The sequence below is a fragment of the Yersinia rohdei ATCC 43380 genome (assembly GCF_000173775.1).
Lineage (GTDB): Bacteria > Pseudomonadota > Gammaproteobacteria > Enterobacterales > Enterobacteriaceae > Yersinia > Yersinia rohdei.
This window is the reverse complement of sequence record NZ_ACCD01000027.1, coordinates 1-57,487: the sequence shown is the minus strand read 5'-3', so window position 1 is coordinate 57,487 and position 57,487 is coordinate 1. Positions and strand designations below refer to the sequence as shown.

Here is a 57,487-nt window from a genome sequence, read left to right as displayed (position 1 = left end):
TCGCTTTACAAAAGGCGGTAATCGTCAGGAAAAACAGCGCACAGTGATTGATAAGCTAAAAAATCACCTAGAGCGTTTTCTGGGTATAATGAGTCCGTAAAGATAATTAATGTATTGAGTATGAGCTCAGACCTGACCTTCGCTGCTTACGCTTACAGCAATCTATGATTAATATCATGATCGTAGATATAAAAAAAATCTACCTGCATAAACAGGTAGACTGGAAATATTTCTGGTAACTATAGAGATTTGATAATTTCTTATTTCATCTGGTTATTAATCTTTGCATAATCAAATGGGCTAATGGATTTTTCTCTATTAGCATCCAGAAAATCAGCCCACCACTGTAGCATCAGACTGCGCTCGTCCAGATGCTCAGCCTTATGAATATAAGCCGCACGGACACCATTCCTTTCCTGATGGCTCATCTGACGTTCTACAGCGTCTTTTGACCATAACCCCGATTCGATAAGGGAACTGCAGGCCATCGCTCTGAAGCCGTGGCCACAAACATCTACCTTCGTATCATATTCCATCAACCGCAGAGCATTATTGACGGTATTTTCGCTCATCGGCTTCCAGGGGTTATGGTCACCCGTAAAGACCAATATATGCTCGCCACTGATAGTGCGGATTTGCTGTAAAATTTCCAGAGCTTGTCTGGACAGAGGAACAAGGTGCGGTGTACGCATTTTAGAGCCTCGGTGTGAATGTTTAACCCCTGGGAGGGGTTCACGTTCAGGAGGGATCGTCCACATTGATTTTTCAAAATCGATTTCAGGCCATCGGGCAAAACGTAGTTCACTGGAGCGAATAAAGATTAGCACGTTTTTGTTCGCAGGGGTCAATGTTACCTGTAATCAGCTTTCTGGCTTCATCACGCTTTTCACGGGCTTCAGATAATGAAACTTCGGGGTAAACGCCCAGAGCGAGAGTTTTCTCTTTCCCCAGAAATCGATAGCGGAGTCGCCAATAACGAGAACCATTGGGATGGACAAGTAAACACATGTTGCCACTGTCCGCGAGTTTATAAGGTTTTTCATCCGGTTTTGCCGGCCGGATCTTTGCGTCAGTGAGTGCCATAGACAGGTCTCCTGATAGTGAAAAGGGGTATAAATATTATCGAACCAGACTATACCCTCATTTGTACCCTCTCAAGGGGGTTGATGTGGGTAGAATGTGGTGGAGTCCGGTTGAATTGAGATAGCAAGAGATGTTGATTTTAGGCAGGAAATACAACGAAAAACGGACCTCCGTGGAGGTCCGTTGATATGAATTTTGGTGCCCGGACTCGGAATCGAACCAAGGACACGGGGATTTTCAATCCCCTGCTCTACCGACTGAGCTATCCGGGCAACGGGGCGCATTAAACCGTATTGGCACCAAATCGTCAATGAGTTTCTCATATATTGGCGTTCGGTTGCTCTCTTTTTAGGCGAAAATTGCTAAAAAACTGTTGGCGTGATTATTTTTATCGCGTAATTGGATTTTTTATCTGTTTGATCTATATGTTTTTTATTTCTCAGTTCGTTAGATAACAATAGCTTAGATATTCACTAAATATGCATTTTTATTGGCTTTCAAGGGTTGAATCGACCCCAAAAACATGCAACTATTGCGAAAATTTAGCGTTACTATTCATTCCACTAGTCTCGAATATTTCGAGAATCTAAGCAGGAGGCGGTTATGGCAGTTTTATACATTCCAATGCATAGTAAACGCCCCACGTGCTATTTCCCCTATTTTTCTGCTGTTAAGTCTCTTATTGCTTCCATGCGGTAAGGCTACCTATTGCTCACTGTTAGACATTATTAAAAGTAGAGATAGTTCTCTGATTTTACTGATGTTTATTGGTCGACGCAGCGATCTGCTCACTGATAATTCCCAGCTTTAATTTCAGCTTGGAAAGTGTGCGTTAAAGATATCAATTTACCGGCATCACATAGGTTTCCCAATACTGTGTGATGTCATCTCTATGCCAAAGTGGCAGCCTCATACCTGACCGTTTGAGAATAAGTGACATGACACAGTTAAAAATAGCAACAAGTGCTCGTTTGGCTTCTTATGTAGAGAGCCAGCGGGGAGTGGTATACCTCAATCAGACCGATTTTACTGATGTTGCCGCAGTGGTGATGTCGGTTGAAGATGCGAATGCCGGTATATTGTCAAAGCTTTATGATTTGGGCTTTGCCATTCCAATTTTTGTTGCCGTCACGGCAGAACAGACGGTTTCTGAAAGTTATTTGCCTCTTATTAAAGGGATTATTACTCTCGGAGAGGCAAATAAAGCATTTTACAATGCACAGGTAGAAGCGGCCGCCAGTGAATATCAAAAAAATCTGCTACCGCCTTTTTTCTCAACATTAAAGAAATATGTCGAGATGCAAAACTCCACCTTTGCATGCCCAGGGCATCAAGGCGGCGAGTTCTTTCGCAAACATCCTGCTGGCCGTCAGTTTTTCGAATTCTATGGTGAAACGATATTTCGCTCAGATATGTGTAATGCCGATGTCAAATTGGGTGATTTGCTTATTCATGAAGGTGCGGCAAAAGATGCACAAAAATATGCCGCTAAAGTTTTCAATGCAGATAAGACCTATTTTGTCCTGAATGGGACTTCGGCGGCTAATAAGGTGGTCACTAATGCCTTATTAACCCGTGGTGATTTGGTGTTGTTTGATCGCAATAACCATAAATCTAATCATCATGGTGCGTTGATCCAAGCCGGGGCAACTCCAGTCTATTTGGAAACTGCCCGCAATCCGTTTGGCTTTATTGGCGGTATTGATGCCCATTGTTTCGATGAGCGCTATTTACGCCAGCAGTTACGCGAAGTGGCACCTGAAAGAGCGGATGATGCACGGCCATTCAGACTCGCAATCATTCAGTTAGGTACCTATGACGGCACTGTGTATAACGCCCGTCAGGTGGTGGACAGTATTGGTCATTTATGCGATTACATTTTGTTTGATTCCGCGTGGGTAGGTTACGAGCAATTTATCCCGATGATGAAGGATTTCTCTCCGTTGTTGTTGGAATTAAATGAAAATGACCCTGGGATTATTGTGACTCAGTCAGTGCATAAGCAGCAGGCTGGTTTTTCACAAACCTCGCAAGTGCATAAGAAAGATAACCATATCAAAGGACAAAAGCGGCACTGTAATCATAAACGTTTTAATAATGCATTTATGTTGCATGCCTCGACCAGCCCGTTTTATCCATTATTTGCGGCATTAGACATTAATGCCAAAATTCATTCTGGTGACAGTGGCCGGCGCATGTGGATGGATTGCGTAAAACTGGGTATCGAGACTCGTAAAGCATTATTAGAACGCTGTTCAATGCTGCGGCCATTTATTCCACCGACTGTTGGTGGTAGGAATTGGCAAGACTACGATACTGATATTATTGCAGATGATGCGCGCTTCTTTAATTTTGTACCTAATGAACGTTGGCATGGATTTGAAGGTTATAACCAAGACCAATATTTGGTTGACCCTTGTAAGTTATTGCTGACGACGCCGGGAATTGAAGCCAGCAGTGGGCAATATACGCAGTTTGGCGTGCCGGCGGCGATATTGGCGACTTTCCTGCGTGAGAATGGCATTGTGCCGGAAAAATGCGATCTGAACTCAATTCTATTCCTACTGACTCCGGCAGAAAACCCTGCAAAAATGGCGCATCTGGTTGATATGTTAGTGCAATTTGAGCGCTATATTGAGCAAGATGCACTGTTATGTGATGTTTTACCGACTATCTACCGGAAGAATGAAGAGCGCTATCGCGGCTATACTTTGCGCCAGTTATGCCAAGAAATGCATGATTTGTATGTCAGTTATGATGTTAAACAACTGCAAAAGGATATGTTCCGCAAGGCCAGTTTCCCGCCGGTTGCCATGAACCCACAGGATGCGAATATCCAGTTTGTCCGCGATAATATTGAATTAATTCCTATTGCTGAGGCAGAAGGGCGCATTGCAGCTGAAGGGGCTTTGCCTTATCCACCGGGAGTGCTGTGTGTTGTTCCTGGTGAAATATGGGGTGGGGCGGTGCAGCGTTATTTCCTGGCGCTGGAAGAAGGTATCAATTTATTGCCGGGTTTCTCTCCAGAATTGCAGGGCGTTTATATCGAAAAAGGTGATGTCGAGTGGCGGCGTATTTTTGGTTATGTCATTACCAATTGATATAATTGAAGAAATTCATACTTATAATAGCCTATCAATATAGGGCTAAGTTGAGTCGACCCACGAGATACAAACAATAAGATAATCTTGGCAATAAAAATGGCACAGGGAACTGTGCCATTTGATGTTTATTCATTAAGTATCAATAAAGTTAGTGTCGGCGATAACTCTTCTGCGCGCTGTTCACTTTTACCAAATAACGACGAGACTCACCGGATGGATGTTTAGTGGTGAGCGTTTGGAATACATCTCCTGGGGCCATATTATTGATAATATTCACCGCTTGATTCTTATCGCTGGAGAATACCCGCAATACACTGCCCGCTCCGCCATTATATGAGGTAATAACAGCATAGCGCCGTGAGGTGGAATTTTGAATACCGCCTAAATAGGTGTTTTGCAGGATAGCCAAATAGGCGGTGCCGGCATCTATATTATTTTCAGGATCAAATAGATAGCTACGGCTTGGTTGGCCGCTTTTTCCTTTCATCTTGAAGACATCTCGCCCGGCAGTATGCTGAACAACTTGCATCAGACCCAGTGCATCAGAACCACTAACGGCATAGGGGTTGAAGCTTGATTCTGTTTGCATAATTGCCAAAATTAATGATTCTTCTACGCCATATTTTTCGGCAGATTGCCGCACCAGTGGCAGATATTTATGGGCGCGCTTATCCAAATGGTTCGGAACTAATTGCAAGGTTACCGACCAGATAACATGTAAACCAGAGGTGCGTTTTTGCATTTTGGTTTGCAATAAATAATCGGCAAAATGTGCCGCTCGCCATTCCCAGCGAATAGGCTGGCCGTTATTATCCAGTACTTGGCCGTAGAGGAAAGGTTCTTTACTGATCTGAATATCGTTGGCATCAGAATAAAGATCGATCGAGCCAGGATCGTCGCCCATTAATAATGTGGTGATGATCGCCTGACGTAAATGAGCCGCCGGATCGGTGGTGGCAATGGTTTCAACTGTAATGGTGCCGGCATCAAAGTTGATATGGCTGCGGGTTTGATATTGATCCGTATACTTAACGTAATCTTTAGGGCCCGCAATTAAGACTTCTTTTAATCCCCAAATATTTTCAATGTTGTGGGCAAATTGGCCCATTAAAATCTCAAAACCATTAGTGTCTTTGACGAAGGCTTCGTTTTCTGCCTGATTTTTATTGCCTGAGCAAGACACTAACAATGGTGCAATTACTAGCAAAGCTAAAAATTTCTTCATCTTACAAGCCATATCTTGATGAGGAAGATCCCCGCAATACAGCAAGTTACCGGCGCGTTGGCGGCCTTGTTGTAACTCAAATTATTGCCGGAATAATAGCGGGGCCAATAGGGCCCCAAGTCGTTACTTGCTCGGCGGAGTGTAACCTTCAATATGAACATCCTGCCCTTCGAACAAGAAATTAACCATTTCTTGCTCCAGCAATTTCCGGTCTTCTACATTCATCATGCTGAGTTTTTTCTCATTAATCAGCATGGTTTGTTTAGTTATCCATTGTGACCAAGCTTCTTTTGATATTTCGTTATAGATGCGTTTACCGATTTCACCTGGATACAGCTGAAAATCTTGCCCTTCAGCATCCTTTTTTAAAAATGTGCAAAAAATTGTTCTGCTCATGCTAAATCCTCTCCAAATAATGCTGTTTGGGTAGACGGCTGGGTTGCCCGTTGTTGTTTTTGTTTACTATTAATGCTGTACCCGTGGTTATTGCTTTGCTAATTGATGCAATAATCGCTCAACTGGGGCGGCCAATCCTACCGATGGTGGCTGCGCTAAGTTATACCAGAGACCCGCGCCATCATCCATGCATCCAAGGTTTGATGCATTATTCAGCCACATTGGGACAATATCCAAATGGAAGTGGCTGAAGGTGTGGCGAAACGCCGTTAACTGCTGTAAATGGCTTGAGGCGATCCCCCGCTGCTGTAACCAGTTGTTCAGCTCTTCTGGTTCTGCAAATTGTGGGAAACAAAATAGCCCGCCCCATAATCCTACTGGTGGGCGCTGTTCGAGCCACACTTGAGAGTCGTTTTGCATTAACAGAAAATAGGCTGTTTTCTCCGGTAATGTCTTTTTGGGTTTTTTACCCGGATAACGCGCCCAGCTGTGGTTAGCATAAGCAAGACAGCCAATATTCAGTGGGCAAAGTTCACATTTGGGTTTAGAGCGGGTACATACAATAGCGCCTAAATCCATCATCGCCTGATTGAATTGGCCGACTCCTTTCGCCGGGGTGACATCTTCACTGATTTGCCACAAGCGACTCTCAACCTCTTTTTTACCGGGCCATCCTTCAACAGCATAGCAACGAGCCAGTACTCGTTTAACATTACCGTCTAAAATTGGGAAATGTTGCCCTAAAGACAGCGATAAAATAGCGCCAGCGGTGGAGCGCCCAATCCCCGGAAGTGCCAATATCTCGTCAAAAGTGGTAGGAAATTCTCCCTGATGCAATTCAACCACCATTTGGGCGGCTTTATGCAAATTTCTGGCACGAGCGTAGTAACCCAACCCGGTCCATAAATGCAACACTTCGTCTAATGGGGCTGCTGCCAAAGCACGAATATCAGGGAAACGTAGCATAAAGCGCTGGAAATAAGGAATGACAGTCGCCACCTGCGTCTGTTGCAACATCACTTCTGACAGCCAGACTTGATAAGGCGTTTTATCCAGTTGCCACGGCAGTGTTTTGCGACCAAAACGGTGGTACCACTCAAGTACCACGTGCGCGAATTGTTGCGCTTGCATCATAAGCAGGTATCGATATCCAGCAGATAAATAAATTAGGGCTGGATTGCAGCATAGAGTTTACTTACTGTAAACCGGAACTTTCCGCCTTTCCCCTTTGTCCTTAGAACCTCAGCGGTGTTAGCGGCACTTACTCGCCCGAATCACTTACCTTAGTAAGCTCAACGGGACTCATTCGTTTGCTGCCTTGCTGTGATTCGAATGACTTCGGGGAATCTCTTTGATGGGAACCACCGCGGTGTTAGCGGCTTTGATACCTGAATTGCTGTCTTATGGCGATATATACGTTATTTACAGCTTAATTTTGTACTTATGACGTCCATAGTTGATAAACTGGCGTATCTTTGCATAATGCGCGTTCGTATACGCAACCAACAGACAGAAAGCACCATGATAAATGACGTCATATCTCCGGAATTTGATGAAAACGGCCGTGCCATGCGCCGTATTCGTAGTTTTGTCCGCCGTCAGGGGCGCCTGACCAAGGGCCAACAACTGGCGCTCGATAACTACTGGCCGGTGATGGGCGTAGAATATCAGGCCGCCCCTATTGATTTGGCCAGCTTATTTGGCCGTGAAGCCCCGGTAGTATTAGAAATTGGGTTTGGTATGGGGACATCGTTGGTCACTATGGCGGCCAGTAATCCACAACAGAATTTCTTGGGAATAGAAGTTCATTCCCCTGGGGTCGGTGCTTGCCTGGGTTCGGCCCACGACGCGGGGCTGAGTAACCTGCGGGTTATGTGCCATGATGCGGTTGAAGTGCTGGAAAATATGATACCGGATGCTTCGCTGGATATGGTTCAGCTGTTTTTCCCTGACCCGTGGCATAAAGCACGCCATAATAAACGTCGTATTGTTCAGGCACCTTTTGTCGAGTTAGTAAAAAGTAAATTAAAAGTGGGTGGCGTGTTCCATATGGCGACCGACTGGCAGCACTATGCGGAACATATGCTGGAGGTCATGTCTGGTGCGAGCGGGTATCGCAACCTTTCAGAACAGCATGATTATGTTCCTCGTCCGGACTCGCGTCCGCTGACAAAATTTGAATTACGTGGCCAGCGTCTGGGACATGGCGTTTGGGATCTGATGTTTGAGAGGAAAGAATAATGGCTAAGAACCGTAGTCGTCGTTTACGCAAAAAAATGCATATCGATGAGTTTCAAGAATTAGGTTTTTCTGTACAGTGGACCTTCCCTGAAGGCTCCAGTGTTGAAGCTATTGATGAAACTGTCGATGCTTTTATCGATGAAGTCATTGAAGCAAACGGCTTGGCATTTGATGGCAGTGGCTACATGCAGTGGGAAGGCCTGATTTGCTTGCAAGAAATCGGTCATTGCACCGATGAGCACCGTGCGCTAGTCACTAAATGGCTGGAAGCTCGTAAAATGAAAAATGTAGAAACCACTGAGCTGTTTGATATTTGGTGGGATTGATCTTCCGTTTCAACGGCAGATAATCGATAAGGGCGCCTAAGCAGGCGCCTTTGTTTTTATTAAGTGCAGTTAGCGAAAGCCGTTACCTGAGATTACTGGGGGCATTGTTGTGGTAGCAAGTTTAGGGATGACAACAAGTTTAGATAATGCCTTGCTGGCGGATATTTTACAGCAGGTTCGCCCGCTGATTGGCCAAGGAAAAGTGGCTGATTATATTCCCGCTTTGGCGGAAGTCTCGGCTGACAAATTGGGTATTGCAGTTTGCACGCTGGATGGCTCGATATTTCAGGCCGGAGATGCCAATGAGCGTTTCTCAATCCAATCTATTTCGAAAGTGTTAAGTCTGACTTTGGCATTATCCCGTTATGGGGAACAGGAAGTATGGCAGCGAGTCGGCAAAGAACCCTCTGGCCAGCCGTTTAACTCACTGGTTCAGTTGGAGCTGGAAAAGGGTAAACCGCGCAATCCGTTTATTAATCCTGGGGCGCTGGTGGTGTGTGATATGTTGCAAAGCCGGTTGAGTGCGCCAAAGCAGCGCATGCTGGAAGTGGTACGCCAGCTGGTGAATGACGATAGCATCAGCTACGATCCTCGTGTCGCCCGCTCGGAGTTTGAGCATTCAGATCGTAATGCCGCCATCGCCTATTTGATGAAGTCTTTTGGCAATTTTCACAATGACGTGCTGACGGTGCTTCAGACCTATTTTCACTATTGTGCCATGCGTATGAGTTGCATTGAGCTGGCCCGCTGCTTTGTCTATCTGGCGAATCAGGGGCGCAGTATTGGTGGGCATGAGTCGCTGATTACGCCCATGCAGGCGCGACAAATCAATGCGTTGATGATTACTAGCGGTATGTACGATGGAGCCGGTGAATTTGCCTTCCGGGTAGGTATGCCGGGAAAATCTGGGGTTGGTGGTGGGATTATTGCCATTGTACCTGATGAACTGTGTATTGCTGTTTGGTCACCAGAATTAGACCATGCAGGGAACTCTCTGGCGGGAACCGCTGCCTTAGAGCTATTGGCTCAGCGGATTGGCCGCTCCATTTTTTAGGACTGCCCCCCTTCATCGGCTGGGGGTTAGTACGTTATAAATAGTGATAGAGCCATAGAAATATTGAATGGCACAGCTTATTAGGAGTTTTATGTTATCTAAAATGAAAGCATTACGGACTGTGGGTTTGGCTGTATTTATGCTGACTGCCTGGCAGGCACAAGCTGACTATCAGTGCAGCGTAAAGCCGCAAGATGATGTGATTATTAGCCCGCAATCGGTGCAAGTAGTCGGCGCCAGTGGCAATTTACAGATTTCACCCGACGGTGATGTCACCCGTAATGGCAAAACCTTAACACTGACTGACGCGCAGCGCCAACAGGCTTTCCGCTATCAAACAGCATTGCGCAAAGATTTGCCTTGGATAGAAAGTGGTGCGCAGCAACATCTTGAAAAAGCGCGTGTTTCTCTGGATAAGGTCATTGTTCAGCAACTGGGAAGCAGCAGCAATGTACGCAACCGGCTGACCACACTGAATGAACAGCTGAAGCAACAAATGAACCGCATTATTGAAAAACGCAGTGACGGCTTAACCTTCCACCATCAAGCTATTGATCAGGTTGAACAAGATGGCCGTCAGTTGGTACAGCAAAGCATGGGCGGAGTGCTGCAAGACAGTTTGAATGAGATGGGCGTTAAGCAGGCGACCAGTGGCAGTGGCGGAAATAACCCATTGCAGGCCATTATGGGTAACTTGGGCGGCTTACAGCAGGCCATCAAAAACGAATGGAATAATCAGGAGCAGGAATTCCAGCAATTTGGTCACGAGGTCTGTGGGCGCGTGACAGCACTAGAACAGCAGCGCAAGGATTTACTGAAAGCACTTAACTAACCGCTATTAATTAACAGATGTAGCCGGTTCAGATGGGCGATACTTTCTGAACCGGCTTTTTTATCAGATTTACAAAAACAGTTCTAACAGCGAGTTAAGGAATAACTTACCTTTCTCGGTAATCTGCCAGTATTCCTCTGTTTCGATTAAATATTCTTTGGCTAGTGCTTCATCCAACTGTGGGCGAATGGTGCTTTCAGCTAACCCGGTAAAATGAGTGAAATCTGCTCGTGGTGCAGCTTCCAGCAGGCGGAAACGGTTCATAAAGAACTCAAATGGCCGATCGACGGCTGCCACTTCATATTGTTTATCCAGGTATTTACCCTGCATAAATCCACGGGGATGTTTCGTTTTTATGGTGCGTAAAATCCGGCCATCACTAAAAGTGATTTTACCGTGCGCGCCACAGCCAATGCCCAGATAATCACCAAAGCGCCAGTAGTTCAGATTATGCTGACATTGATAGCCCGGTTTGGCATAAGCTGAGGTTTCATATTGTTGATATCCGGCAGCACTGAGTAACTGATGGCCTTGCTGGAAAATATCCCACAGCGCATCGTCGTCCGGCAGTGTAGGAGGGCGCGAACTGAAACCGGTGTTTGGCTCGATGGTCAGTTGATACCAAGACAGATGGGGCGGATTCAGTGCAATAGCCTGGCGTAAATCATCCAGAGCTTCTTCCAGCGATTGATCCGGCAAGCCGTGCATCAAATCAAGATTAAAACTGCGCAGCTTCAGTGACGTTGCCAGTTCTGCGGCGCGCTTCGCCTCTTGTGGCCCGTGTATCCGGCCCAGACGCGTTAATTTCTCGGCGCTAAAGCTTTGCACACCAATAGAGATGCGATTGATACCGGCGCGTTGGTAGCCGCTAAAACGATCAGCTTCAACAGCTCCGGGATTGGCTTCCATGGTGATTTCAGCACCAGCCGCCAGTGGCAATCTGGCACGAACACCGTCCAGCAACTGTTGCATGGCTTCGGCACTAAGCAAACTTGGCGTGCCTCCGCCAATAAAAATGGTGCTTACTTCACGATTGCCGACTAAGGGCACGTCGGCGTCAAGATCCGCCAGCAAATGCTCTACATATTCCTGATGGGGGACATCGCCTTTCAGTGCATGGGAATTAAAGTCACAGTAAGGGCATTTTTGCACACACCAGGGAATGTGAATGTAGAGGCTGAGCGGGGGTAATTTAAGCATTGCGCAGTGCATCCAACATCAATTTCAGGGCTTGTCCACGATGGGAAACCGCGTGTTTTTCTTCGCGAGTTAATTCCGCTGCAGTTTTACCCAATTCGGGGACATAGAAAATAGGGTCATAACCAAATCCGGCCGAGCCAGAAGGTTGGCGAGCAATTACGCCGGGCCATTGGCCATGAAACACTAACGGCGTTGGGTCTTGAGCATGGCGCATATAGACCAGCACACAATGGAATTGGGCGCTGCGCTGTTCATCAGGAATATCTTTTAATGCCAGCAGCAGTTTTTCAAGATTCTGTTGGTCACTGGCATCAATGCCAGCATAGCGGGCCGAGTAAATTCCTGGCGCGCCGGCCAGAGCATCAACAGCCAAACCTGAATCATCAGCGATAGCCGGTAAACCGGTAATCTGTGCTGCATGGCGTGCTTTTAATATCGCATTTTCGATAAAGGTCAAGCCCGTCTCTTCGGCAGACTCAACACCTAATTCGGTTTGCGCGACAACATCCAAACCAAAATCGGCCAATAAGTTTGCCAGCTCACGCACTTTGCCGGGGTTACCGGTGGCTAATACTATTTTTTGCATGGAGAATCCTGAATTCATTTGGGCTGACAATCAATCGCCCAACGCTAGCGGGAAGTTTCAGTTATTCGAGCAGAGCCGCAACTTCTGGTGGAATTTGTTGCGGGTTAACGATTTTTAGCTGTTTATGCCGCCCCAATTCGCCCTTTTCGATAATCACTTGGCTTTTCGCTACCTTGAACTGTTTAGCGATAAATTTGACCAAATGGGCATTAGCCTGACCATCAACGGGAGGGGCGGTAATGGCGACTTTTAGTTCATCGCCATGTAAACCGACTATCTGATCACGGCTGGCTTTCGGCTGAATATATAGCCTGAGTGCCAGCCCGTCCAGCAAGGGTGTTACTGCATTCACAGCACGAACCAAAGCTCACCCAGCAAATCCATACCTAAATAATTGATCAGATACAGGATAAGGATAACAACCATTGCCGAGAAATCGATCCCGCCCATCGCGGGCAAAATACGGCGGATGGGGGCCATCAAAGGTTCAGTTAACTGAAGCAGCAGGTAGTCCATTGGGCTACGACCCTGACTGACCCAGCTCATCAAGGCACGAATAATCATCACCCAGAAAATCAGATAGCCGGCAGCTTTCACTAACGAAATAATACCGAACAGCAAATTATACAGGCTAAGTGACATTGAGCCGCTTTGAATCAGTACCAGCAGCGGATATTTAATGGTCATTAGCAGGAATGCCAGTAGCAACGATGCGCTGTCAATTGGCCCCAAGGAAGGGATAATCCGGCGCAAAGGGCCAACAATCGGTTGTGTGATTTTCACCACAAACTGTGAGAATGGGTTGTAGAAATCGCTGTGAACCCACTGCATCCAGATGCGCAACAGCAGTACCATCACATATAGGTCAATGACCGTTTTGGCCAAAAAAGTCAGCGTTAGCATGAGTTGCCTTAGTCCTTAATATTTGGATATACCCTGGTCATTGGCAGTCAATGATTTTAGGTATTGGTACAAACGAAAAATGTATTCGCCTATTTTTAGACCCCTATCTTAACGATAAAATGACAAGGGCAGTGTCGGATTTTGTAAATTAATCTTCGGTTAGAACTGCTTTTCCATTTCTTTTGCTCGCACAATAGCAGCTTGCATGGCGCTGGCAACGGTTTCCGGTAAATGCTGTTCATAAAATACTCTTATTGCCTCGGCGGTTGTCCCTCCTTTAGAGGTGACTTGCTCACGTAATGTTGAAAGCGGCAATTGCGGATTCGCTTCCACCAGTGCTGTGGCCCCGCTGGCGGCTTGCTGCACCAAAAGACGGGCAGTTTCACTGTCAAAACCCAAACGCTCAGCTTCTTGCTGCATGGCTTCCATAAACAGGAAAAAATAGGCCGGTGCACTGCCCGCTGCGGCAATAATGCTATTAATGCCATTTTCATCATTCACCCAACAAACTTTACCCACAGAACTCATCAGTGAGGCAGTGAAATCTCGATCCACTGGCGAGACCTGTTCCGGGGCATAAAGGCCGCTCATTCCTTTACCCACCAGCGATGGGGTATTAGGCATAATGCGCACCAAATTGAGTTTATCCCCCAATAGCGCATAAAAACGAGCAACCTGGACACCCGCAGCAATAGACAGCACCAGTTTACCGGTAAAATTGACATTTTCTTGTAATGGCTGGCAGACCGCAGCCATCAGTTGGGGCTTGACCGCTAAAACCACCACCTCAGCTTTTTGTGCTGACGCGATATTATCATCACTGCTGATAACACCAAACTCAGCTGCCAGCGCATCACGGTTTTTAGCGGAAGGCGCGCAAACGCTGATCATGCTGGCCGGGTAACCACCGGCAACCAAACCGGCGATAATTGCGCGTGCCATATTGCCCGCGCCAATGAATGTGATATTGCGATGTTCCATTAAATATTCGCTCTTCAGTCAGTTACTTCAGGGAGTTTATGGGACTTAAAGCCACCACGGCGTTCGCTGCTCAAATTAAGCGCGGGAACCAAAAATGGCGGTACCAATACGCACTAGTGTACTGCCGGCAGCAATGGCGGCTGCCATATCATCGGTCATACCCATAGAAAGTGTGTCCATCTGAGGGTAGCTGGTTTTTAACGTCAAAAACGCCTGATTCATTTGCTCAAATACTGCCAGTTGCCGCTGATAATCAGTTTCTGGCGCGGGGATCGCCATGAGCCCGCGTAAATGCAGGTTAGGTAATTCGCTAATACTGGCCGCTAACGCGGGCAACTCTGCTAAAGCAATCCCGGATTTGCTTTGCTCATCACTGATATTGACTTGAATCAGCACGTTCAGTGCGGGCATTCCGCTTGGGCGCTGAGCACTTAGGCGCTGTGCAATTTTGAGCCTATCGACGGTATGGCACCAGGCAAAGTTTTCTGCCACTAATTTACTTTTATTGGATTGCAGTGGGCCGATAAAGTGCCATTCAAGATTGCTCGTCGGGGCGTTATCAGTGAAATAGCGAATCTTATCTACCCCCTCCTGCACATAATTCTCACCAAAGGCATATTGCCCGGCGGCGATAGCTTCTTCGATAGCTGTCACAGGTTTGGTTTTACTGACTGCAAGCAATGTCACTTCCTCTGGAGAGCGCGCGCAATTACGTGCAGCAGTTGCGATTTGTGCTCTGACATCCTGTAGATTTTTCTCAATTGTGCTCATATGGCCCCAGGAGTTTGATATGGATTTCACCTGTCTGGATGATAAAAAAACCGACCCAGCTAACCCAACATTTAGCGCTATTCGCATCAAATGCATTGATTTAGAAAACCCTGAAGATGTTAACGATAACTTCACCGAACAGGATTTCGAACATAAAGTGGCGGTTAGTGTAAAGCATAATGCCTCGGATCTGCACCTTTGTACTGGTTATCACCCGGTGTTACGCATTGACGGTGAACTGAAAACCTTGACTCATTGGCCACGAGTCGATGCCAACTGGCTTTATGGCTTAAGCCAACATGTGTTGACTGAGGAACAACAAAGCCAATTACAGCACCTGGGGCAGGTTGATTGTGCTTGCACCACGACTGCTGGGCAACGGCTACGGGCTAATGTTTTTCAGCAACGGCAAGGGCTATCGATAGCTTTTCGAGTCATTACCGCCACTTGTCCTTCACTAGAAGAATTGGACACTCCATTAGTGATTAATCAACTGATTAATCAGAGTGATGGCTTGATTCTGGTTTCTGGGGCGACCGGCAGCGGCAAGTCCACAACATTAGGCTCAATGATAAATGCCATGAATCAGACACAAGCACGCCATATCATCACGTTGGAAGATCCGATCGAATTTATCCATTGCAGTAAGTCATGTTTGATCCAGCAGCGGGAATTGGGCAGTCATACCCATTCTTTTAGCAGTGCTTTGAGTGGGGCGCTACGCCAAGATCCAGATATCATTTTGCTCGGTGAATTACGGGATAAAGACACGATTCGTTTGGCACTGACGGCGGCGGAAACGGGGCATTTGGTCTTGGCAACATTGCATACTCGCACCGCGACTCAAGCAATAGATAGGCTGGTGGATGTTTTTCCCGCCACGGAGAAAATGGTTATTCAGGCGCAACTGGCTGCCAGTTTACGCGCGGTAATCGCACAGAAATTGTGTCATAAAGTTGGTGGTGGGCGGCTGGCTGTATTTGAAATACTGACTCAAACGACAGCGGTCAGCCATTTGATTCGTGAAGGTAAAACCTACCAATTACCTACTCTGATACAGGCTGGCGGGCAATGGGGAATGCAGTCATTTGAGCAGAGTATGGCGCAGCGGGAAAAACAGGGAATATTAGCGAGAGACAACCCAATATCAGGTGAGTGAGCCGGGTAAAATATCAGTTAATAGCCGGTTTAACATGGTGTTAGTGACCTCACGGCAGTGAGGCCACTGGATGTGTCGAGCAACGAGCCACTAACACCGCAGTGGCTTCAACGACAAAAAACAATTATGGGGTTGGGATTTGCTGGGTAATACAATGAATATTACCGCCTCCGAGCAGGATCTCACGGGCAGGCACCCCGACAATGGCATAGTCTGGGAACATCTGCTGCAATAGATCCTGTGCCAGCCCATCAGTACGGCTATCCAGCAATGGATAGATAATCTGCTGGTTGCTTATCAGGAAGTTTACATAGGAGCCTGCCAACCGCTCACCGGCAGTGCGTGGTACCGCGTCACTGGACAGCACATCGAAAGTTTCTGCTTCGGTGTTATACAAAGGGCCAGGTGCCGGTAGCTTCCAGATTTTCAGTTTACGGCCTTTGGCATCGACGGCGTTGGATAACACCTCAAAAGCGGCAACAGAGCGGGCGTATTGCGGATCCTGCTGATCGTCAGTCCAGTGCAGAGCTACTTCACCTGGGCGAACAAAGCAGCACATATTATCAATGTGACCATCGGTCTCATCATTATAAACGCCATCTTGTAACCAGATGAAATGGGTGACACCAAGATATTCACGCAGCAACTGTTCAATTTGTGCTTGATTCAAATGCGGATTGCGGTTTGGATTCAGTAAACATTCGGCAGTGGTCAGCAAAGTGCCTTCACCGTCAGTATGAATAGAGCCACCTTCCAGTACCAATGGGGCGCTGTAATGGGCATTATTCAGGAAGTCACTGACTTGAACTGCAATTTTTTCATCTTGCTGCCAGTCGCTATACAGGCCGCCATTAAGACCGCCCCAAGCGTTAAATTGCCAATCAACCGCCCGGCGTTCACCCGTGCCGTTGATGACCATCGTTGGGCCGGTATCGCGCATCCAGGCATCATCACTGGCCATTTCAACCAGTGTGACATTTGCCGGCAAGGTGGCTTTGGCTTGCGCCATAAATTCTGCAGGCACCCCCACAAATACAGGTGTGGTGCGGCTAATGGCTTTTGCAACTTTGGCAAATGTTTGTTGAGCAGGAATACCTTTGCCGCGCCAGTTATCCTGACGAAACGGCCACAGCATCCAGACAGCATCCTGTTTTGCCCATTCGGCGGGCATAAAGAAACCATCCTGCCGTGGAGTACTTGGCAGGGCTTGTGATGCACAGCCTGGTGCAATATGGCCTTGTAAAATGTGGTCTGGTACAGACATAAATTATCTCCGGGTCTTGCCGTCAGAGGTGGTCAAGACTTGATACATTTCCGGGCGGCGATCGCGGAATAAACCCCATGAAGCGCGCTGGGCTGCAATTTCTTGCAAATCAAACTCATGTACCAATACAGCTTCATCAGTTTTGTTGGCTTGAGCCAGTAGAGCACCGGTTTGATCAGCAATAAATGAAGAGCCGTAGAATGTCATTTCCAGCCCATCGATATATTTGCTTTTCTCTGTTCCAATACGGTTTGAGGCAATAACTGGCACCAGGTTCGCAGCGGCGTGGCCTTGCTGGACACGAGTCCAGTGCGGTTGGCTGTCAATTTCTGGGTAAGCGGGTTCAGAACCGATAGCCGTTGGGTAGAAGATTATTTCTGCACCCAGTAGCGCCAGACTCCGCGCGGTTTCCGGGAACCATTGGTCCCAACAGATACCCACACCGACTTTGGCGTAGCGAGTTTGCCAGACTTTAAAACCCGTATCGCCGGGGATAAAGAATTGCTTTTCCTGATAAGCCGGGCCATTAGGAATATGAGTTTTACGGTAGACATCCATAACTGTGCCGTCAGCATCAATCATGACTAGCGAGTTATAATAAGCATTATTGGCTTTCTCGAAGAAACTCAATGGCAATACGACTTCCAGCTCTGCCGCCAGCTTGGAAAAGTGTTGGATCAACGGGCTATTATCCAGCTCTTGGGCCAGCGCATAGTGTTCCGGGCTTTGATCAATACAGAAATAAGGTGCGGCAAATAGCTCCTGAATCAGGATGATTTGTGCGCCTTTGGCATGTGCAAGACGTACCAGCTTCTCTGCATTTTCAATGTTCTTAGGCAAGTCCCAAGAACAGGCCATTTGAGTCGCAGCAACAGTTACTTTTGTCATGAGAAAACCTCAATAAATGTAAAAAACACCCGTAAGGGGTGTGCAATATTTTGAGCCGCTGATTGGCATGAAGGTAGTATACAATTCTGTGGGCATAGGTGCCATGCTATGCAGTTTTTGCTAGGTAAGATTGCCAAAATGACAGTGGAAAACCCGTGCAGCTAAGGCCCAAAAACGCTTCAGCCAGCCTGTTCATCAAACCAACTTTCCAGAATGATAACCGCAGAAGCCGCATCGACACTGCCTTTGTCCAGTGCACGGTAGCCGCCACTGTCAAATAAGTTGGCACGGGCTTCCACGGTGCTAAGGCGTTCATCTTGTAAGGCTATCTGTACACCAAATCGGCCATGAAGGCGATTGGCAAACCGACGAGCACGGGCGGTGAGTGGTTGCTCGGTGCCATCCATATTCAGTGGCAGCCCAACCACGACTAAATCAGGTTGCCACTCTTTTAGCAATTTTTCGACTTTTTGCCAGTCCGGTGTGCCGTCTTGGGCTTTGAATGATGTCAATGCTCTGGCGGTACCCGTGACTTCTTGGCCGATAGCTACGCCGATACTTTTGGTACCGAAATCAAAGGCAACAATGGTGCGATTAGCCATTAGGCATGTCCTGCTTGCGGCGCTATGTTAAAAATATTGATGCCCAATTTATTGGCTGCGGCTTGCCAGCGTTCAGCAATTGGGGTGTTGAACAGAATTTGGGTATCAGCCTCAATGGTCAGCCAGGTATTATCCAACAACTCTTGCTCTAATTGCCCAGCTTGCCAGCCAGCATATCCCAGTGCGACCAACATGTTTTTAGGCTGTTGTGGTGTACCTAACGTCTCTAACACATCTTTTGAGGTAGTTATCATCGTATCGGATGAAATTGGAATGCTGGAGCCGAAACCTTCCTGTGGTGAATGCAAAATAAACCCGCGATCTTCCGCCAATGGGCCACCGGCTAAAACCGGTTTATCCAGCCGAATAGCGGGATCTCGCGGTGAAGGGGTGATTTTCAATTTTTGCAGCACGGTCTCTACCGTAAAGTGCTCCATCGGCTTGTTTACCACTAACCCCATCGCGCCCTCTTTGTTGTGCTCGCAGATATAGATAACTGAGCGCATAAATCGAGGTTCCTGCAATGAAGGCATAGCTATAAGGAAATGATGCTGTAAATTCATTATGTTATATAGGAGGTTCGCTGAGTTAAAGGATGAATTGATGCAAGTATGCGGATAAATGAGGATAAAGTCACGGGGGCGGCGCTCAGAAAAACGCCAATACATACCTTTGTAGTCGTCGTTTTAGGTAGAGTAAAAAACGAAAATAAGTGGCGGTGGGCAATGCACCATACTGACTGAGCGGGTGAATCTTCAATATGTTACCGGTACTCAGTTTAAGTTGTTTAATGTCTGCCCAATGTGAGTCGCCGTGCTGTTAACTTTAAAATATTATTCAGGTGAGCCAACCAGCTATTGCCGTTATTGGAAAATGTAGCCAGTTTATCTATGCACTTATTGACGGGATTGAGTTTGGTTTTAAAAACCACTGGATGGGTATTTGCTGCAGCCAGAATATCCGCAGTTTCTTTTTGTCCAGTTGCAAAGGACGTTATCTGCTCGGCCAGGCGCTGTTCCGTGTTGCGGGTATCCGCGCCACTGTAGCTTAGTGCTTTATGGTGCTTAATTTGGGTGTGAGTGTCAGGACTATTAGTGATAAGCAATTTTGAATTAGCAAACACATTACCTGATATTAAAGATAATAAAATAAGTGATAATGGTAATGCACGGATTGGTAATACAGTTTGCTTTTTCATTGTTTCATTTAAGCCTGATTCAAATATAATTAGTAAAATAGAGCCATTGCCTAACAATCTATTTGGCAAAATATATAGATGCAAAAACACATTAGCAACACGTCATTTGCGTGCCACAAAGATGTCTTTTATATTTAATATTTTTTTAATGTTTTTACTAAGCAGCTTATAGTTTTTTTTGAATAAAAAATAACAACGTTTTAAACTGCAACTAATTGATTTTATATTAATTTATTTATTTTTGAAGGGTTATTAAGTTTGCTGGTAACTTTGGTTCTAAAGTTGTTTTTATATTTGATTGCTTGGCTTTCATGGAATTAAAATAACATTAAAAATAACGCTACCGTGGGGCCGTGATTTTTTTTAGCTCTTGTTGTTACTGAACCCGAGACTATTTTTTAGAATATTTTGTGAGTCTGCATGGGTAACTGCGGTTTGTAAGAACCCGAATCACGTAATTAACACGCAGTTAAGTAAGTGATTCGGAATCCTTGCAAAAGCCATTTCTGGACGTTGCCTATTACGCTTTTTTGTTAGCCAAACGAACTTCAATGGCATCCATCAGCATGCCGGTAATAGACACCTCCGGGAAGGCGGCTTCAATTTCGCGTATGCACGTCGGGCTGGTGACGTTAATTTCAGTCAGGCGATCGCCGATAATATCCAAGCCGACAAAAATTAAACCTTTTTGCTTCAGCACAGGGGCGACGGCGCGGGCAATCTTCCAGTCGCTTTCGCTAAGCGGACGCGCTTCACCACGGCCACCAGCAGCCAGATTACCACGGGTTTCACCTTGTGCCGGGATGCGCGCCAGGCAATATGGCACCGGTTCACCGTCAACCACTAACACCCGTTTATCGCCTTCTTTAATGGCGGGCAGGAAGTTTTGCGCCATACAGAACCGGCTACCGAGCTCAGTCAGTGTCTCAATAATAACCGACAGGTTAGGGTCATCCTGCTTCACGCGGAATATCGAGGTGCCGCCCATACCATCTAAAGGTTTGAGAATGATATCCCCGTGTTCCTGATGGAATTTACGGATATGGTCTTTGCTGCGGCTGACCAGTGTGTCTGGAGTTAATTCCGAGAACCACGCGGTAAATAGCTTTTCGTTACAGTCGCGCAAGCTCTGCGGCTTATTCACCACCAACGTCCCTTTATCTTCTGCGCGTTCCAGAATATAGGTGGCATAGATGAATTCAGTATCAAACGGAGGATCTTTGCGCATCAAGATGACATCAAGTTCATGCAGCGGCAGGTCTTGTTCTGCGCCAAAACTAAACCAGTTGTCTTTGTCTTGCTTCACATTTAGCAGGCGGGTTCTGGCGCGGCCATCACCACCGCGCAAATAGAGGTCGTCCATCTCCATGTAATGCAGTTCCCAACCACGGCGCTGTGCTTCTAACAGCATAGCGAAGCTGGAGTCTTTCTTGATGTTAATGGACGATATTGGGTCCATTACGATGCCGAGCTTGATCATTATTCTCTCCTAATGGGAACAAATTTTATCCCAGATCGCCAAATCGCACCTGCAAAGCAGTGATTGCGGTAAGGGCGGTAGTTTCGGTACGCAGCACTCGCGGCCCTAACAGGATATCAGTAAATCCAAGGCGTGAGGTCATGGCAATTTCATCAGCAGAGAGACCGCCTTCCGGGCCAATCAACAAACGGACTTTGTTGAGAGATGCGGGCAGGGTATTAATGCTGTTGCTGGCGCGTGGATGCAGATTCAGTTTCAGGCTGTCATCTTGCTCTGCACACCAATCCGTAAGCTGCATTGCGGCGCGAATTTCCGGAATAGTATTACGCCCGCATTGTTCGCAAGCGGCGATAGCAATTTTTTGCCACTGCTGGATTTTCTTCGCCAGACGTTCGCCATCCAGCTTAACGCCACAGCGCTCAGAAAACAGCGGCGTAATCACATTAACACCCAGCTCAATGGATTTTTGGACGGTGAATTCCATTTTTTCGCCACGGGAAATCACCTGGCCCAAATGCAGGTTCAAGGGCGATTCGCAGTCTGCTATCTGCCCTTCAGCCAACCGGACAATCAGATTTTTTTTATCTGCCTTGATAATTTCAGCCGCGAATACCTGATTGCTGCCGTCAAATAATTGGAGGCTTTGGCCTTCAGTCATCCGCAGTACGCGGCCGACGTGATTGGCAGCATCATCACTGAGTGCTATCTCGGTATTCGCCTGCAAAGGCTGGGGGTGAAAAATCCGGGGTACGCGCATGAGTTACGTCCTGAAACGAAAATAATGACCAATATACTAGATTAGCCTTTTTGCTGCTGGCAAGCCTGTTGTACATAAGGATTATGATTCCCTTGTACTTTAGCTACCCGCTCATCACGCTGACATTCCCAGTTTGTCACTGGAAATTGGCGATCCCAGACCTCGAACAGCTTAGTTTGTTGGCTGGAAAGTCGTAGCTGATATTGGTCGCGCATATAAAAATAGGTTCGTGCTATAGCACCGCGCGCCCGGGCTGGCGGTTCTGCCAGCTTATTTTTGAAGTCGATTTTCATCGCACATTGGCCATATTGCCCATTGCCGCCATTCCATTGGGAATACATAAAGTTATTGCGGTCGCCATTCACTTCGCCAATAGCGGGCTGTAGGTTATGCAAGTCAGTTTCTATCTGGCGATAGACCGTGTCTTTAGCGCAATTTTTGCGCCCACCTTGTTGCCAACATTGGCGCTGGTGACCAAATTGCCAGGCGGGGACGACGTGTTCCCATTCAATCCGCGCTGCGCGCTGGGCATTTTTTCTGGGTTGATAACCGCAACTTGCCAGATTCGGAACCCCTTTTTTGCCTTGCCAGTCAATCTCACATCCGCAGTAAAAACTGCCGGGCGCATCCTGGTTAATTTTCACGGCAGCTGCTTTGGCTTGTGAGAAGTTATTGATGCTTTGGCTATAACTTGGGAGTGCCAGCAGGGGAGAGGATAAAACCAGCAGGAATAGAAGTTTGCGTAACATATCTCAAAACGGCCCAATGATGAAAAGCAGGCAGGTTATAGGTAATGTTGTTTGATGGCAAATTAACTGGCTGTTTTATAACAAGTAACGATAAATTCTAATTGTTTTTTATGGCGACCAGTTGCAGTTTTTCACCACATTGTCGGCAGCGGTATTCGCTCTCACCGCGCTGCACTTTATTGTGACGGCGAATGGTTAAGGCGTGTTGCTGGCATTTACACTGATAATTGAAGGTCTTACTGCGCACCGAGGTGACTTCAAACTGATGAGTGCGGCTAGCAGGGACTTGCAGCACATTTTCCATCATCCAGCGCCATTCTTTACCATGAGGAGCTACTCGACCAAATTGGCGATAAACCAATAAATGTGCCAGTTCATGGGGCACCACTTCGTCAATGAAAGGTTGTTGATTTTCCAGTAATAATACGGGATTTAGACGAATCTCAAAGGATTGCAGATAGGCGCTGCCCGCGCTGGTACCACGTTGATGATAGTTAATTTTTGGCTCCGGATAGTCGGTACCAAAATGCTGATTTGCCAGCTGCAATTTATGGCGCAAACAGCGCATAACCGCTTGCTGTAAGGCGATGGGGATTCTTAGTGAACTCATATTGCAGCAGAATAAAGCGCTGGATATCCAGATGCAAGTCAGCAGAGAGGAGTATTTCCAGTTGATCATTATATAAAAACATATATTATAATTTAATATAATTAATTTTAATGTCTGAGGCCGCGATGAGTGAAGATAAAAAAATCAGTTTGGATCTGATGAGACAAGCGGCAGGACAAGCTTGCGATGTGCTGCGCATATTGGCCAATGAGGACAGATTGCTATTGCTGTGCCAACTCAGCTTGGGGGAAAAGGCGGTCGGAGAATTAGAGGCCGCATTAGGTATTCATCAGCCGACTCTTTCGCAACAGCTTGCTGTATTGCGCAGTGATGGGTTGGTGAATACTCGCCGAGAGGGGAAACGCATATTTTATTCAATAGCGGATCCTAACGTGTTGGCGCTGCTTGAAGTGCTGTATCAGCTTTATTGTCCACAACAAGAGGAGGTTGCATGACTATTGATTGGGCTAATTTCACCCCTTATACCGCCCTGGCTGGTGGCGCTATCTTGGGTATCGCGGTGACTATTTTTCTGCTGTGGAATGGCCGTATCACTGGGATTAGTGGCATTTTAGGTGGATTGTTGCCACCCAAAAAGGGGGATATTTCCTGGCGAGTTGCTTTTATCATCGGCCTGATTATTTCTCCTGTGATTTATTCTCTTTTTGCTGTGCTACCGGCAATCCAAATTGAGGCTGATTTACCGGTGTTGATACTCGCGGGATTATTCGTGGGAATAGGAACTCGCTATGGCGCAGGTTGCACCAGCGGGCATGGCGTTTGCGGGCTGGCACGTTTTTCACCGCGTTCATTGGTGGCGACGCTGAGTTTTATGTTGACCGGTTTTATCACTGTAGGTTTTGTTCGCCATCTATTCATTTAGTCGACGGGCGAGTTTAGGAAGGGATTATGAATTTACTTTTCTCATTAGTAGCTGGGCTGATTTTTGGGTTGGGTTTAATTGTTGCTGGCATGGCTAACCCAGAAAAAGTGCTTGGTTTTCTTGATATTAGTGGCTATTGGGATCCTTCGCTGGCCTTGGTGATGGCCGCAGCTGTAGCGGTTGCCACCCTGGGTTTTGCCTGGGCGAAAAAGCGCAAAACCAGTTTGTTGGGGTTACCTCTCCAATTACCTACCTCGACAAAGATTGATAAGCGCTTAATCGGCGGCAGTCTGTTATTTGGTATCGGCTGGGGACTGGCGGGGATATGCCCTGGGCCGGCATTGGTATTACTGGGCGCCGGGATGTACAAAGGCGCTATTTTTGTGGCTGCCATGCTAGCAGGGATGGGAATCTTCAGTGTTATCGAGCGCTATCGGCATCATAAATAGCCGGTGTCATAACCAGCGGAAGTAATAAGAAAACATAAGTAATAAAAAACCCCGCAGCGCGGGGTTTTTATTGATCAAATTGTGGTGCTAAGACTTATTTCAGGCCAGCAGCATCACGCAGCAATGCTGCTTTGTCGGTTTTTTCCCAAGGGAATTCTTCGCGACCAAAGTGACCATAGGCTGCGGTTGCACGATAGATAGGATGCAACAGATCCAGCATCTGGATCAGGCCATATGGGCGCAGATCGAAGAACTCACGCACCAATGCAGTCAGTTGATCCGCAGGTATTTTCTCAGTGCCGAATGCTTCCACCATGATGGAAGTTGGTTCTGCAACGCCAATGGCGTAAGACACCTGAATCTCACAACGGTCTGCCAGACCTGCCGCCACGATATTCTTGGCAACATAACGGGCAGCATAAGCGGCTGAACGGTCAACTTTGGATGGATCTTTACCAGAGAATGCACCGCCACCATGACGCGCCATGCCGCCGTAGGTATCAACGATAATTTTACGCCCGGTCAGACCACAGTCGCCCATTGGGCCACCGATAACAAAACGGCCTGTTGGGTTGATAAAGTATTTGGTGCCGGCAGTTATCCACTCGGCAGGCAGAACCGGTTTGATGATTTCTTCCATCACCGCTTCATGCAAATCTTTCTGATTGATATCTTCTGAATGCTGAGTTGACAGCACTACCGCATCAATACCGACAATTTTACCGTCGTCATATTGGAAGGTAACCTGGCTTTTTGCATCCGGGCGCAGCCACGGCAAAGTGCCATTTTTACGCACAGCAGCTTGGCGTTCTACCAAACGGTGAGCATAAGTAATAGGTGCTGGCATCAATACGCTGGTTTCGTTGGTGGCGTAACCGAACATCAAGCCCTGGTCACCTGCGCCTTGCTCCAGTGGGTCATCGCGGTCAACACCTTGATTGATATCAGGCGATTGCTTACCAATGGCACTTAGAACAGCACAAGAATTAGCGTCAAAACCCATCTCAGAATTAACATAGCCGATTTCGCGCACGGTACGACGGGTAATGTCTTCAATATCAACCCAAGCGTTAGTGGTTACTTCACCGCCAACCAATACCATGCCTGTTTTGACATAAGTTTCACACGCAACACGTGCTTTTGGATCTTGCTCAAGAATTGCGTCGAGTACCGCATCTGAAATCTGGTCAGCGATTTTATCAGGATGCCCTTCAGAAACAGATTCTGACGTAAATAGGTGTTTAGCCATTATTTTCTTTACCTTGAATACAAGTGAAAGGTCATTGCAGAGCATTGAAGTCAAGCAACAGAAACGCAAACTTGAATCCGTTTCTTGTTGATTTGCGCTTTACAATACTTTTTTAGGCAAAGCCTTTAGCAGTCTATCTATTTAGAAGCCGGCTATGCTTACAGCGCAACAGACATTCTAGCAATTAAAGCGTATGGATGTATTAACATCTGGACGTCTATTTTAGGCCAGCTTTTACCATTAATACCAGCCCTTTTTGCATTAAGATATTTCTCGCTTTGGTTGTCATTTGATTTATTTACTGCTTGATACAGTTAAGGGTCATTTTCATTTTGCATTTTTCTTGCGTTATAGGTATAAACTGCGCGCGCGGCTTGTTTGATATGCAATGATGAAAATGGCAGAAGAAGACATCAGCGCATTGTTAAATTTCCAGTGTTTTACACTTAGTGATGAACATGGCAATCAGTGATGAGTAAAATATTCATTGATAATAAAACAATGCAGGCGGCGTCATCGGGCTGTTACCTAAGTTAACTATTATATTAAGTCTTGTCCGTTCATGATGAACGGCTTGCGTGGAGGTGGTTGGATTAATGATCCGTTGTCTACTGGTTGCTGAACAGCAACAATTGCGTCGTTCTGACGTTCAATCTCCCCTTGCAACCTTCCTTTCTTGTACACCATCAACCCGATGTTATACCCATATGGGTGCAACTCAGGATTCGCGGGCGGGTTAATTACCGCTTGAAGCACTGAATTCGGCTGGCTTGGCGATTTTACGGCTAATCCGATTCACAAAATCTCAATACGTATTTACAGTCCAACGTATTTTTCATTTAAACGTGTTTTACCCGGTTTGGGTAATGAATAGCTGAGTGATAAACCGCTCGTGGATCGTGCTTTACTGCGCAATATTCTGCCAGTTTGGTATTCACGCGGGTTGTCCTTGCTGGTTGTAGCTGCGATAGTAGCTGACTTTATCGTCAGTATCGCATTAGAGGCGAATTATGTCTGATGATAACTTGATTGGCCGTCCGTCAGCTGCGGGCGCACATGTTTCTTTACGCTCCATGCAGGAGGTTGCCATGAATGATCGTAATGCCAGCAAGATGCTGAGCACATATAACGTCGCCTACTGGGGTGGCAACTATTATGACGTCAATGAACTGGGTCATATCAGTGTTTGCCCTGATCCGGATGTTCGTGAGGCACGTGTCGATCTGGCGCAACTCGTCAAAAAAATGCAGCTTGAGCAGGGGCAACGTCTGCCTGCCTTATTCTGTTTTCCACAAATTTTGCAGCATCGCCTGCGCTCAATTAATGGTGCGTTTAAACGCGCGCGTGAGTCGTTTGGCTATGAAGGCGATTACTTTTTGGTTTACCCGATTAAAGTAAACCAACACCGCCGGGTTATCGAGTCATTGGTTAATTCCGGCGAACCGTTAGGGCTGGAAGCGGGCTCTAAAGCTGAAATGATGGCAGTACTGGCACATGCCGGTATGACTCGCTCAGTTATTGTCTGTAACGGTTATAAAGACCGTGAATATATTCGCCTGGCATTGATTGGCGAAAAACTGGGCCATAAAGTTTATCTGGTCATCGAAAAGATGTCAGAAATCAAAATGGTACTGGAAGAAGCCGAGCGCTTGAATGTGGTACCGCGTTTGGGTGTGCGCGCGCGTCTGGCATCACAAGGTTCAGGTAAATGGCAGGCCAGCGGCGGCGAAAAATCCAAATTCGGCTTGTCTGCAACTCAGGTCTTGCAACTGGTTGATATGCTGCGCGAAGCCAATAGCTTAGAAAGCTTGCAGTTATTGCATTTCCATTTGGGGTCACAGCTCTCCAATATTCGTGATATTTCCACCGGTGTGCGTGAGTCCGCGCGTTTCTATGTGGAGCTCCACAAGCTGGGCGTCAATATCCAGTGCTTCGATGTCGGCGGCGGCTTGGGGGTCGATTACGAAGGGACGCGATCTCAATCTGATTGCTCGGTTAACTATGGCTTGAATGAATATGCCAATAACGTTATCTGGGGGATTGGTGATGCTTGTAATGAGCACGGTTTGCCACATCCAACTGTCATTACCGAATCAGGCCGCGCAGTTACCGCACATCACACCGTGCTGGTTTCCAATGTTATCGGCGTAGAACGTAATGAGTTCAATGAGCCACAACCGCCGGCTACTGATGCGCCACGGGCGCTGGAAAGCTTGTGGGACACCTGGCTAGAAATGCAAGAGCCAGAAAACCGTCGCTCCCTGCGCGAATGGTTGCATGATAGCCAAATGGACTTGCATGACGTGCACACCCAGTATGCGCACGGCATGTTGGAACTGACGCAACGCGCATGGGCTGAAGAGCTCTATCTGAGCATTTGCAATGAGATTCAAAAACAACTGGATCCGAGCAACCGTGCGCACCGGCCCATCATCGACGAGCTGCAAGAGCGTATGGCAGACAAGCTGTATGTCAATTTCTCGCTGTTCCAGTCCATGCCGGATGCCTGGGGTATTGATCAGCTCTTCCCAGTATTGCCATTAGAAGGGTTAGACAAGCCACCAGAGCGCCGCGCAGTCTTGCTCGATATCACTTGCGACTCTGACGGCACCATCGACCATTATATTGATGGTGATGGGGTAGCAACCACTATGCCAATGCCGCCATATGATGCAGAAAACCCACCACTTTTGGGCTTCTTTATGGTGGGTGCTTATCAGGAAATCTTGGGCAACATGCACAACTTGTTTGGCGACACCGCCGCAGTTGATGTGTATGTCTTCCCTGATGGCACGGTTGAAGTTGAACAAACCGATGAAGGCGATACCGTGGCAGATATGCTGGAATATGTTCAATTGAACCCAGAGAAGCTGCTGGCTCATTTCCGTGATCAAGTGAAAGAAACGGATCTGGATACCGAGTTACAAGCACAATTTATGGAAGAGTTTGAAGCGGGCCTGTACGGCTACACTTATCTCGAAGATGAATAACGGCTAACGACGGAATCAATCTTGATGAAAGGGCAAACTTAGGTTTGCCCTTTTTGTTGATGTCAGCACTGGTTATTAACTAAATATAATCCACACTTACATTAATGATTTTTATCTTTGCCATGCAGGCTATGGGGGCGTTTCAATGGGATGGTTCAATGTCTGTAAGGTAAGTTATGTTAAACCTGACTTTCCTTTCTCGGCTCAAGTCGAAGGGAAAAAAATAGGTATTTATATAATTGATGGTGAATATTTCGCGATGGAAGATATTTGTCCTCATGCCAATGCATTGTTAAGTCAGGGATTTGTCGACGACGCGACCATTGAATGCCCATTGCACGGGGCATTATTTGATATTCGAACCGGTCAATGCCTGCGAGAACCAGGTGATCGCGATTTACAAACCTATCCAGTACGAGTAGATGCTGGACAAATTCAGATTGAAATAGCTGAAAGTTAATCTGAGAGATAAATACCGATGCCTGCCAGAAGCAGGCACCGTAAATGTTAACTGTATTTCTTCAATTTACTGACCGCTGGCAATACGTTGGCGAATATGGTCAGCTCGGGCTTGTGAGGATGGGTGGTCATCAAACATGCTGCTGGTGCGGCCAGCCTCCATAGTGGCCAGTTTTTCGAAACTGGTGACTAAGCCGTTAGGATCGATACCCTGTTTTTTCAGTAATTCGAATGAGTAATCATCGGCTTCGCTTTCTTGTTTCTGGGAGAACTGGGCGTTCACTAGTTTCTGACCAATATCGGCCAATTGAGACTGCGATAGTTGACCGGCAATCCCTCCCGCAGAGGCGGCAGCAGTGCGCAGGGCGGTTGTACCATAGGCGACCTGCATGGCTTTACGAGTATGTCCTAACGCCACATGGCCCATTTCATGGCCAAGTACCGCCTCCACTTCATTGTCTGTCATCATATCCATCAAGCCGCTGTACACACGGATGCAGCCATTAGCCATCGCCCAGGCATTGACATCTTTAGTGACGTAAACCTTATAGTTGGCTGGCGTACCATTGATATTATCACCCAATGCAGCTGAGATTTTTGCTAGGCGCTTACCGTAATCGCTATCAGCGGAAGCTATCTGGGCTTTCTGATCCATTTCTGCACAAGATTGTTCGCTGAAGTTTTTTACATCGGCATCACTCAGGGTTGCGGCCTGAAATGCTTGAGCGCCGGACTGCATCAAGCCATCGGTATTCATATTCTGGCAGCCGCTCAGCAATGCCGTAAGGCTCAGTACAATCATTGAGGTACGAATTTTCATTACACTTTCTTCCTGTGGTTATGCCATTTTTATCATTGGATAGGGCTGTTCTATAAATGACAATAACGTGTTAATCGCTGTTATCTATTTATGCTGATGGGCCGATAACCACTATCACATTCTCGTTAACTATCGCATTAATAGCTGTTGAAACGACGGCGGTTGTTCTACTCTGTCGCCAATAGGTCTTGCCCGAAATTGTTGATGCAAAGTATGGTTAGTACTGGCCTGTTTGCAAAAACGAGCACTTCTGGCCCATTGAGTGTTTAACCGCCTCATATGTGGCTAAAAACGCAGCGAGGTTAACCCGACTCGGGCGTGACAGCTATAGCTTTATTCTGAAAATCAGCAGATTCCATTAGCCATTAATATGGAAGTTATAGCTCATTTGGTTTTAGTGATTGCCGTTTCAATGCTGAGTCTGAGAAAATGGTAAACTTGAACGCTTTTTTAATCCGACCTGGAGTAAAACATGTCCTCTCGTAAAGAGCTTGCCAACGCGATCCGCGCATTAAGCATGGACGCAGTGCAAAAAGCGAATTCCGGCCACCCCGGCGCCCCTATGGGCATGGCAGATATTGCCGAAGTTCTGTGGCGTGATTACCTGAACCATAATCCAACCAATCCACACTGGGCTGATCGTGACCGTTTCGTCTTGTCGAATGGTCACGGCTCTATGTTGATCTATAGCTTGCTGCACCTCACTGGCTATGATTTGCCGATGGAAGAACTGAAAAACTTCCGCCAACTGCATTCTAAAACGCCAGGTCACCCTGAATATGGTTATACCGCTGGCGTAGAAACCACTACCGGCCCATTGGGTCAGGGTATTGCTAACGCAGTAGGTTTTGCGATTGCAGAACGCACGCTGGGCGCGCAGTTTAACCGCCCTGGCCATGATGTTGTTGATCACCACACCTATGCATTTATGGGTGACGGTTGCATGATGGAAGGCATCTCTCACGAGGTTTGCTCTCTGGCGGGTACCATGAAGCTGGGCAAATTGACGGCTTTCTATGATGACAATGGGATCTCCATCGACGGTCACGTTGAAGGTTGGTTCACTGATGACACCGCTGCCCGTTTCGAAGCTTACGGCTGGCATGTGGTTCGTGGTGTTGATGGCCATAACGCTGATTCCATCAAAGCAGCCATTGAAGCCGCCCATAAAGTTACTGACAAACCATCACTGCTGATGTGCAAAACCATTATTGGTTTTGGTTCACCGAAAAAAGCCGGCACTCATGACTCCCACGGCGCACCATTAGGTGCCGATGAAGTCGCGGCAACCCGTGAAGCACTGGGCTGGAAATACCCCGCATTCGAAATTCCACAGGATATTTATGCCGCGTGGGATGCCAAAGAAGCCGGTCAGGCGAAAGAAGCAGCTTGGAACGAGAAGTTCGCCGCTTACGCCAAAGCCTATCCAGAACTGGCTGCTGAATTCAAACGTCGTGTTAGTGGCGAATTGCCTGCTAACTGGGCAACTGAGTCCAAGAAATTCATCGAAGAGTTGCAAGCGAATCCGGCCAAGATTGCCAGCCGTAAAGCATCACAAAATGCGCTGGAAGCTTTCGGTAAAGTATTACCTGAATTCCTGGGCGGCTCTGCTGACCTGGCACCAAGTAACCTGACTATCTGGTCTGGCTCTAAATCACTGAGTGATGATCTGGCGGGTAACTACATCCATTACGGTGTTCGTGAATTTGGTATGTCTGCCATCATGAACGGCATCGCGTTACACGGCGGTTTCATTCCTTACGGCGCGACCTTCCTGATGTTTGTGGAATATGCGCGTAACGCAGTGCGCATGGCCGCACTGATGAAAATCCGCAGCATCTTTGTTTACACCCATGACTCTATCGGTCTGGGCGAAGATGGCCCAACCCATCAGCCAGTTGAGCAGATGGCGAGCTTGCGTGTTACACCAAACATGAGCACGTGGCGTCCATGTGATCAGGTTGAGTCTGCAGTGGCATGGCAGTATGCATTGGAACGTAAAGACGGCCCAAGCGCACTGATTTTCTCTCGTCAGAACCTGGCACAACAGCCGCGTACTGCTGAGCAGTTAGCCAACATTTCTAAAGGCGCTTATGTGCTGAAAGATTGTGCTGGTCAACCTGAATTGATCTTTATTGCGACCGGTTCTGAAGTTGAACTGGCGGTTGCTGCTGCGGATCAACTGACTGCGGCTGGCCGTAAAGTCCGTGTTGTGTCTATGCCATCAACTGATGCATTCGACAAACAAGATGCTGCTTACCGTGAATCCGTATTGCCATCTGCTGTCAGCGCTCGCGTGGCAGTTGAGGCCGGTATTGCTGATTACTGGTACAAATATGTTGGCCTGAATGGCGCAGTTGTTGGGATGACCACCTTCGGTGAATCTGCCCCAGCTGAATTGCTGTTCAAAGAGTTTGGTTTCACTGTAGAAAACGTGGTGGCGAAAGCTCAGGCGCTGTTGAAATAACAGCAGCTGTTTTCAAGGTGTAAAGAGGATGGCAATCCTCGGTAATACCGATGTTAAAAGGTCGCTTCTGCGGCCTTTTTTTTCACCAATTGATGGATGAATTGTGCCCTTTATCAAGCAGATATTCCTTTTATGATTAGTTTGGTTTATTCTGGCTGAAGCGTTTCAGTTATAATTCACTTTCCATTTCAGCCGATTTAGCTGAGGAAAAACCAGGTAGATTCTGGCTGAATTGTGATACGACGATTAACATCTTAGGGTGCGCTGAAGTAGGCTATAAGGTTGCATGATAATAACCAGCGACAGGGAGTAACATGACAATCCGCATAGCGATAAATGGCTTTGGCCGTATTGGCCGTAGCGTTTTACGCGCACTGTATGAATCAGGCCGCCGGGCAGAAATTTCTGTCGTGGCCATTAATGAGTTGGCTAATGCGGAAGGGATGGCCCATCTGTTGAAGTATGACTCCAGCCACGGCCGGTTTGCCTGGGATGTTCGTCAGGAATGTGACAAGTTATACGTCGGGGACGATATTATCCGGCTGTTACATCAGCCAGAAATAGGGCAGTTACCCTGGGGTGAGTTAGGAATTGATGTCGTTCTGGATTGTAGCGGTGTGTATGGTAGCCGTGCCGATGGCGAGGCGCATTTAACCTCCGGTGCCAAAAAGGTACTGTTTGCCCATCCCGGTGGCCATGATTTGGATGCTACGGTGGTGTATGGTGTTAACCACCAGGATTTACAAGCTGAGCATCGAATTGTTTCCAATGCATCCTGTACGACTAACTGTATTATTCCTATTATTCAGTTGTTGGATATGGCTTATGGCATCGAATCCGGCACTGTCACCACCATACATTCATCCATGAATGACCAGCCCGTTATTGATGCTTATCATCAGGATTTACGCCGTACCCGAGCAGCAAGTCAGTCAATTATCCCGGTAGATACCAAACTGGCCGCAGGGATAACTCGTATTTTTCCGAAGTTTTGCGACAGGTTTGAAGCGATTTCGGTGCGGGTACCCACCATCAATGTAACGGCGATCGATTTAAGCGTTAGCGTTACAAGCCCAGTTGGTGTAGCCGAGGTTAACCAGCTTTTGCAAAAGGCAGCAAGAGGCGCATTTCGTGGTATAGTTGACTATACGGAATTACCATTGGTGTCGACGGATTTTAACCATGATCCGCACAGTGCAATAGTCGATTGCACACAGACGCGGGTCAGTGGGAAGCACCTGATTAAGACGTTGGTATGGTGCGATAACGAATGGGGTTTCGCCAATAGAATGTTGGATACGACATTGGCGATGGCCGGGAGTGGTTTCTAGTATGGCATGCTAATGACTTGTTTTACCGTGCTTTATTGCGGTTACTTCAGCGTTAATGTGCAGCTTATGCAACTTTAAAAAGAATCAACAAGAGGATTCACCATGTCTGTAATTAAGATGACCGATCTGGATCTGGCTGGTAAGCGTGTGCTGATCCGTGCGGATCTCAATGTTCCGGTAAAAGATGGCAAAGTGACTTCTGATGCGCGTATCCGTGCATCTCTGCCGACCATTGAAGCCGCACTGAAGCAAGGCGCTAAAGTAATGGTTACCTCTCACCTGGGTCGCCCGACCGAAGGCGAGTACAACGAAGAGTTCTCCTTGCTGCCAGTAGTTAACTACTTGAAAGACAAACTGTCTGCTCCGGTTCGTCTGGCGAAAGACTATCTGGATGGCGTTGAAGTTGCAACTGGCGAGTTGGTTGTGCTGGAAAACGTTCGCTTTAACAAAGGCGAAAAGAAAGACGACGAAGCGCTGTCCAAGAAATATGCTGCACTTTGTGACGTGTATGTGATGGATGCTTTTGGTACTGCTCACCGCGCACAGGCTTCCACTCATGGTGTGGGTAAATTTGCGCCTATCGCTTGTGCCGGCCCGCTGTTGTCAGCAGAACTGGAAGCATTGGGTAAAGCTCTGGGTAACCCAGCGCGTCCAATGGTTGCCATCGTTGGTGGTTCTAAAGTTTCAACCAAACTGACTGTTCTGGGTGCGCTGTCTAAAATTGCAGACCAACTGATTGTTGGTGGCGGTATCGCCAATACCTTCGTTGCCGCTCAAGGCCACAATGTGGGTAAATCTCTGTACGAAGCAGACCTGATTCCAGAAGCAAAACGCCTGCTGGAAACTTGTGATATCCCAGTTCCAACAGATGTGCGTGTTGCTACTGAGTTTTCTGAAACAGCAGCTGCCACACTGAAACCTGCTGATCAAATCAAAGATGACGAGCAAATTCTGGACTTGGGTGACGTCTCTGCGGAGCGTCTGGCTGAGATCCTGAAAAACGCCAAAACCATTCTGTGGAATGGCCCAGTTGGTGTGTTCGAATTCCCTAACTTCCGTAAAGGGACTGAGATAGTCGCTCGCGCCATTGCCGAGAGCGAAGCATTCTCTATCGCTGGCGGTGGTGACACGCTGGCAGCAATCGACCTGTTCGGCATTGCTGACCAAATCTCCTATATCTCTACCGGCGGTGGCGCTTTCCTTGAGTTCGTTGAAGGGAAAAAACTGCCAGCGGTTGTGATGCTGGAAGAGCGCGCTAAGCAGTAATTTAGATAACGGGGGGCGAGAGCCGCCCGTTTCGCTTTTAGCGAATCAAGCCTACGGGCTTTGAAAGCAGTAAAACCGATTTACATTTAGGGCCTATCCTCCCGGATAGCTGCTATCTTCAGTCGACGAAACAGGACAACGTACATGTCTAAAATTTTTGATTTCGTAAAACCAGGTGTCATCACAGGTGATGACGTGCAGAAAGTGTTCGCAGTAGCAAAAGAAAACAACTTTGCTCTGCCAGCAGTTAACTGTGTCGGCACCGACTCTATCAACGCAGTGCTGGAAACAGCAGCCAAAGTGCGTGCGCCAGTTATCGTTCAGTTCTCTAACGGTGGTGCAGCATTTATCGCAGGTAAAGGCGTGAAAACTGACGTACCACAAGGTGCGGCAATTTTGGGCGCTATCTCTGGTGCACACCATGTACATCAGATGGCTGAGCACTATGGTGTTCCAGTTATTCTGCATACCGACCATTGCGCCAAGAAATTGCTGCCATGGTTAGACGGGTTGTTGGATGCGGGCGAGAAACACTTTGCTGCCACCGGCAAACCGCTGTTCTCTTCTCACATGATCGACCTGTCTGAAGAGTCCCTGGAAGAAAACATTGAAATTTGTAGCAAATACCTGACTCGTATGTCAAAACTGGGTATGACGCTGGAAATCGAGCTGGGTTGTACTGGTGGTGAAGAAGATGGCGTGGATAACAGCCATATGGACGCATCATCTCTGTATACTCAACCACAAGATGTTGATTACGCTTACGAAAAACTGAACGCGATCAGCCCACGTTTCACCATCGCAGCTTCTTTTGGTAACGTGCACGGTGTGTACAAACCAGGTAACGTGAAACTGACCCCAACTATTCTGCGTGATTCTCAGGATTATGTTTCTAAGAAACACAATCTGCCGCACAACAGCTTGAACTTCGTGTTCCACGGCGGTTCAGGTTCTACTGCTGCTGAAATCAAAGAAGCAGTAAGCTACGGCGTAGTTAAAATGAATATCGACACCGACACCCAATGGGCAACGTGGGAAGGTATTCTGAACTACTACAAGAAAAACGAAGGCTATCTGCAAGGCCAACTGGGTAACCCAGAAGGCGCGGACAAACCTAACAAGAAATACTACGACCCACGTGCGTGGCTGCGTGCTGCACAGGTGACTATGGTTGCTCGTTTGGAAAAAGCATTTGAAGAACTGAACGCGAAAGACGTTCTGTAATTCGATACTGTTTCACTCGATATAAAAGGCCCTGCGGGGCCTTTTTTCGTCATCGGCTCTGTCTTGCATACATAAATGTCATTATCGACAAATGGATAATTATTTATCTTCGCTCGTCTTTAGCCCATAACGGTTTGCCGACTATTTCAGCTAAATCAATTAATTCCCTCATCTGACCTTCCGTCTGCACCATATCCGGCCCTCCTTGTTCACGCAGAGTTTTAATTATTGATTCCAAGCTTTGTGATGATTTTGGGTTGGTCAATTCCATCGCGGCGATAAGTTGCCCGGTACGCCCAACACCAGCACTACAATGAATCACTGGAAGTGCTTTGCACTCAGCTTCAACTGCCCTACTGGGGTATCGTTTTTCTCCAATAGCCGCATAAATATTGAACCTCTCATCGTGTAACTCAACGATACGTTTTGCCAGTGCCATCATTTCCTTAGCATGTAATGCTGTTTTATCCTTCCAATCAGTAATGTGAATAACTGGAACTGCAATATGGTTATTTTGGAGTGGCGTTTGATTAGGCGTTTTGATTGTGTAACCTTCGGCACCTGGGTATGTTTCAGCCCGAATATCTATTTTGTAAGAGGCATTGTTTTCTGCTGTTTTAAAATAAGGGGGGTAAGGTTTCATACCACAATTGTAGCTAAATATACTTTTCTCCCCGATAACAACCAATACAGTTACCCGCTTTTCTCCTAACATCTCAATATAGGGAGGAACCGATTGTTTTGTCGGGAATTGGCTACGTATTACCCCTTTATCTGTTCCTAGCCGTATATGGTTAGCGGGGAGAGCAATATTATTGGGTGCTATGATGGCGGTTTCCTTCGGTGTAGTGATGTCTGTATGTCTTTGATATTCCTGTTTTATTATTGTTTGGCTGCTATCTTGCCATATTAAATATTTCTGATGTTTTTTCAGTGACTCGAGTAGGTTTTCGGTGTCTGTTTTGGGCGGATTATCTTTAATAGGATTCAGGTTGAGGGTCAGGTTGGGTTGTCTAATTCTAAACATGGATTTTTCTCTTAATGTGTTAATTAAGTCGCTCTAAACCTCCTCATATTAGGTATTGTTCGCCAAGGTATATTCTATAAAAACGCTATTTTTTCTATGCCCTGAAGATCGCTGAGAATAATAATTTCCTTTATCCATGACTATCAAAATTGGCAACAGTCTGCGTTGTTGGTTACCCTAGGTGAGCTGTCTTCTTTGTCAGCCAACATTTTGCGGTAATTTTTTGCGTAATCTCCCCGATGCGGGACTTTTTTGTAGGATGGTTAAAATGGAAGAACTAAACGTAGTTGATAGCATCAATGAAGCCAGTACCTGGTTTGTTGATAATCAAGATTTACTGATTCAATATGCCGTCAATCTTGTTGCGGCACTGTTGATCCTGATTGTCGGCTCGATCATTGCCAAGGTTGTTTCTGGCATGCTGGGCCGAGTCATGAAATTACGTGGTATTGATGTCACGGTTGCAGATTTTCTGGCGGCCATGGCGCGTTACAGTATCCTGGCCTTTACTATTGTGGCGGTGCTTGGCCGTCTTGGGGTACAAACTGCCTCGGTGATTGCCGTTATCGGTGCTGCCGGTTTAGCTGTAGGTTTGGCGCTGCAAGGTTCACTGTCCAACTTTGCTGCGGGTGTGTTGCTGGTGGCCTTCCGTCCATTTAAAGCCGGTGAGTATGTTGATCTGGGCGGTGTAGCCGGTACCGTGGTGCAGGTGCAGATTTTCTCAACCACTTTGCGCACTGTTGATGACAAAATCATCGTGGTACCCAATGGCAAAATTATTGCCAACAACATAATCAATACCAGCCGTGAACCGAACCGCCGTACCGATATGGTTATTGGCGTCGCCTATGATGCGGATATTGATGTGGTGAAGAAAGTGCTGGGTGACATTATTGCCGCTGATTCGCGCATTATGCATGACAAAGGGGTGACGGTGCGCCTGAATGAGATGGCAGCATCTTCGCTGAACTTTACGGTGCGAGTTTGGACGACCAATGGCGATGCCATGGAAGTGTATTGGGATTTGATGGAAAACTTTAAACGCGCGCTGGATGCCAATAAAATCGGTATTCCTTATCCGCAGCTGGATGTGCATTTGCATCAAGTCGCCAGCGTGGAATCTACCCCGGCGGCATAAGCAGCAAATGAGGTTAACACCGGCGGTTATCAGCCCGTTGAGCTTGCTGATAAACCGATATTATTGTTCGCAGTCTATCGGGGTGAGTCCCCCGATGGGCGCTTTGACCGCTTACATGGCCACCACCGGTGCGGCACATTTTTCCTCCGTCTGGTTGCCTTTATTTGGCAGTTATTAGATTTACTTATAGTTGATAAGAAATACCAATTTCCTCTGATGATAATCTCCCCGTAATATGCAGTTAATCGCTCGCCTATTCTTTCAGTTCTTATCAAGAATTTTTAAAGGTAACAGTATGTTAGCTGTCTATTTACAGGGTTTTGCTCTCAGTGCCGCCATGATTTTGCCCCTCGGGCCACAAAATGCTTTTGTGATGAATCAGGGGATTAAGCGGCAACACCATTTAATGAGTGCCGGGCTCTGCGCCCTTAGCGACATCATATTGATTTGCGCCGGTATTTTTGGTGGCAGTGCCTTACTGAGCCGCTCGCCATTGCTATTGGCACTGGTCACTTGGGGAGGCGTGGCTTTTCTGCTGTGGTATGGCTTTGGCGCGATAATGGCTGCATGGCGGGGGGATAGCGCCTCATCAGCTGCAGGTGCCAGCACACAGGGGCGCTGGCGCATTATTGTGACACTATTAGCCGTGACCTGGCTTAATCCGCATGTTTATCTGGATACCTTTGTGGTGTTGGGGAGCCTTGGCGGTCAGTTATTGCCTGATGTCCGGCCCTGGTTTGCTTTTGGTGCTGTGAGTGCCTCGGTGGTCTGGTTTTTTGCACTGGCGCTACTGGCGGCATGGTTATCGCCCTGGCTTAACCGCCCCACCTCACAGCGGGTGATTAATTTACTGGTGGGGGGCGTGATGTGGTTTATTGCTTTTCAGTTAGCGCGACAGGGGTTAAATCTGTGAGTTTTTATCATTAATCTGAATCCCATGCCCTCTAAGATATGCTACGGTTGATGTGTTTATACTGTTATCAGACATGCATTTTAGGAGGCTTCCGTGAAGTTGAAGACATTGGCTTTGGCCGCAATGATGGGATTAGGGACGTTACCTTTGGCGCTGCAAGTTCAAGCCGCCGAAGTGCCAGAAGGGCCGCATGTTGTCACCTCCGGTACTGCCAGTGTGGATGCGACCCCGGATATTGCCACTATTGCTATTGAGGTCAGCGTTTCTGCCAAAGATGCTGCTGATGCCAAAAAGCAGGCAGATACCCGCGTCGCGCAATATTTTGATTTCTTACGTAAAAGTGGCATTGATAAAAAAGATATCAATGCTGCCAATATTCGCACTCAACCTGAATACGATTACCAGAAAACCGGTGAGGCCGTATTGAAAGGCTACCGAGCGGTGCGTCAGGTTCAGGTAACACTGCGCCAGCTTGATAAATTAAATGATTTGTTGGATGGGGCGCTAAAATCAGGTCTGAATGAGATTCGTGCTGTCGAGTTGGGGGTGGCCAACCCAGAGACTTACCGCGAGCAAGCACGTAAAAAAGCCATCGAAAATGCCATTAGCCAGGCCGGTTCTTTAGCTGAAGGATTTAAAGTTAAACTGGGGCCAGTTTACAGTATTCGCTATCATGTGGCTAACTACCAGCCCATGCCGGTAGCCCGCATGTTCAAGAGCGCTGAAGCGGCACCGGCTAATGATGCCGCCCAAACTTACGAACAACAAACCATCCATTTTGATGATCAAGTTGATGTGGTATTTGAGCTGCAAACCCGCGCCAGCACTCCTGCTGCTGCCAAATAAGCTAATCTTGCCGTAATACCTGACGCCCGTAAGATAACAGGGCGTCAGTGACCTTTCTCATTGTCCGGCTTTCTGGGGCAAATCTGTGCCAGAACAGCATGCGCCGTTGCAATAATCCCGGCGTCAAATCAATCAGCTCACCTGATGCCAATTCTTTTTCGATTTGCAGATGCGGGATCATACAACAGGTGGTGCCTTGCCTTGCCAACTGCACAAAGGCTTCTGACGAGTTAACAATATGGCAGGGTACACTTCCAGGCGATAAATCGAAGTTCTGCTGCAAAAACGCCTGATGCATATCATCCAAATGGTCAAAGGCCACGGCAGGGGCTTTCAGTAATGCTGAGCGGGTCACTCCATTAGGAAAATAGCGATCCGCAAAGGGTTTGGATGCTACAAACAGGTAATCCAGCGCCCCCAGTTGATCGACTAAACAGCTCGGTAGCGGTTGGGGCTGGATACTGACCGCACCCACCACCTCACCGCGGCGTAACCGCTCTTGTGTTCGGGTTTCATCTTCAACTTGCAAATTCAGCCGAATAGGAGAATCTGCTAGCACCGGTTTTAGTGCCGGGAGCAGCCAGGTTGCCAGACTGTCGGCGTTAACCGCCAGTGACAGCAACAGCGGCGTATCACCCCCATTGTCATTGCCGAGCCACTCTTCTTCCAGCAATTCAACCTGATGCAGTAATGCGAGCAGCTTCTGCCCTTGCTCAGTCGGGCGTGGTGGCACAGTGCGCACCAACAGTGGCTGACCGAACAGATTCTCTAGCTGCTTAATGCGTTGAGATACCGCCGATTGGGTGATGCAGAGTTTTTGTGCCGCGCGTTCAAAACCGCGTTCACGGATCACCGCGTCCAGCGCTTGTAGCGTACGGTAGTCTGGGCGTTTCATCGGAGTCATATCTCCAAATATTAAATTAATACCGCACTATGCCACATTTTAATCATTTATCTATCCTGGAATGCCAAAGTGCCCGTCACAAATAGGCAACTATGCGTTTGATGGCAAAGCGGCATTATCATCCCGAGTGAGTCAGGGCGATTATATCGACGGGCGCGCCGGCGACTTAACACCATGGCGACCCTCTGGCCGATTTCCCCTCTAATCAATTTTGTCAGCAGTCGGTATAACTGTGATCTCACTAGAAGTAACAGCAGGATAAGTGGGCTTTATTGCGAAGATTTCTAACTTATATGTTCTATAATGGTTGCAGGTTTTCTTTCACATCAAGGCGTGAACTCACCATGACTCAGGATGAACTTAAAAAAGCAGTGGGCTGGGCAGCATTAGATTATGTCAAACCCGGCACTATTGTCGGGGTTGGTACCGGCTCTACTGCGGCACATTTTATTGATGCCCTCGGCTCCATCAAACATCAAATTGAAGGGGCGGTTTCCAGCTCAGATGCCTCTACCGCCAAGCTGAAAAGTTATGGTATTCAGGTGTTTGATTGCAACGATGTTGATGTGCTGGATATTTATGTCGATGGCGCTGATGAAATTAATGGTCAGATGCAGATGATCAAAGGCGGGGGGGCTGCGCTAACCCGCGAGAAAATTATTGCCGCCATCGCCCGTAAATTTATTTGTATCGCTGATGCATCCAAGCAGGTTGATGTTTTGGGTAAATTCCCACTGCCCGTCGAAGTTATCCCGATGGCCCGTTCCTATGTTGCCCGTGAACTGGTTAAACTGGGTGGGTTACCTGAATATCGCCAAAATGTCCTGACGGATAACGGCAACGTTATTTTGGATGTGCATAATTTGACTATTCTGGATGCAATTGCATTAGAGAATAAAATCAATGGGATAGCTGGTGTTGTCACTGTTGGGCTGTTTGCCAATCGTGGAGCCGATGTCGCACTGATTGGTACTGCCGAGGGCGTGAAAACTGTCGTGCTAAAGTGATCGGCTAAGCTTTTTTCAGGGGTGGGGTATGACCTCCGCCCTAATAATTTTTGTCTTTAAATATCTTTTCTTAAAATGGTTAAATTTGGTGATATATATCACATTTGCTCATTTCATTTTCTTAACCTGCCAATAACCCTCTTTTAGCTAGTTTTTTATTCTATAAATTAACATTTGCACTGCTTGTTATGCTGGTAGGTAAGCAATCGTTTGTATTGCCGCCCGCGTAATATTTGTTATGTTGACAGGGTGCTGACCCGATTCATTCGATATCGGCAGCCACATCTGAAGTCTGAAAATAGGGTCGGGGACATGGCAAAAGTATCACTGGAGAAAGACAGAATTAAGTTTCTGTTAGTGGAAGGGGTGCACCAGAGCACGGTTGATAATCTGCGTGCAGCCGGTTATAGCAATATTGAATATCACAAAGGTGCCTTAGACACCGAATCACTGAAAGAATCTATTCGTGATGCTCACTTCGTCGGGATCCGTTCGCGCACGCATCTGTCCGAAGAAGTTTTTGCTGCAGCAGAAAAATTGGTTGCAGTAGGGTGCTTCTGTATCGGCACCAATCAGGTTGATTTAAAGGCGGCGACCAAACGCGGTGTGCCGGTATTCAATGCGCCTTTCTCCAATACCCGTTCAGTTGCCGAAATGGTGCTGGGCGAGTTGCTGCTGATGTTCCGAGGCATTCCATCGGCTAACGCCAAAGCTCACCGTGGCGAATGGAATAAGCTGGCGGTAGGCTCTTATGAAGCCCGTGGCAAGAAACTGGGTATCATAGGTTATGGTCATATTGGTACTCAGCTGGGTATTCTGGCTGAAAGTGTTGGTATGAAAGTATTCTTCTACGATATCGAAAATAAGCTGTCGTTAGGGAATGCCCAGCAGGTTCGTCACCTGTCTGATTTACTGAATATGAGTGACGTGATTAGCTTGCATGTGCCGGAAAATCACTCCACCAAAAATATGATTGGCCCTGAGCAGTTGGCGCTGATGAAGCCCGGTGCAATGCTGATTAACGCCTCACGCGGTACTGTGGTAGATATCCCGGCACTGTGCGAAGCTCTGGCGAGCAACCATATCGCCGGTGCAGCAATTGACGTATTCCCTGAAGAACCGGCCACCAATAAAGACCCGTTCAATTCACCATTATGTGAGTTTGATAATGTGTTATTGACCCCGCATATTGGTGGTTCCACTCAGGAAGCGCAGGAAAATATCGGTGATGAAGTTGCCGGTAAGCTGGCGAAGTATTCTGACAACGGCTCTACGCTGTCTGCGGTTAACTTCCCAGAGGTTTCTCTGCCGGCGCATGGCGATAATACCCGCCGCTTGCTGCATATCCATGAGAATCGCCCCGGTATTCTGACCAGCATTAACAAAATCTTTGCTGAGCAGAACGTCAACATTGCCGCCCAGTATTTGCAAACCAGCGCTGAAATTGGTTATGTCGTTATCGACGTTGAAACTGATGATGCGGAAAATGCAGAAAAAGCATTGCAGGCGATGAAGGCCATCCCAGGGACAATTCGCGCGCGTTTGCTTTACTAATATACTCTCCGTTCTGGCGTTGTAGCGTTGTTAGCTGGCTGCAACGTCAATGTCTTTGGGTATGTAGCATCTAAATTATTAAGAAATACCTGAACACCTGTTATCGCAAGATTTCGGGTGTTTTTTTATGCTGAAGACTCAATCGGCCACTGCCAGACTTTTTCCGGTGTCACAATTTCGGGCAACGGCACATCCCAATATTCACTAGGTAAATATTCTACTCGCTGGCAATCATGGGCCAAGCCAATAGGATAGGGGCCACCTTGCTGCCAGTGTTGCAGTGTGCGGTCATAAAATCCGCCCCCCATCCCTAAACGTTGGCCAACATTATCAAATGCCACCAGCGGGGTTATCACCACATCTAGCCGGTTTAAGGGTAGTACGTTGCGCACATCTAATTGAGGTTCAAGAATTTTTAAGCGATTACGTATCAGTTGGCTATCAGGGCGATAATGAAGAAACAGCAAATTGCCGGGGCTGAAAGGATGGAGCACTGGGAGATAAACCTGTTTTTTCTGCTGCCACAGCAGTTCGATAGTTGGGGCGGTATCCAGTTCACCATCAAAAGAGAGAAATATCGCCACGGTATTGGCTTGCTGAATTTTGTGATGGGAAATGATGTGCTGGGCGGCGAGATGGGCAGACAGCTGTTGTTGCTCGGGAGTCAACAGACGCCGACGCTCACGAATTTCATTGCGAACTTTTTGCCGCTCAACGGCATGTTGCGGATCAAAATGCATGTCATTGACTTAAAAACAGCTTGCTGACTGAAATGAGGATGAAACTGCCGATATAAAACGAACGCGATAACCGACAATACCGGTTACACGATAAGAAAGGGATCTCCGAGATGCCGCCGCAGGCTGTAACCCTTGAACCCATGGTTCAAGGTGAACGCAGCGTCGCAACCTTAAGGCTTCTCGGCGAACCGAGCATGCGCACCAGTTACGGAGGCACTACATTCTGTTGGTATTAAATATCGGCTCAGGGGACTGGCCCGCTGGCAAACACCTCAGAGAAATTCTTTACTCACTGTAGAATCTATCATTCAACAGAGATTTATTCAAATTGTGCATCTTGACGTTCAGAGATGCGACCTTGTTCAAGCAATGCCTGCTCAATGGTCTGTTGTAACATCCGAATACGTTGCTCCATATTGGAAGCATAGTCACGGGTTTTCAATCTTTCCTGAGCCAATTCGTGACATACGTTCAATGCCGCGATAAAAACTAACTGCTCAGTATTGGTGACTCTAGTGCGAACTTTCAGATCTTGCAACCGTTGGTTAAGATCTTCTGCTGCCATGTTTAATGCATCTTGTTGTTCTGGCGGGCAATTAACCCTTAACGAGCGACCAAAAACTTGTATATCTACCGGTTGTGCAGACATGCGACCTTCCTGACTAATTTCGCGCCAGCCCTGAAAACCAGAGGCAAATTGCTCGTAGTAGCAAAGCGGGCGTCACTATATATACCTCGATACCAAGATACAACCCCTTTATACCCGTCATCTTCCATGTTGCAGAAGTGTTGGCTGCACTCGCTCACCCGAACCACTTATTTTAGTAAGTTCTGCGGGATTTTCTCGTTTGCCGCCTTCCTGAATCTTGAAATCTATAGGGTATATAGCGTTGCGTTTTCTGGTATAGCGACCTTTCTTGATGGTAGCATAACACGAACTTATCCTGCCAACGATGACCAATACGCATGTCTATAGAGAATACATTACCAACTTACCAATCACTTGCCCTGGCATTGAACCAGCAAGCAGTGGCATTAACCCCCGCTGAAATGCATGGCTTAATCAGCGGCATGCTATGTGGCGGCAGTAAAGACGATGGTTGGCGCACTCTGGTGCATGACCTGACCAATGACGGGATGGCCTTTTCACAAAGCCTGGATTTACCGTTACAACAGTTACATGAAGCAACACAAGAAGCACTGGAGAATGAAGGTTTTATGTTCCAGTTGTTGATCCCTGAAGGGGATGGCGTCACCGTTTTTGACCGTGCGGATGCATTATCAGGTTGGGTAAACCATTTCCTGTTAGGTCTTGGTATGCTGCAACCTAAATTGGCGCAAGTGAAAGACGAAGTGGGTGAAGCCATTGATGATTTACGTAATATCGCTCAGTTAGGGTATGACGAAGATGAAGATCAAGAAGAACTGGCCCAATCATTGGAAGAAGTTATTGAGTATGTGCGTGTTGCGGCTATCTTGTGCCATATCGAATTTACACAAGAAAAACCCACCGCCCCAGAAGTACGTAAGCCGACATTACACTAAACCAACCAATGTGATGTTTTGAATGATGAAAACCGGATAATTCAGGAGGGTGTAATGACTCAACAAGAATACCAGAATCGCCGTCAGGCACTGTTGGCGAAGATGGCTCCAGGCAGTGCTGCCATTTTTTTTGCCGCGCCTGAAGCTACGCGCAGTGCGGATTCTGAATATCCTTATCGGCAGAATAGCGATTTTAGCTACCTGACTGGCTTTAATGAGCCGGAAGCGGTACTGATTCTGGTGAAAAGTGACGAGACTCATAACCACAGTGTGCTGTTCAACCGGGTGCGAGATTTAACCGCAGAAATCTGGTTTGGCCGCCGCTTAGGGCAAGAGGCTGCTCCCGCCAAGTTGGGGGTTGACCGCGCCTTACCTTTTGATGAAATCAACGAACAACTCTATTTGCTGCTTAATCGCCTTGATGTGATTTATCACGCGCAAGGTCAGTATGATTATGCGGACAAGATTGTTTTTTCCGCCCTGGAAAAATTACGTAACGGTTTTCGTAAAAATCTTCGCGCCCCCGCAACCTTAACTGACTGGCGGCCTTGGCTGCATGAAATGCGCCTGTTTAAGTCAGAGGAAGAAATTGCGGTGCTGCGCCGTGCCGGTGAAATCAGCGCAATGGCCCATACCCGCGCGATGGAAAGATGCCGTCCGGGGATGTTCGAGTACCAGCTGGAAGGGGAAATTCTGCATGAGTTTACCCGTCATGGCGCGCGCTATCCGGCATATAACACCATTGTCGGCGGGGGTGAAAACGGCTGCATTCTGCATTACACCGAAAATGAGTGTGAGTTGCGGGACGGTGAATTGGTGCTGATTGATGCCGGCTGTGAATATCAGGGCTATGCCGGTGATATCACGCGCACTTTCCCGGTTAACGGCAAATTTACACCGGCGCAGCGGGCGATATACGACATCGTGCTGGCGTCCATTAATAAATCGCTGGAATTGTACCGGCCCGGAACCAGCATCCGCGAAGTCACCGAGCAGGTGGTGCGAATTATGATTTCTGGCTTGGTCAATTTGGGCATTTTGAAAGGCGATATCGAACAGCTTATTGTGGAACAGGCGCATCGGCCATTCTTTATGCACGGTTTGAGCCATTGGCTGGGGCTGGATGTGCATGATGTCGGCGATTACAGCAATAGCGATCGTGGGCGTATTCTTGAACCCGGTATGGTGCTGACCATTGAACCCGGTCTGTATATCGCGCCGGATGCAGATGTGCCGCCGCAATATCGTGGTATTGGTATTCGTATTGAAGATGACATCGTGATAACGGCTGACGGCAACGAAAACTTGACGGCCAGTGTGATAAAAGATCCCGATGCTATTGAAGCACTTATGTCGGCACGAGCGCACTGATGAGTGTGATAATTGTCGGTGGCGGTATGGCCGGTGCAACACTGGCGTTGGCTATTTCCGCCCTTACAAAAGGGGCGATGCCGGTGGCGCTGGTGGAAGCCCTGCAACCCGATACCCGTAAGCATCCGGGATTTGATGCCAGAGCCATTGCACTGGCGCAGGGAACTTGTCAGCAGCTAGATAGCATTGGTATCTGGTCGGCATTGGCCGATTGCGCCACCGCGATTGAACATGTTCACGTCAGTGATAGTGGGCATTCCGGTTTCGTGAATTTGCGGGCGCAAGATTATCGTGTTGCGGCATTGGGTCAGGTTATTGAATTGCACGATGCCGGTAAGCGGCTATTTGCCTTGTTACAGCAGGCGCCGGGTGTCACTCTGCATTGCCCTGCAACCGTGGTTGATGTGGTTCGCACCGCAGAATCAGCCAGTGTGACACTGGATAACGGCCAACAGCTGAGCGCCAAATTATTGGTGGCGGCAGATGGATCTCATTCAGCATTAGCCCAAGCTTGTCATGTGCAATGGCAGCAGCAGGATTATCAACAGATTGCGGTGATTGCTAATGTCACCACTTCTGAACTGCCCAATGGTCGTGCTTTCGAGCGCTTTACTCGCCATGGGCCATTAGCATTATTGCCGATGTCTCAAGGGCGCAGCTCGCTGGTTTGGTGTCATGCTCAAGCAGAAAAGCAGCAGGTAGATAGTTGGGACGATGCCCGTTTTTTGGCGGAATTACAGCAGGCTTTTGGTTGGCGTTTAGGGAAGTTTCTTCATGCGGGCCAACGCTACAGTTACCCACTGCGGCTGTTGACGGCTTCGCGCCATGTTAGCCATCGTCTGGCATTAGTTGGCAATGCGGCCCAAACACTGCATCCGATTGCCGGTCAGGGATTTAATCTTGGTCTGCGCGATGTGATGTCGCTGGCGGAAACTATTGCACAAGCGGGCACTGATCCCGGCGATTATGGGGTGCTCAGCCACTATCAGCAGCGACGACAGCAAGATCAACAGGCCACTATTGGAGTGACGGACGGGTTAATTCACCTGTTTGCCAACCGCTATGGGCCGCTGGTGGTCGGGCGCAACCTTGCTCTGATGTCAATGGAACTGATGCCTGGCATTCGTGATGCTTTTGCTAAGCGGACGTTAGGATGGGTTAAGCGCTAACTTTGTCTACCCTTCATCAGTGTGTTGGCAGCTCCCGACCCCCGAATCACTTACTGAGGTAAGCTCATCGGGATAATCTCGTTTGCCGTCTTCCTGCCCGCTGAAATCTATGGGGTAGACAAAGTTAGTATTTATTATAGGAATGTATCTGAATGCAATCATATGATGTGGCTATAGTTGGTGGCGGAATGGTCGGCCTGGCACTGGCTTGCGGCTTACAAGGCAGTGGCCTGCGTATTGCCATTCTGGAGCATCAACCTGTCCAAGAAACGCTATCTGCTCCAGTGGTTGGTGAGCTAGCACTGCGGGTTTCGGCCATCAATGCCGCCAGTGAGCGCTTACTGCAAAAAATTGGCGTGTGGGACAGCATTCTGGCGCTGCGGGCCAGCCCCTATAGCGGCATGGAAGTCTGGGATAAAGACAGCTTTGGCAAAATTGCCTTCCACGCCGATGAATACGGTTTCAGTCATCTTGGGCATATCATCGAAAACCGGGTGATTCAGCAGGCGCTGTGGCAGCGAGCTTGCCAACTGGCTGATGTCACACTGCTAGCGCCAGCCAGTATTAAACAAGTGGCTTGGGGCGAAAGTGAGGCATTTATCACCTTAACAGATGACAGGATGCTCAGTGCCAAGCTGGTCGTTGGCGCAGATGGCGCTAACTCTTGGTTGCGACAGCAGGCGGATATCCCGCTGACATTTTGGGATTATGCCCATAAGGCTTTAGTGGCAACAATTCGCACTGAAGAAGCCCACCAAGTCACGGCGCGCCAGGTGTTTCATGGTGATGGAATTCTGGCTTTCCTACCTTGTAGTGATCCCCATCTCAGTTCAATTGTCTGGTCATTGCCGCCTGAGCGGGCTGATGAATTAGCCGCTGTAACGGCCGAGCAATTTAACCGTGAGCTGGGAATGGCATTTGATATGCGGTTGGGGGCATGTCAGCTTGCAAGCGAGCGCCAGACCTTCCCGCTGACTGGGCGCTATGCCCGCAGTTTTGCGGCACATCGGTTGGCGCTGGTAGGCGATGCTGCCCATACCGTCCATCCTCTGGCTGGGCAGGGTGTTAATCTGGGCTTTATGGATGCTGCCGAGTTGGTTTCTGAGCTGCGGCGTTTACAACGTCAGGGCAAAGATATCGGCCAACATCTTTATCTGCGCCGTTATGAACGCCGTCGTAAACACAGCGCTGCTGTGATGCTCGCCAGTATGCAGGGGTTCCGCTCACTCTTTGCTGGCAGCAATCCGGCGAAAAAACTGTTGCGTGATATTGGGTTAACACTGGCTGATAACTTGCCGGGGGTAAAACCGCAGTTAGTTCGTCAAGCGATGGGGTTAAATGATTTACCCGACTGGCTAGAACTGGCCCAATAAGGCTGTTTTATTGGGCATTTTGACTTAGGGCTGTGCTCGACATCCCCAGAAATCCTGAATTATAAGGTGCTGGGGTAGGCTCCGGTTAATTCGCAGCACTCACTCTGATGAGCCGCCCTAACTAACAGGGCGTTTCAACTGCATCAGTTTTGTCTGCGCGCTGTCTGCCGTGATTTATGAGTAAAGACGGCTTGTAGCGCTAAATCCTGTCCGTATCGGTAAACTCTGCCCGCACCATTACGCCCATTGGCATAGTTATGGCGCAGATAACTTCCTCTCAGTTGAAATAATCTAATTTCAACACGTTTTTCGCATTAGTTTTTTTCACCTATAGCTGAAACCTGAAAAGTTGAATCAAACAGAGTTTTGGTTATTTAGTTATATAATATCGCTGTTTTTACTGTCCGATTGTTAATTGTGTGTCTTTTGGCGCATTTTTACAGTGAAAAACTCTGCATAATACCCCTGCCTTTTACCTTTCTACTCTGTGCTATTGCCTATTTTACCTTATGGTTACCGGGTAAATTCAGTGTTAACGTTGGGTAAAAGGTATCGTTTGCGTAGCGGCCTGTTTAGGGTGATTTAGAGTACCGATACCAAACACTCATTACTTGAAACTGTTTGAGGGAAGAAATGGCTAAGCAGACCCCGCTGTATGACCAACACGTGGCGTGCGGTGCACGCATGGTAGATTTTCATGGTTGGATGATGCCACTGCATTATGGTTCCCAAATCGACGAACACCATGTTGTACGTACCGATGCCGGTATGTTCGATGTCTCGCACATGACCATTGTCGATCTGCACGGTGCACGTACCCGTGAATTCCTACGCTATCTGTTAGCCAATGATGTTGCCAAACTGACCCAACCGGGCAAAGCCCTCTACACCGGGATGCTGAATGCGTCTGGCGGTGTTATTGATGATTTGATTGTTTACTTCCTGCGCGAAGACTATTTCCGCTTAGTGGTTAACTCCGCGACCCGCGATAAAGACTTGGAGTGGATAACTCAGCATGCCGAGCCTTATCAGGTTGACGTGACAGTGCGTGATGATTTGGCGCTGGTTGCAGTGCAAGGCCCAACCGCACAACAGAAAGTGGCAACCTTACTGACCCCTGAACAGCAACAAGCAATTGCAGGAATGAAACCATTCTTTGGTATTCAAGCCGGTGATTTGTTTATTGCCACCACTGGGTATACCGGTGAAGCCGGTTATGAAATTGCCTTGCCAAAAGAGCAAGTGGTTGAATTCTGGCAACAACTGCTGGCTGCAGGTGTGAAACCTGCGGGTCTTGGCGCGCGTGACACTTTGCGTCTGGAAGCGGGTATGAATCTCTATGGTCAGGAAATGGATGAAGGCATTTCGCCTCTCGCCGCCAATATGGGGTGGACGGTCGCCTGGCTGCCGGAAGACCGTCAGTTTATTGGCCGCGCAGCACTGGAACAGCAACGTGCTAAAGGTACTGAGCAACTGGTCGGCTTGGTTATGACGGAAAAAGGCGTATTACGTAATGAGTTGCCGGTGCATTTTTCTGATGCTAATGGCAATCAGCATGTTGGTGTGATAACCAGCGGTTCCTTCTCGCCAACATTGGGTTTTAGTATTGCACTGGCCCGTGTACCGGCAGGGATCGGCGAAACCGCTGTGGTACAGATTCGTAACCGTGAAATGCCGGTGCGGGTCACAAAACCGGGTTTTGTGCGGGCGGGTAAGCCGGTCGCACTGTAAGTTTGTTTATACCCGTGATTCTTCAAGCTGCATGTGTGCTGGCGATGTTTAATCACCCAAATCAGATGGTTATGTCAGTGATTTGGGGTTCGCCTTCCTGTAACTCGAATTATTTAGGGAATGTCATTATTTCAAATTCTACGAGCCACACCTTTGGCTCTACGCCTTTTAAGGAGCAGCAATGAGCAATGTACCAGCAGAATTAAAATATGCGTCATCTCATGAGTGGGTTCGTGCCGATGGTAATGGCGTGTATAGCGTCGGGATAACCGAGCATGCGCAAGAGCTTCTGGGCGACATGGTGTTTGTTGATTTGCCAGAAGTGGGTAGCGAAGTTTCCGCGGGCAGCGATTGTGCTGTTGCCGAGTCAGTGAAAGCGGCTTCCGACATTTATGCGCCCATCAGCGGTGAAATCATTGCCGTGAATACCGAGCTGGAAAGCTCACCTGAACTGGTGAACAGCGCGCCTTATACCGATGGCTGGTTGTTCAGCATCAAAGCCTCTGATGAAGGCGAGTTGGACAATCTGTTAGATGCCGATGCTTATTTGGCGGCTATCGACGAGTAAATGAAGTTATGGCCATTTTATTTGCCATTTTGAGCTCGGGCAATGCATCTCCATTGTCGGCAACCATTACGCTCTTAAATAAATAGACCCAAAGTCATTGGAACCGCAGGTAGGCAGCAAACAAACTCATCCCGATGAGCTGACCCAAGTCAGTGATTCGGGTGACAAATCTGCCGGGAGTAGATTTGAACGCTGGGTGCAGCGGCCTCATTGAGGCAAGGCCTAGGATGGGCCGAGTAACGAATGCAGCTAATCCCCTGCGGCTTCAAGGACTAAGGGTAGTCAGCCACTTCCCGTCCCATGCCCTATTCAGGAATTTGTAGCAAATGACTCAGAATCTCAGCCAGCTTGAACATAACGATGCTTTTATTCAGCGCCATATCGGCTCCTCAGCTGAACAACAGCAACAGATGTTGGCCGCCATTGGCGCCAGCTCGTTAAGTGCATTAATCCAACAGATTGTTCCGGCAGATATCCAATTGCCCAGCCCGCCACCGGTGGGTGATGCGGCCACGGAACATCAGGCGCTGGCGGAACTTAAAGGGATCGCCTGCCAGAATCAGTGCTACAAATCTTATATCGGCATGGGCTACAGCCCGGTGCTTACACCACCCGTTATCCTGCGGAATATGTTAGAAAATCCCGGCTGGTACACCGCTTATACCCCATATCAACCTGAGGTTTCTCAGGGCCGTCTTGAGGCGCTGCTGAATTTCCAGCAACTGACACAAGACTTGACCGGTTTGGATCTGGCTTCTGCCTCTTTATTGGATGAAGCCACGGCGGCGGCAGAATCTATGGCGCTGGCCAAACGCGCCAGCAAGCTAAAAGATGCTAACCGTTTCTTCGTCGCCGATGACGTGCATCCACAAACCTTGGATGTGGTGCAAACACGTGCAGAAACCTTTGGTTTTGAAGTCATTGTTGATAGCGCAGAGAAAGTGCTGGAGCTGGAGGGCGTTTTCGGTGTGCTGCTGCAACAAGTGGGCACCACGGGTGAACTACACGACTATTCCGCACTGCTGTCTGAGCTGAAAAAACGCAAAATAATTACCAGTGTTGCCGCCGATATTATGGCGTTGGTGCTGCTGACTGCGCCGGGCAAGCAAGGGGCCGATGTGGTCTTTGGCTCAGCTCAACGTTTTGGGGTGCCAATGGGCTATGGTGGCCCACATGCGGCTTTCTTTGCTTGCCGCGACGAGTTTAAACGCTCAATGCCGGGCCGGATTATTGGGGTATCACGCGATGCTGCCGGTAATACCGCGCTGCGCATGGCGATGCAAACTCGTGAGCAACATATTCGCCGTGAAAAAGCCAACTCTAACATCTGTACTTCTCAGGTATTACTGGCCAATATCGCCAGCCTGTATGCGGTATATCATGGCCCGCAGGGCTTGCAGCGCATTGCCGGTCGTATTCATCGCATGACGGATATTTTGGCCGCAGGTTTGCAACAAGCCGGCCTTACCCTGCGTTTCCAGCATTGGTTCGATACCCTGACGGTGGAAGTCAAAGATAAAGCTGCGGTACTGGCTCGGGCATTGAGCTTTGGTATTAATCTGCGCACAGATATTCATGGCGCAGTAGGTATCACCTTGGATGAAACCACTTCCCGCGAAGATATTCAGACTTTATTTAGCTTATTAGCTGGTGATAATCACGGCTTGGATATTGATCTGCTTGATGCCAAAGTGAGCCAAAATAGCCATTCAATTCAGCCAACTATGTTGCGCCAAGACGCCATTTTGACTCACCCGGTATTTAATCGCTACCACAGCGAAACCGAAATGATGCGTTATATGCATCGTTTGGAGAAAAAGGATTTGGCGCTGAATCAGGCGATGATCCCGCTGGGCTCTTGCACCATGAAACTCAATGCTGCCGCTGAGATGATCCCCATTACCTGGCCAGAATTTGCTGAACTGCACCCATTCTGCCCACCGGAGCAAGCCGCCGGTTATCAGCAGATGATTGGCCAATTGTCACAATGGTTGGTGCAATTGACCGGCTATGACGCGGTTTGTATGCAACCAAACTCTGGGGCGCAAGGTGAATACGCGGGGCTGCTGGCAATTCGCCGCTACCATGAGAGCCGCAATCAGGCGAGCCGTCATATCTGCCTGATCCCAAGTTCTGCCCATGGCACTAACCCGGCTTCCGCGCAAATGGCCGGTATGTCAGTGGTGGTGGTGGCTTGTGATAAACAAGGCAATATTGACTTGCATGATTTGCGCCAAAAAGCAGGTGAGGCGGGTGATGACCTGTCTTGTATTATGGTGACTTACCCATCGACCCACGGCGTATACGAAGAAACTATTCGCGAAGTTTGCCAGATTGTTCATCAGTTTGGTGGCCAGGTTTATCTTGATGGCGCGAACATGAATGCTCAGGTGGGGATCACCACGCCGGGCTATATTGGCGCAGATGTTTCTCATCTTAACTTGCATAAAACCTTCTGTATTCCTCACGGCGGTGGCGGCCCAGGCATGGGGCCAATTGGAGTTAAAGCCCATTTGGCACCTTTTGTTCCCGGCCACAGTGTGGTGCAAATTGATGGCATGACCACCCAGCAAGGGGCGGTTTCTGCGGCTCCATTTGGTAGCGCGTCAATTTTACCTATCAGCTGGATGTACATCCGCATGATGGGGGCCGATGGCCTAAAACAAGCCAGTCAGGTTGCCATTTTAAATGCCAACTACATTGCTACTCGCCTAAAAGGGGCTTATCCGGTGCTGTATACCGGTCGTGATGGTCATGTGGCGCATGAATGTATTCTGGACATTCGCCCACTGAAAGACGCGACAGGCATCAGTGAGATGGATATCGCCAAGCGATTAATTGATTTCGGTTTCCATGCGCCAACCATGTCCTTCCCGGTGGCGGGCACATTGATGGTGGAACCGACTGAATCTGAAAGTAAAGTTGAGCTAGACCGCTTTATTGACGCCATGTTGGCTATCCGCGCTGAAATCGAAAAAGTGGCCCAAGGTGAATGGCCGCTGGCAGATAACCCATTGGTCAATGCGCCGCATACCCAAGCTGAGCTGGTGGGTGATTGGCAGCATCCTTACAGCCGCGAGCTGGCAGTATTCCCGATTGCCGGAGTGATTGAGAATAAATACTGGCCGACCGTAAAACGTCTGGATGATGTGTACGGCGACCGCAATTTGTTCTGCTCATGTGTACCAATGGCGGATTACGAATAGCTCGGTATATGTGGGGGTGAGGTTAATTCCTCCTCGCTAACCCCGTGTTTTAGCCATTTAAGGGTCGCGTAAGCGGCCCTTTTGTTTTATTGGTATTCATTAAATCAATGGCTATTCTTATCCTTTGGGAAAAATACTCACCACTAAATAGGAAGCAGGGATATGCAGAAGAAAGTCGCATTAGTGACTGGCGGCAGCCGGGGCATTGGCCGCGCCACAGCATTATTATTGGCTCATCAGGGTTATCGGGTGGCAGTAAATTATATCAATGATGAGCAAGCGGCCCGGCAGGTAGTGGCCGAAATTGCTGCCGCGGGTGGGCTAGCCGTGGCATTACAGGCAGATATTGCCGATGAACTTCAGGTGGTCGCGCTATTTGAAAAGCTGGAATCCCAGCTCGGGCCTATCACGGCGCTGGTCAATAATGCCGGTATTTTATTCCCACAAACCACCATTGAAGGGCTAACTGCCGAGCGAATTAATCGGGTGCTGACCACCAATGTGACCGGTTATTTTTTATGCAGTCGCGAGGCGGTCAAACGCATGGCATTGCGCCACGGCGGGAATGGCGGGGCGATTGTTAATGTCTCTTCCGCCGCCGCTCGGCTGGGCGCTCCGGGAGAATATCTGGACTACGCCGCCTCCAAAGGGGCGATTGATACATTGACCATTGGCTTGTCGCTGGAAGTGGCAGCCGAGGGCATCCGAGTTAATGGAGTGCGGCCGGGCTTAATCTATACAGACATACATGCCAGTGGCGGTGAACCGGGGCGAGTTGATCGCGTAAAAAATTTGTTGCCAATGAAGCGAGGCGGCCACCCGCAAGAAGTGGCAGAAGCCATTGTCTGGTTGCTGTCAGAGAAGGCTTCGTATGTCACCGGCAGTGTGTTGGATCTCGCCGGAGGGAAATAGGCGCAGCTCTGGTGTTAACAGCTCGGCCCTGCTGTGGTTTTGTTGTTACAAGACGGGGTCAGCTGCTTCAAATCTGTACTCGTCAGATTTATAACCTGAATAACTAAGACCAAAACATAATGGGTTACATGTGCTGACAGACTATTTAAGCTTACACGTGTACACTGGAATTATTCTCAGTTAAGCTGGGTGCAGTATTTTTGTGCTCATCGGATGAGATAACTATTAATATTCAGGAAAATCAGTATTGAAGAATAAACCAGCGACACCGATGGCTTCGGTTGCTACCACGCCAGTGTATCCGTGGGCGGAAGAAATCGCCAACAGCATCAGTCATGGGATTGGTGTGGTTTTAGGTATTATCGGCTTGGTGTTATTGCTAGTACAAGCGGTGGATAGCGGAGCGGACACCAAGGCTCTGACCAGCTATAGCCTGTATGGCGGCAGTATCATTTTGCTGTTTCTGGCATCAACCTTATATCACGCCATTCCTCACCGCAAAGCAAAACTCTGGCTACAAAAATTTGACCACTGCGCCATTTATCTTTTAATAGCAGGAACTTACACGCCATTTCTTTTAGTGGGGCTAGATTCGCCTTTGGCGAGAGGTTTGATGGCGGTTATCTGGGGTTTAGCACTGATCGGGGTGATATTTAAACTGGCTTTTGCTCACCGATTTGAAGTGTTGTCACTAGTGACCTACCTCACGATGGGCTGGTTATCCCTAATTGTGATTTATCAGTTAGCGGTAAAACTCGAGATAGGCGGCTTGGCGCTGCTAGCAACCGGCGGGCTGTTATACACATTAGGTGTCATTTTCTACGCCTCGAAGCGAATTCGCTTTGGTCATGCTATTTGGCATGGTTTTGTCCTCGGCGGGAGTGTGTGCCATTTTATGGCCATTTATCTGTATGTCTAACTCTCCTTCGCCCTTGG

54 protein-coding genes, 1 tRNA gene, 1 other RNA gene and 1 pseudogene are annotated in these 57,487 nt (G+C 47.9%); 30 read left to right on the top strand and 27 right to left on the bottom strand.

What is annotated here, in order from left to right; translation table 11 throughout:
* Positions 1-260: 260 nt before the first annotated feature.
* Both YROHD0001_RS19365 and YROHD0001_RS03550 read right to left on the bottom strand, forming a co-directional pair.
* Positions 261-1,083, bottom strand: a pseudogene (locus YROHD0001_RS19365) (tyrosine-type recombinase/integrase).
* A 196-nt stretch (positions 1,084-1,279) separates the two neighbouring features.
* Positions 1,280-1,355: transfer RNA gene (locus YROHD0001_RS03550), tRNA-Phe, on the bottom strand.
* A gap of 666 nt (positions 1,356-2,021) precedes the next feature.
* On the opposite strand from YROHD0001_RS03550, the gene speF reads away from it, so the two are divergent.
* Positions 2,022-4,184: an ornithine decarboxylase SpeF gene (gene speF, locus YROHD0001_RS03555; protein ID WP_004716005.1), complete on the top strand. Its 2,163-nt coding sequence runs from the start codon at positions 2,022-2,024 to the stop codon at positions 4,182-4,184.
* Positions 4,185-4,335: 151 nt separating this feature from the next.
* On the opposite strand, the gene mltC is transcribed toward speF, so the two are convergent.
* From mltC to mutY, 3 genes are all read right to left on the bottom strand, one after another.
* Positions 4,336-5,412, bottom strand: coding sequence for a membrane-bound lytic murein transglycosylase MltC (gene mltC, locus YROHD0001_RS03560; protein WP_004716004.1), 1,077 nt, complete (start codon positions 5,410-5,412; stop codon positions 4,336-4,338).
* Positions 5,413-5,535: 123 nt separating this feature from the next.
* The gene (locus YROHD0001_RS03565; protein ID WP_004716003.1) at positions 5,536-5,808 is read right to left on the bottom strand and encodes an oxidative damage protection protein; all 273 of its coding nucleotides are present in this window, start codon (positions 5,806-5,808) and stop codon (positions 5,536-5,538) included.
* Between the two features lie 87 nt (positions 5,809-5,895).
* Positions 5,896-6,942 (bottom strand): A/G-specific adenine glycosylase, encoded by a 1,047-nt coding sequence (gene mutY / locus YROHD0001_RS03570; RefSeq protein WP_004716002.1) that lies wholly within the window; start codon positions 6,940-6,942, stop codon positions 5,896-5,898.
* 387 nt (positions 6,943-7,329) lie between these two features.
* Here mutY and trmB point away from each other — a divergent pair, with 387 nt between their 5' ends.
* The 4 genes from trmB (at position 7,330) to YROHD0001_RS03585 (ending at position 10,261) form a co-directional block, all read left to right on the top strand.
* Positions 7,330-8,049 (top strand): tRNA (guanosine(46)-N7)-methyltransferase TrmB, encoded by a 720-nt coding sequence (trmB, locus tag YROHD0001_RS03575; protein WP_032817699.1) that lies wholly within the window; start codon positions 7,330-7,332, stop codon positions 8,047-8,049.
* Positions 8,049-8,375 carry a YggL family protein gene (locus YROHD0001_RS0118460; protein ID WP_032817696.1) on the top strand — a complete coding sequence of 109 codons (327 nt, stop codon included), beginning with the start codon at positions 8,049-8,051 and terminating at the stop codon, positions 8,373-8,375. The genes trmB and YROHD0001_RS0118460 overlap by 1 nt, the downstream gene beginning before the upstream one ends.
* Positions 8,376-8,502: 127 nt before the next feature.
* Complete coding sequence (gene glsB, locus YROHD0001_RS03580) at positions 8,503-9,429, top strand: glutaminase B (RefSeq protein ID WP_004716000.1); 927 nt, start codon at positions 8,503-8,505, stop codon at positions 9,427-9,429.
* 91 nt (positions 9,430-9,520) lie between these two features.
* Positions 9,521-10,261: a YggN family protein gene (locus YROHD0001_RS03585; RefSeq protein WP_032817693.1), complete on the top strand. Its 741-nt coding sequence runs from the start codon at positions 9,521-9,523 to the stop codon at positions 10,259-10,261.
* A gap of 69 nt (positions 10,262-10,330) precedes the next feature.
* On the opposite strand, the gene hemW is transcribed toward YROHD0001_RS03585, so the two are convergent.
* From hemW to YROHD0001_RS03615, 6 genes are all read right to left on the bottom strand, one after another.
* Entirely contained in the window at positions 10,331-11,461 is a 1,131-nt protein-coding gene (gene hemW, locus YROHD0001_RS03590) for a radical SAM family heme chaperone HemW (RefSeq protein ID WP_032817689.1), read from the bottom strand.
* Complete coding sequence (locus tag YROHD0001_RS03595; protein WP_032817686.1) at positions 11,454-12,047, bottom strand: XTP/dITP diphosphatase; 594 nt, start codon at positions 12,045-12,047, stop codon at positions 11,454-11,456. Before YROHD0001_RS03595 ends, hemW begins: the two co-directional genes overlap by 8 nt.
* A 61-nt stretch (positions 12,048-12,108) precedes the next feature.
* On the bottom strand, positions 12,109-12,399 hold the full coding sequence (gene yggU / locus YROHD0001_RS03600; RefSeq protein WP_032817683.1) for a DUF167 family protein YggU: 291 nt from the start codon (positions 12,397-12,399) through the stop codon (positions 12,109-12,111).
* Complete coding sequence (locus YROHD0001_RS03605) at positions 12,396-12,950, bottom strand: YggT family protein (protein WP_004715995.1); 555 nt, start codon at positions 12,948-12,950, stop codon at positions 12,396-12,398. Before YROHD0001_RS03605 ends, yggU begins: the two co-directional genes overlap by 4 nt.
* Positions 12,951-13,109: 159 nt before the next feature.
* Positions 13,110-13,931, bottom strand: coding sequence for a pyrroline-5-carboxylate reductase (gene proC, locus YROHD0001_RS03610; protein WP_004715994.1), 822 nt, complete (start codon positions 13,929-13,931; stop codon positions 13,110-13,112).
* Between the two features lie 75 nt (positions 13,932-14,006).
* Positions 14,007-14,702, bottom strand: a complete 696-nt coding sequence (locus tag YROHD0001_RS03615) for a YggS family pyridoxal phosphate-dependent enzyme (RefSeq protein ID WP_004715993.1) — start codon at positions 14,700-14,702, stop codon at positions 14,007-14,009.
* Between the two features lie 19 nt (positions 14,703-14,721).
* On the opposite strand from YROHD0001_RS03615, the gene YROHD0001_RS03620 reads away from it, so the two are divergent.
* Positions 14,722-15,861: a type IV pilus twitching motility protein PilT gene (locus YROHD0001_RS03620; RefSeq protein WP_004715992.1), complete on the top strand. Its 1,140-nt coding sequence runs from the start codon at positions 14,722-14,724 to the stop codon at positions 15,859-15,861.
* A gap of 124 nt (positions 15,862-15,985) precedes the next feature.
* Here the strand turns inward: YROHD0001_RS03620 and aguA are convergent, their stop codons facing one another.
* From aguA to YROHD0001_RS03660, 9 genes are all read right to left on the bottom strand, one after another.
* A complete protein-coding gene (gene aguA / locus YROHD0001_RS03625; RefSeq protein ID WP_004715991.1) occupies positions 15,986-17,125 on the bottom strand; it encodes an agmatine deiminase in 1,140 nt (379 codons plus the stop codon).
* A 3-nt stretch (positions 17,126-17,128) separates the two neighbouring features.
* Entirely contained in the window at positions 17,129-18,013 is an 885-nt protein-coding gene (gene aguB / locus YROHD0001_RS03630; protein WP_004715990.1) for an N-carbamoylputrescine amidase, read from the bottom strand.
* A 179-nt stretch (positions 18,014-18,192) separates the two neighbouring features.
* Complete coding sequence (gene ruvX, locus YROHD0001_RS0118455; RefSeq protein WP_005157116.1) at positions 18,193-18,615, bottom strand: Holliday junction resolvase RuvX; 423 nt, start codon at positions 18,613-18,615, stop codon at positions 18,193-18,195.
* A complete protein-coding gene (locus YROHD0001_RS03635; RefSeq protein ID WP_032817680.1) occupies positions 18,615-19,178 on the bottom strand; it encodes a YqgE/AlgH family protein in 564 nt (187 codons plus the stop codon). The genes ruvX and YROHD0001_RS03635 overlap by 1 nt, the downstream gene beginning before the upstream one ends.
* Positions 19,179-19,402: 224 nt before the next feature.
* Entirely contained in the window at positions 19,403-19,813 is a 411-nt protein-coding gene (locus YROHD0001_RS03640) for a hypothetical protein (protein ID WP_004715988.1), read from the bottom strand.
* Between the two features lie 520 nt (positions 19,814-20,333).
* Complete coding sequence (gene gshB / locus YROHD0001_RS03645; protein ID WP_032817668.1) at positions 20,334-21,293, bottom strand: glutathione synthase; 960 nt, start codon at positions 21,291-21,293, stop codon at positions 20,334-20,336.
* Positions 21,294-21,318: 25 nt separating this feature from the next.
* Entirely contained in the window at positions 21,319-22,050 is a 732-nt protein-coding gene (gene rsmE, locus YROHD0001_RS03650) for a 16S rRNA (uracil(1498)-N(3))-methyltransferase (protein ID WP_032817665.1), read from the bottom strand.
* Between the two features lie 41 nt (positions 22,051-22,091).
* Positions 22,092-22,799, bottom strand: coding sequence for a deoxyribonuclease I (gene endA, locus YROHD0001_RS03655; RefSeq protein ID WP_004715985.1), 708 nt, complete (start codon positions 22,797-22,799; stop codon positions 22,092-22,094).
* A gap of 97 nt (positions 22,800-22,896) precedes the next feature.
* Positions 22,897-23,409, bottom strand: a complete 513-nt coding sequence (locus YROHD0001_RS03660) for a SprT family zinc-dependent metalloprotease (protein ID WP_032817663.1) — start codon at positions 23,407-23,409, stop codon at positions 22,897-22,899.
* A 125-nt stretch (positions 23,410-23,534) separates the two neighbouring features.
* On the opposite strand from YROHD0001_RS03660, the gene YROHD0001_RS03665 reads away from it, so the two are divergent.
* Genes YROHD0001_RS03665 through YROHD0001_RS03675 form a run of 3 tightly spaced genes read left to right on the top strand, consistent with a single transcriptional unit; the run spans position 23,535 to position 24,741 of the window.
* On the top strand, positions 23,535-23,864 hold the full coding sequence (locus YROHD0001_RS03665; RefSeq protein ID WP_032817660.1) for an ArsR/SmtB family transcription factor: 330 nt from the start codon (positions 23,535-23,537) through the stop codon (positions 23,862-23,864).
* Entirely contained in the window at positions 23,861-24,292 is a 432-nt protein-coding gene (locus YROHD0001_RS03670; protein ID WP_032817658.1) for a YeeE/YedE family protein, read from the top strand. The genes YROHD0001_RS03665 and YROHD0001_RS03670 overlap by 4 nt, the downstream gene beginning before the upstream one ends.
* Before the next feature lie 26 nt (positions 24,293-24,318).
* Positions 24,319-24,741: a DUF6691 family protein gene (locus YROHD0001_RS03675; RefSeq protein ID WP_004715980.1), complete on the top strand. Its 423-nt coding sequence runs from the start codon at positions 24,319-24,321 to the stop codon at positions 24,739-24,741.
* A gap of 94 nt (positions 24,742-24,835) precedes the next feature.
* On the opposite strand, the gene metK is transcribed toward YROHD0001_RS03675, so the two are convergent.
* A complete protein-coding gene (gene metK, locus YROHD0001_RS03680) occupies positions 24,836-25,990 on the bottom strand; it encodes a methionine adenosyltransferase (RefSeq protein WP_004715979.1) in 1,155 nt (384 codons plus the stop codon).
* A 596-nt stretch (positions 25,991-26,586) separates the two neighbouring features.
* On the opposite strand from metK, the gene YROHD0001_RS20965 reads away from it, so the two are divergent.
* The 3 genes from YROHD0001_RS20965 to YROHD0001_RS03690 all read left to right on the top strand — a co-directional run bounded on the left by YROHD0001_RS20965 (position 26,587) and on the right by YROHD0001_RS03690 (position 29,440).
* The gene (locus tag YROHD0001_RS20965; protein WP_156198775.1) at positions 26,587-26,730 is read left to right on the top strand and encodes a hypothetical protein; all 144 of its coding nucleotides are present in this window, start codon (positions 26,587-26,589) and stop codon (positions 26,728-26,730) included.
* A gap of 270 nt (positions 26,731-27,000) precedes the next feature.
* Positions 27,001-28,980 (top strand): biosynthetic arginine decarboxylase, encoded by a 1,980-nt coding sequence (speA, locus tag YROHD0001_RS03685; protein ID WP_032817654.1) that lies wholly within the window; start codon positions 27,001-27,003, stop codon positions 28,978-28,980.
* A 145-nt stretch (positions 28,981-29,125) separates the two neighbouring features.
* Positions 29,126-29,440, top strand: a complete 315-nt coding sequence (locus YROHD0001_RS03690) for a non-heme iron oxygenase ferredoxin subunit (RefSeq protein ID WP_004715976.1) — start codon at positions 29,126-29,128, stop codon at positions 29,438-29,440.
* 66 nt (positions 29,441-29,506) lie between these two features.
* Here the strand turns inward: YROHD0001_RS03690 and loiP are convergent, their stop codons facing one another.
* Entirely contained in the window at positions 29,507-30,259 is a 753-nt protein-coding gene (gene loiP, locus YROHD0001_RS03695; protein WP_004715975.1) for a metalloprotease LoiP, read from the bottom strand.
* Between the two features lie 472 nt (positions 30,260-30,731).
* Here loiP and tkt point away from each other — a divergent pair, with 472 nt between their 5' ends.
* The 4 genes from tkt (at position 30,732) to fbaA (ending at position 36,547) form a co-directional block, all read left to right on the top strand.
* Entirely contained in the window at positions 30,732-32,726 is a 1,995-nt protein-coding gene (gene tkt / locus YROHD0001_RS03700) for a transketolase (RefSeq protein WP_004715974.1), read from the top strand.
* Between the two features lie 314 nt (positions 32,727-33,040).
* Positions 33,041-34,057 carry an erythrose-4-phosphate dehydrogenase gene (epd, locus tag YROHD0001_RS03705; RefSeq protein ID WP_004715973.1) on the top strand — a complete coding sequence of 339 codons (1,017 nt, stop codon included), beginning with the start codon at positions 33,041-33,043 and terminating at the stop codon, positions 34,055-34,057.
* Between the two features lie 102 nt (positions 34,058-34,159).
* Positions 34,160-35,323: a phosphoglycerate kinase gene (gene pgk, locus YROHD0001_RS03710; RefSeq protein ID WP_032817652.1), complete on the top strand. Its 1,164-nt coding sequence runs from the start codon at positions 34,160-34,162 to the stop codon at positions 35,321-35,323.
* 144 nt (positions 35,324-35,467) lie between these two features.
* Positions 35,468-36,547, top strand: coding sequence for a class II fructose-bisphosphate aldolase (fbaA, locus tag YROHD0001_RS03715; protein ID WP_004715971.1), 1,080 nt, complete (start codon positions 35,468-35,470; stop codon positions 36,545-36,547).
* 103 nt (positions 36,548-36,650) lie between these two features.
* On the opposite strand, the gene YROHD0001_RS03720 is transcribed toward fbaA, so the two are convergent.
* Positions 36,651-37,574 (bottom strand): protein-tyrosine phosphatase family protein, encoded by a 924-nt coding sequence (locus YROHD0001_RS03720; protein WP_004715970.1) that lies wholly within the window; start codon positions 37,572-37,574, stop codon positions 36,651-36,653.
* Positions 37,575-37,842: 268 nt separating this feature from the next.
* On the opposite strand from YROHD0001_RS03720, the gene mscS reads away from it, so the two are divergent.
* The 3 genes from mscS (at position 37,843) to YROHD0001_RS03735 (ending at position 40,471) form a co-directional block, all read left to right on the top strand.
* Entirely contained in the window at positions 37,843-38,712 is an 870-nt protein-coding gene (gene mscS / locus YROHD0001_RS03725) for a small-conductance mechanosensitive channel MscS (protein WP_032817650.1), read from the top strand.
* 295 nt (positions 38,713-39,007) lie between these two features.
* A complete protein-coding gene (gene argO, locus YROHD0001_RS03730; RefSeq protein WP_004715968.1) occupies positions 39,008-39,625 on the top strand; it encodes an arginine exporter ArgO in 618 nt (205 codons plus the stop codon).
* Positions 39,626-39,718: 93 nt separating this feature from the next.
* Entirely contained in the window at positions 39,719-40,471 is a 753-nt protein-coding gene (locus YROHD0001_RS03735) for an oxidative stress defense protein (protein ID WP_004715967.1), read from the top strand.
* Position 40,472: 1 nt separating this feature from the next.
* On the opposite strand, the gene YROHD0001_RS03740 is transcribed toward YROHD0001_RS03735, so the two are convergent.
* Positions 40,473-41,366, bottom strand: a complete 894-nt coding sequence (locus YROHD0001_RS03740) for a LysR family transcriptional regulator ArgP (protein WP_004715966.1) — start codon at positions 41,364-41,366, stop codon at positions 40,473-40,475.
* 353 nt (positions 41,367-41,719) lie between these two features.
* Here YROHD0001_RS03740 and rpiA point away from each other — a divergent pair, with 353 nt between their 5' ends.
* The gene (gene rpiA, locus YROHD0001_RS03745; RefSeq protein WP_004715965.1) at positions 41,720-42,382 is read left to right on the top strand and encodes a ribose-5-phosphate isomerase RpiA; all 663 of its coding nucleotides are present in this window, start codon (positions 41,720-41,722) and stop codon (positions 42,380-42,382) included.
* Positions 42,383-42,694: 312 nt separating this feature from the next.
* Positions 42,695-43,936, top strand: coding sequence for a phosphoglycerate dehydrogenase (gene serA / locus YROHD0001_RS03750; protein ID WP_004715964.1), 1,242 nt, complete (start codon positions 42,695-42,697; stop codon positions 43,934-43,936).
* Positions 43,937-44,061: 125 nt separating this feature from the next.
* On the opposite strand, the gene YROHD0001_RS03755 is transcribed toward serA, so the two are convergent.
* The 3 genes from YROHD0001_RS03755 to zapA all read right to left on the bottom strand — a co-directional run bounded on the left by YROHD0001_RS03755 (position 44,062) and on the right by zapA (position 45,325).
* A complete protein-coding gene (locus YROHD0001_RS03755) occupies positions 44,062-44,676 on the bottom strand; it encodes a 5-formyltetrahydrofolate cyclo-ligase (protein WP_004715963.1) in 615 nt (204 codons plus the stop codon).
* 98 nt (positions 44,677-44,774) lie between these two features.
* A non-coding RNA gene (ssrS, locus tag YROHD0001_RS19780) (6S RNA) lies at positions 44,775-44,958 on the bottom strand.
* A gap of 37 nt (positions 44,959-44,995) precedes the next feature.
* Positions 44,996-45,325, bottom strand: a complete 330-nt coding sequence (gene zapA / locus YROHD0001_RS03760) for a cell division protein ZapA (RefSeq protein WP_004715962.1) — start codon at positions 45,323-45,325, stop codon at positions 44,996-44,998.
* Between the two features lie 317 nt (positions 45,326-45,642).
* Between zapA and YROHD0001_RS03765 the strand changes: the two genes are divergently transcribed.
* From YROHD0001_RS03765 to trhA, 9 genes are all read left to right on the top strand, one after another.
* Positions 45,643-46,221: a YecA/YgfB family protein gene (locus tag YROHD0001_RS03765; protein WP_004715961.1), complete on the top strand. Its 579-nt coding sequence runs from the start codon at positions 45,643-45,645 to the stop codon at positions 46,219-46,221.
* 54 nt (positions 46,222-46,275) lie between these two features.
* Complete coding sequence (gene pepP, locus YROHD0001_RS03770) at positions 46,276-47,592, top strand: Xaa-Pro aminopeptidase (RefSeq protein WP_032817647.1); 1,317 nt, start codon at positions 46,276-46,278, stop codon at positions 47,590-47,592.
* The gene (gene ubiH / locus YROHD0001_RS0118445; RefSeq protein ID WP_032817646.1) at positions 47,592-48,761 is read left to right on the top strand and encodes a 2-octaprenyl-6-methoxyphenyl hydroxylase; all 1,170 of its coding nucleotides are present in this window, start codon (positions 47,592-47,594) and stop codon (positions 48,759-48,761) included. The genes pepP and ubiH overlap by 1 nt, the downstream gene beginning before the upstream one ends.
* Positions 48,762-48,913: 152 nt before the next feature.
* Positions 48,914-50,134, top strand: a complete 1,221-nt coding sequence (gene ubiI, locus YROHD0001_RS03775; RefSeq protein WP_004715959.1) for an FAD-dependent 2-octaprenylphenol hydroxylase — start codon at positions 48,914-48,916, stop codon at positions 50,132-50,134.
* A 633-nt stretch (positions 50,135-50,767) separates the two neighbouring features.
* Positions 50,768-51,865 carry a glycine cleavage system aminomethyltransferase GcvT gene (gene gcvT, locus YROHD0001_RS03780; protein WP_004715957.1) on the top strand — a complete coding sequence of 366 codons (1,098 nt, stop codon included), beginning with the start codon at positions 50,768-50,770 and terminating at the stop codon, positions 51,863-51,865.
* Positions 51,866-52,046: 181 nt separating this feature from the next.
* Positions 52,047-52,433, top strand: coding sequence for a glycine cleavage system protein GcvH (gene gcvH, locus YROHD0001_RS03785; RefSeq protein ID WP_004715956.1), 387 nt, complete (start codon positions 52,047-52,049; stop codon positions 52,431-52,433).
* Between the two features lie 326 nt (positions 52,434-52,759).
* Positions 52,760-55,639 (top strand): aminomethyl-transferring glycine dehydrogenase, encoded by a 2,880-nt coding sequence (gene gcvP / locus YROHD0001_RS03790; RefSeq protein ID WP_004715954.1) that lies wholly within the window; start codon positions 52,760-52,762, stop codon positions 55,637-55,639.
* Between the two features lie 162 nt (positions 55,640-55,801).
* Positions 55,802-56,551 (top strand): SDR family oxidoreductase, encoded by a 750-nt coding sequence (locus YROHD0001_RS03795; protein WP_004715953.1) that lies wholly within the window; start codon positions 55,802-55,804, stop codon positions 56,549-56,551.
* Positions 56,552-56,822: 271 nt separating this feature from the next.
* On the top strand, positions 56,823-57,470 hold the full coding sequence (gene trhA / locus YROHD0001_RS03800) for a PAQR family membrane homeostasis protein TrhA (protein ID WP_004715952.1): 648 nt from the start codon (positions 56,823-56,825) through the stop codon (positions 57,468-57,470).
* Positions 57,471-57,487 lie beyond the last annotated feature (17 nt).

Coding starts and splice junctions, on each gene's coding strand:
- speF (WP_004716005.1), top strand. CDS start 2,022: ATGACACAGTTAAAAATAGCAACAAGTGCTCGTTTGGCTTCTTATGTA.
- mltC (WP_004716004.1), bottom strand. CDS start 5,412: ATGAAGAAATTTTTAGCTTTGCTAGTAATTGCACCATTGTTAGTGTCT.
- YROHD0001_RS03565 (WP_004716003.1), bottom strand. CDS start 5,808: ATGAGCAGAACAATTTTTTGCACATTTTTAAAAAAGGATGCTGAAGGG.
- mutY (WP_004716002.1), bottom strand. CDS start 6,942: ATGATGCAAGCGCAACAATTCGCGCACGTGGTACTTGAGTGGTACCAC.
- trmB (WP_032817699.1), top strand. CDS start 7,330: ATGATAAATGACGTCATATCTCCGGAATTTGATGAAAACGGCCGTGCC.
- YROHD0001_RS0118460 (WP_032817696.1), top strand. CDS start 8,049: ATGGCTAAGAACCGTAGTCGTCGTTTACGCAAAAAAATGCATATCGAT.
- glsB (WP_004716000.1), top strand. CDS start 8,503: ATGACAACAAGTTTAGATAATGCCTTGCTGGCGGATATTTTACAGCAG.
- YROHD0001_RS03585 (WP_032817693.1), top strand. CDS start 9,521: ATGTTATCTAAAATGAAAGCATTACGGACTGTGGGTTTGGCTGTATTT.
- hemW (WP_032817689.1), bottom strand. CDS start 11,461: ATGCTTAAATTACCCCCGCTCAGCCTCTACATTCACATTCCCTGGTGT.
- YROHD0001_RS03595 (WP_032817686.1), bottom strand. CDS start 12,047: ATGCAAAAAATAGTATTAGCCACCGGTAACCCCGGCAAAGTGCGTGAG.
- YROHD0001_RS03605 (WP_004715995.1), bottom strand. CDS start 12,950: ATGCTAACGCTGACTTTTTTGGCCAAAACGGTCATTGACCTATATGTG.
- proC (WP_004715994.1), bottom strand. CDS start 13,931: ATGGAACATCGCAATATCACATTCATTGGCGCGGGCAATATGGCACGC.
- YROHD0001_RS03615 (WP_004715993.1), bottom strand. CDS start 14,702: ATGAGCACAATTGAGAAAAATCTACAGGATGTCAGAGCACAAATCGCA.
- YROHD0001_RS03620 (WP_004715992.1), top strand. CDS start 14,722: ATGGATTTCACCTGTCTGGATGATAAAAAAACCGACCCAGCTAACCCA.
- aguA (WP_004715991.1), bottom strand. CDS start 17,125: ATGTCTGTACCAGACCACATTTTACAAGGCCATATTGCACCAGGCTGT.
- aguB (WP_004715990.1), bottom strand. CDS start 18,013: ATGACAAAAGTAACTGTTGCTGCGACTCAAATGGCCTGTTCTTGGGAC.
- ruvX (WP_005157116.1), bottom strand. CDS start 18,615: ATGGCTAATCGCACCATTGTTGCCTTTGATTTCGGTACCAAAAGTATC.
- YROHD0001_RS03635 (WP_032817680.1), bottom strand. CDS start 19,178: ATGAATTTACAGCATCATTTCCTTATAGCTATGCCTTCATTGCAGGAA.
- YROHD0001_RS03640 (WP_004715988.1), bottom strand. CDS start 19,813: ATGAAAAAGCAAACTGTATTACCAATCCGTGCATTACCATTATCACTT.
- gshB (WP_032817668.1), bottom strand. CDS start 21,293: ATGATCAAGCTCGGCATCGTAATGGACCCAATATCGTCCATTAACATC.
- rsmE (WP_032817665.1), bottom strand. CDS start 22,050: ATGCGCGTACCCCGGATTTTTCACCCCCAGCCTTTGCAGGCGAATACC.
- endA (WP_004715985.1), bottom strand. CDS start 22,799: ATGTTACGCAAACTTCTATTCCTGCTGGTTTTATCCTCTCCCCTGCTG.
- YROHD0001_RS03660 (WP_032817663.1), bottom strand. CDS start 23,409: ATGAGTTCACTAAGAATCCCCATCGCCTTACAGCAAGCGGTTATGCGC.
- YROHD0001_RS03665 (WP_032817660.1), top strand. CDS start 23,535: ATGAGTGAAGATAAAAAAATCAGTTTGGATCTGATGAGACAAGCGGCA.
- YROHD0001_RS03670 (WP_032817658.1), top strand. CDS start 23,861: ATGACTATTGATTGGGCTAATTTCACCCCTTATACCGCCCTGGCTGGT.
- YROHD0001_RS03675 (WP_004715980.1), top strand. CDS start 24,319: ATGAATTTACTTTTCTCATTAGTAGCTGGGCTGATTTTTGGGTTGGGT.
- metK (WP_004715979.1), bottom strand. CDS start 25,990: ATGGCTAAACACCTATTTACGTCAGAATCTGTTTCTGAAGGGCATCCT.
- YROHD0001_RS20965 (WP_156198775.1), top strand. CDS start 26,587: ATGATCCGTTGTCTACTGGTTGCTGAACAGCAACAATTGCGTCGTTCT.
- speA (WP_032817654.1), top strand. CDS start 27,001: ATGTCTGATGATAACTTGATTGGCCGTCCGTCAGCTGCGGGCGCACAT.
- YROHD0001_RS03690 (WP_004715976.1), top strand. CDS start 29,126: ATGGGATGGTTCAATGTCTGTAAGGTAAGTTATGTTAAACCTGACTTT.
- loiP (WP_004715975.1), bottom strand. CDS start 30,259: ATGAAAATTCGTACCTCAATGATTGTACTGAGCCTTACGGCATTGCTG.
- tkt (WP_004715974.1), top strand. CDS start 30,732: ATGTCCTCTCGTAAAGAGCTTGCCAACGCGATCCGCGCATTAAGCATG.
- epd (WP_004715973.1), top strand. CDS start 33,041: ATGACAATCCGCATAGCGATAAATGGCTTTGGCCGTATTGGCCGTAGC.
- pgk (WP_032817652.1), top strand. CDS start 34,160: ATGTCTGTAATTAAGATGACCGATCTGGATCTGGCTGGTAAGCGTGTG.
- fbaA (WP_004715971.1), top strand. CDS start 35,468: ATGTCTAAAATTTTTGATTTCGTAAAACCAGGTGTCATCACAGGTGAT.
- YROHD0001_RS03720 (WP_004715970.1), bottom strand. CDS start 37,574: ATGTTTAGAATTAGACAACCCAACCTGACCCTCAACCTGAATCCTATT.
- mscS (WP_032817650.1), top strand. CDS start 37,843: ATGGAAGAACTAAACGTAGTTGATAGCATCAATGAAGCCAGTACCTGG.
- argO (WP_004715968.1), top strand. CDS start 39,008: ATGTTAGCTGTCTATTTACAGGGTTTTGCTCTCAGTGCCGCCATGATT.
- YROHD0001_RS03740 (WP_004715966.1), bottom strand. CDS start 41,366: ATGAAACGCCCAGACTACCGTACGCTACAAGCGCTGGACGCGGTGATC.
- rpiA (WP_004715965.1), top strand. CDS start 41,720: ATGACTCAGGATGAACTTAAAAAAGCAGTGGGCTGGGCAGCATTAGAT.
- serA (WP_004715964.1), top strand. CDS start 42,695: ATGGCAAAAGTATCACTGGAGAAAGACAGAATTAAGTTTCTGTTAGTG.
- YROHD0001_RS03755 (WP_004715963.1), bottom strand. CDS start 44,676: ATGCATTTTGATCCGCAACATGCCGTTGAGCGGCAAAAAGTTCGCAAT.
- zapA (WP_004715962.1), bottom strand. CDS start 45,325: ATGTCTGCACAACCGGTAGATATACAAGTTTTTGGTCGCTCGTTAAGG.
- YROHD0001_RS03765 (WP_004715961.1), top strand. CDS start 45,643: ATGTCTATAGAGAATACATTACCAACTTACCAATCACTTGCCCTGGCA.
- pepP (WP_032817647.1), top strand. CDS start 46,276: ATGACTCAACAAGAATACCAGAATCGCCGTCAGGCACTGTTGGCGAAG.
- ubiH (WP_032817646.1), top strand. CDS start 47,592: ATGAGTGTGATAATTGTCGGTGGCGGTATGGCCGGTGCAACACTGGCG.
- ubiI (WP_004715959.1), top strand. CDS start 48,914: ATGCAATCATATGATGTGGCTATAGTTGGTGGCGGAATGGTCGGCCTG.
- gcvT (WP_004715957.1), top strand. CDS start 50,768: ATGGCTAAGCAGACCCCGCTGTATGACCAACACGTGGCGTGCGGTGCA.
- gcvH (WP_004715956.1), top strand. CDS start 52,047: ATGAGCAATGTACCAGCAGAATTAAAATATGCGTCATCTCATGAGTGG.
- gcvP (WP_004715954.1), top strand. CDS start 52,760: ATGACTCAGAATCTCAGCCAGCTTGAACATAACGATGCTTTTATTCAG.
- YROHD0001_RS03795 (WP_004715953.1), top strand. CDS start 55,802: ATGCAGAAGAAAGTCGCATTAGTGACTGGCGGCAGCCGGGGCATTGGC.
- trhA (WP_004715952.1), top strand. CDS start 56,823: ATGGCTTCGGTTGCTACCACGCCAGTGTATCCGTGGGCGGAAGAAATC.